Raw genomic sequence first — 57,671 nt, forward strand, 5'->3', positions numbered from 1 at the left:
ATACTTGACCTGAAATATCATTCACTTTCAATAGCGCTAAGCCGTCGTTTTTATCATCAAAACGCAGTGTTAATTGCTCTACCTGCGAGTCTACTTTGTTTTTTGGCGTGATCAGATATTCTTGACCATTAAGTGCTACATTGTACTTCAACCATTGACTGTCCTCTTGGGTCGTAAGTAGCACAAATGGCGTAGTATCAATAAGTTTAGTCGTATCTAGGATGGTCACTTGCTCAGCAAACGTATCGTAGTAATAGGTTGTTGCTCCGCTTGATACAAATAAAGTGTCATCCGGCATCTCTTGTTGCCAGCGGATTTTTAATGGCTGCGCTAAGGTTATCGCCCCTTCACCGGTTTGCAACTCATTGCCATCTTGATCTTTAACGATTTGCTCAAACTTACCTTGAAAACTGGTTAATTCAGCCAGTCTTCCTTTTAGACTTTGCATCGCAGCCTCATCAGCCCACACAGGCTGAATAAAAAGGTTTGATAGTACCGTTAGCAATGCAATTTGCTTAAATTTTTTCATTAATTGGCTCCACCTTTTACCAATACATCTCGTGCACCATTGTGACCAGGAGCGCTTACCACTCCCGACATTTCCATTTGCTCAACTAATCGAGCGGCACGGTTATAACCAACTCTTAACTTACGTTGTACACTCGAAACAGACACTTTGCCTGTTTCAATAACAAACCCAACGGCTTCATCATAAAGTGGGTCAGACTCTTCATCCCCACCTTCCGGTGCTTCGCCTGGTAGTAAAATATCCTCAGTTGCTTCACCGCATAGAATTTCTTCTACGTAGTTTGGTTTACCTCTTGCTTTCCAGTCACTCACTACCGCATGCACTTCATGATCGTCAACAAACGCGCCATGTACACGAACCGGAACACTCGTTCCTGGCGGCAGATAGAGCATGTCACCCATACCCAACAGGTTTTCTGCGCCTTGTTGGTCTAGGATTGTACGTGAATCAATCTTACTTGATACTTGGAACGCCATTCGCGTTGGTATATTCGCTTTGATCAAACCCGTAATGACATCCACTGATGGGCGCTGTGTTGCCAGCACTAAATGTATGCCTGCCGCTCGTGCTTTTTGTGCAATACGTGCAATTAACTCTTCTACTTTTTTACCAACAATCATCATCATGTCGGCAAATTCATCTATAACGACCACGATACTCGGTAATTTATCTAGCTCTTGTGGTTCATCCGCCATACCGTCTGTATCTTTAAAGAGTGGATCTAAAATTGGGTGACCCGCTTCTTTAGCGTCTTTAATCTTTTGATTGTAGCCTTTAAGGTTACGGACACCGAGTGCAGACATCAGCTTGTAACGGCGTTCCATTTCCCCCACACACCAACGTAGCGCGTTTGCTGCCTCTTTCATATCGGTAACCACTTCACACAATAAGTGCGGGATACCTTCGTAGACTGAAAGTTCGAGCATTTTCGGATCTATCATGATCATTCGCACATCTTCTGGTGGCGACTTATATAACAAGCTTAAGATCATGACATTAACGCCCACTGACTTACCAGAGCCTGTTGTTCCAGCCACCAGCAGGTGCGGCATTTTGGCTAAATCAGCAACGACCGGCTGGCCTGCGATATCTTTACCAAGCACCATAGTCAAAGGAGATGGATTTTGTTCAAACTTAGGAGCATCTATCACTTCGGACAAACGTACGATTTCGCGGTGTTTGTTAGGCAACTCTAAACCCACATACGTCTTGCCTGGGATAACCTCAACTACACGCACACTAACTGCAGATAATGAACGTGCCAAGTCCTTTGCTAAGCCGGTGATCTTGGCCACTTTAATGCCCGGCGCGAGATCTAACTCAAAACGCGTAACGACAGGGCCTGGATACACACCTACTACTTGAGCCTGAACATTGAAATCTAATAGCTTGGTTTCAACTAACCGCGAGACCTGATCTAGCTCTTCTTGCGAAATTGGATTTTTAGCCTTGTCTGGCCTATCCAACAGATCTAATGAAGGCAATGGATCCGCAGGTGGTTGAGCTTCTAGAAGCGCTTCAAATTGCTCTTTAGCGCTTGGTGGAGGCTGATAACCATTGGCCGTCTTTTCAGGTGCTTTAGGCTTAAGAGGCCTTGCCGGAGAAACCACTTTGGTTTCATGCACTGGTGCTTCATCCAAGGCATTTAAAGCCGCGACAGTATCCAGTGGCTCATCTTCTATTGCAGAAAAGTTGATTTCTTGCTCTAGAATATCATCTAGCTCATCGAACACCGACGGCTCTTTCTTCTCTTGTAGATCAGAGTGCGGTGCAGACGAAGTTTGAGGTGTAGATTCAGTACTCGTTTTGCGGAACAATTTATCTTTTAATTTGCCTAGTCCACTGGGTTCTTCTTCAGCATCGAAATCTATATTAGTTTCTGTATCAGTTTGTTGCTGGAGAGCCTGCTCGAGATCATCTTTTCGCTCGGTAGCTGTTATTGGAGTCTCAGTTTCTAGTTTATCCGTGCTGATGCCAGCGGTCTCAGGTTTCTGTGAAATTGGCTGCGTTTGCTCTATATTGCGCTCAGCTGTCAGTCTATCACGTAACCATCTACAGCCGGCAAGGACCTTTTCACCCAAATAATCTACGAATTCAACCCAAGACACACCGGTAAGTAATGTCATTCCTGCAAAGAAAAAGCACAGTAACAGTATAGAGGTACCAGTAAAGTTAAAGGCAGGCATCATGGCCCCTGCAACAACATCGCCAACTACCCCACCAGATGAGAAATTATAGATATCATCAAAGTTGATACTGCTGATTGCACTTGCAGAGGTGATAAACAGTGTTGCGCCAATAAGACGTAAGCCAAGTGTGGTGTAGTCTAATTGCAGTAGCTTATGCGGCTTTTTAAATAGTAAGTAACCAAGAAACTGCAGCGCCGCTGGGATCAAAAACGCCAGCCAACCGAAACTCAGTAGCATAATGTCCGCCAGCCAAGCTCCGGCAGCACCAGTTATGTTGTTTACTTTTATGTACTCACCGGATTGAGTCCAAGCAGGATCGGCTGGGTCGAAACTTATCAACGCACACAACATAAATATTGCTGCAGCCGTGCTTACAATCAAACCTGTCTCTAAGAGGCGTTGCACACCATTTAAGCGCATTGTAATTAAACCTTTTTTCTGTTTCTTTTCCGGGCAATTAAAGCCCAAAACGTCAGCAAATTAGTGATTTGCGTTAGTATTGCTGTATATACTTACACCTTACCAAGAAATACCTCAAGGTGCACAAGGTTTTATTACTTCTCCCTCTTCTCCTTTTACTTCTTCCATGACCACAAAAGTTCGACTTTCACTGATGTTTGGCAGTTTAAGTAAAATTTCTCCTAACACTCCGCGATATTCGGACATATCGGTCACTCGTGTTTTCAATAAATAGTCGAAACTACCGGACACAAGATGACATTCAATAATTTCGTCATGCTGCTTTACTGCTTGATTAAATCTATCGAATACATCAGGCGAATTTTTATTCACTGTAACTTCAACAAACACCAAAAGCCCCTGTCCAAGCTTAGCAGGATCGACTACGGCTTTATAACCGCGAATAAATCCTTCTCGCTCCAGCTTTTTAACGCGCTCTAAGCAAGGCGTCGCGCTTAATCCGATGCGTTTCGCTAATTCAACATTAGAAATTCTGCCATCTTTCTGAAGTTCTACTAAAATCTTTCTGTCGATCCTGTCTAGTTGTTGATACATAGTGTAGTTTTTTATCCTGAACGATTCGTTAATTTAGAGTATATCACTACACTTAGATATTAAAACAGTGAGACACACTGGCTATAGGTAAATATAATAGTCAAAAATTTTACCCCGTTCTTATTTTGAGGCGAATATTATGATTATTGGTGTACCTAAAGAGATAAAAAACCACGAATACCGCGTTGGTATGGTTCCTGCGAGCGTTCGTGAACTAATCAATCACGGTCACGAAGTCGTTGTTGAGACAAATGCTGGTATTGGCATTGGTTTTACTGACGAAGATTATGTTCAAGTTGGTGCTAAAGTTTTAGACACGGCGGCAGACGTTTTTGCTACTGCTGATATGATTGTTAAAGTAAAAGAGCCTCAAGCTGTTGAGCGCGCGATGCTACGTGAAGACCAAATTCTATTCACTTACCTTCACCTAGCACCAGACCTTCCACAAACAGAAGATCTTGTAAAAAGTGGTGCTATCTGTATCGCGTACGAAACAGTAACTGATGCACGTGGTGGTCTTCCACTGCTAGCACCAATGTCAGAAGTTGCTGGTCGAATGTCAATTCAAGCTGGTGCTCAAGCGCTTGAAAAGTCACGTGAAGGCCGTGGTATGCTGCTAGGTGGTGTGCCGGGCGTTGAACCAGCTAAAGTTGTTGTGATCGGCGGTGGTATGGTTGGCCGTAACGCAGCGCAAATGGCTGTAGGTCTAGGCGCAGACGTAACTATTCTTGACCGTAGCATTGATGTGCTACGCTCTTTGAATGCACAGTTCGGTAGCCAAGCTAAAGTTATTTACTCAACGGCTGATGCACTTGAAAAACACGTACTTGAAGCAGACCTTGTGATTGGTGGTGTACTAATTCCTGGTGCAGCAGCTCCTAAGCTTGTAACTGCAGAACACATCAAAGCGATGAAGCCTGGTGCTGCTATCGTTGACGTTGCAATCGACCAAGGTGGCTGTATCGCGACTTCTAAAGCGACTACGCACGCAGATCCAACATACATTGTTGACGACGTAGTTCACTACTGTGTAGCGAACATGCCAGGTGCTGTACCTCGTACTTCAACGTTTGCACTTAACAATGCAACGCTTCCGTACATCATCAAGCTTGCAAACCTAGGCTACAAACAAGCACTATTAAATGACAAACACTTCATGGACGGCTTAAACGTTCTGAAAGGTCAGATAACGTGTAAAGAAGTGGCAGAAGGTTTCAACATGGAATATGTTGACCCGCGCGCAGCACTAGAAAATGCTTAATTTTGAATTTAAGTAGTAAAAAGGGCTTCACTTGAAGCCCTTTTTGTTTTGCTGTTACATCAATTCGTTTAAAAGACTAAATGGTATTAGTTTATCTCGAAATTCACTTCGATATCTTGAGTTAACGTAACGTCTTTTGTTTGATACAAGCCAAAATCTGCATCTATCGTTTCGGCATCATCTAAATGGCCTAAGCACGAATACCCTACTTTGTAATCTCCCGAACCAATAAATGCTATCTCATATTCACTCTCGGCATCTAAGTTTGCGGTTGCTACTGGCGCTGAATCTTCATCACTGATGTCGCCTGGCACTGCAACATCCGCTTTATAAAGATACACAACATGTTTGTACTCTCCGACTAGAGGAGCTAGATCTGCATTATCTGCTACACATGCATTTTTTACAGACTCGCTAACCATGCCCTCAATCTCAAAACTGGTTAATAGATTCTCCAAACGGACAGCTGTTGGTTTTAGATAAACCGTGTCATCATTTGTGCGCTTCAACAGCGCCTTATTCAAGTCAAACTCCAATACGATCTGGTTCTCACCTTCATTTAGCGAGAAATTATTGAGTTGGATTTCACCTACACCATCGTTACCTTTACGGGTTACGGCTAATGGTGCTTGACTACCATCTAAAAAACGCACGCTAGAAGTGAAATCAAAATTCGACCCAACACTGCCGTTTACAACATCGGCTCTGATCCACTCATAATCCCCAGCATCGATCTCTTGGTCGTTTACAACTAAATAGATATCATCACCCGTATACTCAAGCAGATTGATCTTCATTGGATTACCCTGTGCATCCAAGGTATCAAATGTCACATCTTCTTTTCCAGATGCTCTAAATGTCAGCCGTTGAATAACAAGGTTGACCTCAGCAAGATTATTCACAGCAGCATCTGAGACACCAACACTTACAGTGGTTTTTTGAGTTGGTTGTGAGGTGTTGTTGTCGTTTGAGTCAGAACCTGAACCGCCACCGCATGCAGCGAGTATCATCGCCGAGGCAATTGCTGTTAAAACTGGTTTGTGCATGATGTTTTCTCCTCTTCTAAGCATTAAAGAATAGGAATTGCGCCATGAATAAATAATTAATATAAACGCAACAATTTGAAATAGCTTCAAATGCAGCGCAGAAGGTTTGGCATTTTCTTATTAAATGTCATAAGTTTAATGTATCAAACTTATTGGAGTGTGGCCGTGAAGTTTAAACACAAAGTCGTATCCGTCTCTGCGCTTGTGCTGCTAATAGCATTACTGATCTTATCTGTTATTCAATATATTTCTGTGCAATCAGCAATCAAAGCGCAAGCAGAACAAAGTGTGGATGAAATAATTCAGGGGATTGGTAACACTGTCACTGCGCAAATGAAAGGAGCAACCGATCTCGCCGCGCTTGCTACCAATCTCGTTGCTTCCACTGACACCTTAGACGCAGCCTTTCCTATTCTCTCGCAGCCACAGCTCACAACCTCTTTCCTACTGATAGGTTATGGAGAAGAGCAAACCGGAAAATATGTCGCAAGCGATCCAAATTGGAACCCCGGTGCGAACTGGGACCCGAGAAAACGGCCTTGGTATACCGACGCAAAAACTGCACGAAAGCTAATTATCACAGCGCCTTACGCTGATGCGGTAAGTAACGAAATCGTGGTATCAATCGGTGCACCTGTGTTTAAACAAGGCCAATTCAACGGCGCGATTTTTTACGACGTTAGTTTGGCAAAACTCGGCGAAATGATTAACTCGTTTAACCTGCTAGACGCGGGTTTTGCCTTTATGGTGAGTAAAGACGGGTCGACTATCTCACACCCAGATGTAAAACTAAATGGTAAGTCTTCTCGTACATTTCTCGGTGACATTAGTATATCGGAAAATATTCAATACGTTGAAGTGAACGGCGAAGACAAATTAGTACAGTTTAAAGAGGTCGAAGGCTTAGATTGGTATTTAGGGGTGATGCTGGATGAAGACACCGTTTTTGCCGCACTTTCACGACTGCAAAGAGATGCAGCCATATTTGCCTTTATTTCTGTGGCACTCGCGACTGTACTACTTTCTTTTGTGATTAGCTTATTATTAAAGCCACTTGATGAAATCAACACCGCCATGGCTGCTATCGCACGCGGTAATGCGGACTTAACCGTACGATTAAATACCGAGCATGAACCCGAATTTGCAGCACTGGCGCAAAATTTTAATGCCTTTACCAGTAGCTTACAGTCTCTAATAGCGAATATTCAGGGTCTAGGCCATGAAGTTTTAAACGATGCTCAACAAACATCTCAGGTTGCAAATAAAGCCAAACTTTCCATTCAAGAGCAATTAGCCAGTATCAAAGTCCTTGATGAAGCAACAACACACATGTCTGCAACTGAGCATCAAGTAACTCAATCTGCCCATGAGGCCGCTGAAGCAATTAAAACCACCGATCAAGTTGCGCGCCAAGGAGAAAAAATCGTTGCAGAAACAACCGAGACAATTCAAGAGCTATCTAATCAGATCAGTTCGGCAATGACCGTAGTTACGGAGTTAGAAAGCTCGTCTACCGCTATTGAGCAAATATTATCGGTTATCAACAGCATTGCTGAGCAAACCAACCTCCTAGCGCTCAATGCTGCCATTGAAGCCGCAAGGGCCGGTGAGTCTGGCCGCGGCTTTGCCGTCGTTGCAGACGAAGTAAGATCGCTTGCACAAAGAACACAAGAAGCCACAACTGAAATCCGTGGAATGATAAGTCAACTACAGTCAGGTTCAGAAAGCGCGGTTACTGTAATGAAGCAAAGCCAACATTATGTTGATAAAACGGTTGAAAAGGCAGAGCAAACTAGAGCGGCACTTGAAGATATGCGTAGTGCCATTCGCCATATTGTTGATTTGAACTCACGTATTGCTGATATGCTGAATGAGCAAAATGATATTGTAAATAACGTGAATGGCAGTAGCTCATCAATTCGCGGTATTTCCGAGTCGGTGTATAGCGAAGCTAAGAGCGTTGATGCCACCATGCAGTCTCAAGTAGAAAAGATAACAACCCAAGAACAACTCCTTGAGCAATTCAAAGTTTGATTATCGGTAAACTAAACCGTTACTATAGAGACAGTTGTAAAGCGGCGCGATGCCAAGAGATAAAACATGAAAGCGAATTTGCAGGAATTATTTGAACAGTATTTTCAGATAGCTGAACAGGTTCAGATCAACCTCTACCCGGTTGATGACAATATGGTTCCAGAAAACGAATATCAATTAGAAGCTGCAATTCCGCCGCTATTTAAGCTCGCGAACGAAATTAATGAGTTAGATCTTAATGCCCTGCGACCACTTCGTAATCTGGGTGATATTGCCAATGAGTTAGCAGCTTATTTGCAGGCGCAATCACGTAAGATTGATTTAATTATCAGCCATATTCTCGCAACCGAAGAACCTGATGACAGTCATCTATTTTGTGACAGCTACGGCGGTGGTGGCCTGACCGCGACGTTAGAAGCAGATTATGAGGTCGGACAATCGTTACGAACTAAAATATTTTTGCGCAATGAAGCCAGTGCTATCTTTTGTTACTCACAAGTCATTGCCAAGCAAGATGGTAAATTCACCCTCGCCTTTACCGCTATTAGAGAAGCGGATCAAGAGTTGCTCGTACGGGCGAGCTTACACGCCCAGACCAGACAACTTAAGCTGAAGCAGCAAAAAGACCAATAAGGCATTTAACGCATTAAGTGCCTTCTTTAAATGCTCAATTATCTTCACAAAACTTACTGACACACCTGAGGTTAATGATAAACTATAGGCTTATTATTATATGGTGATGATTTAATGAGTTTTACTTTACTCCCAGAGTGGGCACCACAAGATGCAATCATGCTTACTTGGCCGCATTCTGATACCGATTGGAGCGACATTCTCAGTGACGTTGAACCTGTGTACGTTGCACTTTGCCAACATATTACCCAAGTTCAAGAAGTCGTTATCGTGGCGCATAATGAAGCGCTAAAACAGCATATCGAGAACCTACTCGGCGCAGCTGAGGTTAGCTTAAGCAAGTGTCACTTTGTTGTTACGCCTTGCAATGACACATGGGCCCGTGACCATGGTCCACTTACGACGCAAACAAGTACAGGAAATCTATGTATTAAGGATTTCACCTTTACGGGTTGGGGTAATAAGTTTGCTGCGGATTTAGACAATAAGATCAATCAACAGCTTGCAAAACAGGTCCTCAACCCAAACTGTACCTTTGAAAAAGTTGACGTGGTACTTGAAGGCGGCGGTATTGAGATCAACGAGTCCAATGTCTTATTGACCACTTCAGAGTGTCTGTTGAACCCAAATCGCAATCCACATCTAAGTAAAACCGAATTAGAACTATTGTTGCAAAAAGAGTTGGGGGCTGAGTCATTCCTGTGGGTAGATCATGGATACTTAGCCGGTGATGATACTGACAGTCATATCGACACTTTAGTGCGTTTTGCACCAGATAACACCTTGGTATATGTAAAGTGCGACGACAAGTCAGACGAGCATTATGATGCCCTCAATAAAATGGAGCAGCAGCTACGCACATTTCGCACCCCAAATGGCGATCCATACCGTTTGATTAGTTTACCTTGGCCGAGTGCTAAGTTTGATAACCAGGGTGAGAGATTACCTGCCACCTATGCAAACTATCTGATCTTGAATAAAACGGTGTTAGTACCTATCTATGGCGACGACAAAGATCAAGAAGCGCTGGACAAAGTCTCTCTTGCTCACCCAGAAAGAACGGTAATTGGCGTAAACTGCCTACCAATCATCCATCAATTCGGTAGCCTGCACTGTATTACGATGCAGTTACCAAAAGGTTTTTTAAGGTAAGTACCATGACTGAAAAAAACATCAAAGTTGGTATTGTTCAACATAGCAACTCTAGAGATCTCGTAAACAACTTTGCGAAAACCTGTGACGGTATCCGAGAAGCAGCAAGCAAGGGGGCTAAGCTTATCGTGTTACAAGAGTTGCACCGCAGCTTGTATTTTTGCCAGACAGAAGACACCGAACTCTTCGACTTAGCGGAAACCATTCCTGGCCCAAGCACAGACTCACTAAGCGCACTTGCAAAAGAGCTTAATGTAGTCATCGTTGCATCGCTATTTGAAAAGCGTGCAACAGGCCTTTATCACAACACCGCTGTTGTACTTGAGTCTGATGGTACGATCGCCGGCAAATACCGTAAAATGCACATTCCTGATGACCCAGGTTTTTATGAAAAGTTTTACTTCACACCCGGCGACATGGGCTTTACTCCAATTCAGACTTCTGTAGGCAAATTAGGCGTACTGGTGTGTTGGGATCAATGGTTCCCAGAAGGTGCGCGTCTGATGGCAATGGCGGGCGCTGAGTTTTTAATTTACCCAACGGCAATTGGCTGGGATCCTCGCGATGACAAAGCAGAGCAAATTCGTCAACGAGATGCTTGGATAATTGCACAGCGTGCACATGCAGTGTCGAACGGAGTACCTGTGATTAGCGTTAACCGTGTTGGCCATGAATCAGACCCTTCAGGTCAAAGTGAAGGTATTCAATTCTGGGGCAATTCTTTTGTTACCGGTCCGCAAGGTGAAATGTTATTGCATGCATCTGAAGAAGCTGAGGAAGTCTCGGTTGTTGATGTTGATATTGCACGCAGTGAATCTGTTCGTCGCATCTGGCCGTATTTAAGAGACAGACGAATCGATCACTATCAGGATCTTTGCAAAATTTATCGCGATTAATAAATAGGAGTAATCAATGGCGAATGTGCAATGGAACAATTTACCTTGGGTAAAATCAAACAAGGATAAAATTTCGTGGGGTAATTTGGTTGGCAGTAGCTTATCACTGTGTTTGAGTGAGCACATCCAACAATATGACAACTTAGTTGTACTCGTCACCCCCGACACGCCCTCTGCACTTCGCCTTGAGCATGAACTGGCGTATCTTTTAAAAGATACACCAGTCATGATGTTTCCTGATTGGGAAACATTACCCTATGATCACTTTTCACCACATCAAGACATTATCTCCCAGCGTCTTGCGACGCTAAATACACTCAAACAGGAAAAGCAATCCGTACTCATCATTCCTGTTTCAACCCTGATGCTACGTACCGCACCACCTAGCTTTATTCACGGCATGAGTCTTCAGGTAAAAAAAGGTGACACAGTAGACGCACAAAGCTTGCGTGATACCCTAACTCAAGCGGGTTATCGTCATGTTCAGCAGGTAATGGAGCATGGTGAGTTTGCCGTTCGAGGCTCCATTATCGATTTATACCCCATGGGTAGCCCACTCCCCTTTAGACTAGATTTCTTTGATGATGAGTTAGATTCCATTCGTCATTTTGATATCGAAAGCCAACGCTCAAATGATGAGATTGATGCTATCGATTTATTACCGGCGCACGAATTCCCAACCAATGCAGAAGACATTGAACGCTTTAGAATTAATTATCGCGAAGCGTTCGGCGCAAGTAGTGAAAAAGACAGCATCTATATGCAAGTTAGTAAAGGAAACTGGCCTGCGGGTATAGAGTACTATTTGCCGCTCTTTTTTGATTCATTGGCGACAGTGTTTGACTATTTGCCTGAAGATACCGTATTTATGCCTTTTGGCGACATTGAATCTGCGGCGCAAACCTTTTGGCAAGACGTATCTAAACGCTACGAAAGTCGCCGGGTTGACCCTCTTCGCCCGCTACTTTCACCAGCCAAGCTATATCAGCCAATTGAGACCTTATTTGAAGGCCTTAATGGCTTCTCTCGAATAAAGCTTAGTCAAGCGATGCTAGGAACCAAAGCGGGCAATAACAATGTCGCAGCTGAATTAATCAACGATGTTCGCATTGAGCATAAACAAGCTAATCCATATCAAAAAATCCTCGATTACATCGCTGCTGAGAAAAAGCAAAAGTCGCGCGTGTTATTCAGTGTTGAATCAGAGGGCCGGCGAGAGTCACTGCTTACCTTATTAAAACCAACTGGGCTAAAGCTTAAGCCTTATAAGCGCATTGCAGAGTTTGTATCTAGCGACTCAGATGTTGGTGTGGTCGTCACTCCACTTGCTACCAGTGTGAAACTACTGGATAAACAATCGCTGTCTATCATCACCGAACAAGAGCTATTAGGTGTTAAGATCTCCCAAAAGCGCCGTCGAAAACATAAATACGAACAAGGGCAAGATGCGCTGATCCGAAACCTCGCTGAGTTAAAAGAAGGTCAACCTATTGTTCATTTAGATCATGGTGTAGGCCGCTATTTAGGGCTGGAAACCATAGATGCTGCGGGTATTGCTACCGAGTTTGTGACTATCATCTATGCCAATGACGCTAAACTTTATGTGCCAGTTTCTTCGCTCCATATGCTCAGTCGTTACTCTGGAGGTGAAGAAGCTTCTGCTCCTCTTCATAAACTGGGCAATGACGCGTGGGAAAAAGCAAAACGTAAAGCGGCTGAAAAAGTCAGAGATGTCGCTGCTGAACTCCTAGACATATACGCAAAACGCCAAAGTAAACCAGGTTATGCATTTAAGCTAGATGCGAGCGCCTATCGAGACTTTTCTGATAGCTTTCCATTTGAAGAAACAGACGATCAACGCAATGCAATCACAGCCGTACTTGCAGACATGCAATCAAGCCTAGCGATGGACAGACTCGTTTGTGGTGATGTTGGCTTTGGTAAAACCGAAGTGGCCATGCGTGCAGCATTTGTTGCCGTCAACGATAGCAAACAAGTGGCTGTCTTAGTACCAACTACGCTCCTTGCCCAACAACACTTTGAGAACTTTAAAGACCGTTTTGCCGATCTGCCTGTTGAAGTCGGTGTGCTTTCGCGCTTTAACTCAGCGAAAGAACAAAAAGAGACGTTACAAAAACTTGAAGAAGGCAAAATTGATATTGTGATAGGCACCCATAAGCTTATTCAAGAAAACATCAAGTTCGCCGATTTGGGTCTGTTGATTGTTGACGAAGAACACCGTTTTGGTGTGAGACAAAAAGAGAAGATTAAGCAGCTTAGAGCGGATGTCGACATTCTTACCCTGACCGCTACCCCAATCCCGCGTACGCTGAATATGGCGATGAGTGGTATGCGTGATCTTTCTATTATCGCGACACCTCCAGCCAAGCGATTAGCGGTAAAGACCTTTGTGCGAGAGCGCAACGACGAGCTTATCCGCGAAGCAATTTTGCGTGAAATCAAGCGCGGTGGACAGGTTTACTTCCTCCACAATAGCGTCGAGACAATAGACAAGGTCACCGCTGATATCTCAGCGCTCGTGCCAGAAGCCAACGTCACCACTGCTCACGGGCAAATGCGTGAAAAAGAACTTGAGCACTTGATGGGTGAATTCTATCACCAAAAGTATAACGTGCTTGTGTGTACAACCATTATTGAAACCGGTATCGATATTCCCTCTGCTAATACCATCATAATGGATAGAGCCGATAAACTCGGATTGGCACAGTTACATCAGCTTCGCGGCCGTGTAGGACGAAGCCATCACCAAGCATACGCATACCTTCTCACGAAGAATAGCCAAGCCTTAACTAAAGACGCAGTCAAGCGCTTACAGGCCATTGAGCAACTCGAAGACTTAGGCGCAGGTTTTGCCCTCGCCACCCACGATTTAGAGATCAGAGGTGCAGGTGAGCTGTTGGGAGATGATCAAAGCGGTCAAATTCAAACTGTAGGCTTTACGCTGTATATGGAAATGCTGGAACAAGCAGTCGAAGCCTTGAAAAATGGTAAAGAACCAACACTCGACAATCTACTTCAGCAGCAAAGCGAGGTTGACCTTAAATTCCCAGCACTGCTACCGGATGATTACATTCATGATGTAAATATTCGTCTTAGCATGTATAAACGCATCGCAAGCACTAAATCACTGGCTGAACTCGATGAGCTGCAAATCGAATTAATCGACCGCTTTGGACTGCTTCCAGATGCGGCGAAAAACCTTTTTGCGGTGCAGTCTGTTAAGCTAAAGGCAACTCAATTGGGCATTAACAAGGTCGAGGCAAACCCTAAGGGTGGCTTCTTTGAGTTCAGTAGTCATACAAAAGTTAACCCAACATTCATCATAGGATTGATACAAAGTAGCCCGTCAACCTATAGAATGGAAGGCGCGAATAAACTTAAGTTCCTGATCGAAGAAAAAAATGGCCAAGAGAGATTGAAACTGGTTAATGCGATGATTGATGACTTTGAGAAAAAGGCTGTAGCATGAAAACAATAAAAAATCTGGCCATCCTAGCGGCTTTGATAAGTAGCACGTCTGCACATGCCACCCGTTGGTTTGAAGTAGAAATGATAGCATTTGAGCAAGAGCCTAGTTTCTCTTTGCGAGAAGACTTTAGTATTGAACCTGAACCGCTCAATCGGAAAAACATCAAGTCACTCTTATTTGACGGTTTTAATACCACCGGCTATAAACTATGCTTGGAAGGCAGTGAGCAGTTTGCTGAGCAAGATTTTATTCGCGGATTAACATCGGGTGCGCACTCTAGCTCTTGCAACCCAGATGCAAACTATGTTGAAAAATTTGACACTTTGCCTCTTTCACCGCAAGTTGAACCACAAGAACATATGGACTCAATTTATTTGTTGAATGAGTCACAGTTTAATTTTTCTAATAAAATTAATGAGTTAAAACGTAAAGGACTCAAGCCTCTTTTACACACTGGCTGGCGATTCCCAGAACAAAGTAATAAGCGTGCTCCCAACATCGAAATTATTGGCGGCAAACAGTTTGCGTCACCATCAAGTTATAGCGTAACTGAAAATGACGATCAGTTTTCGTCATTGTCAAATCGCTTTAATATTCAAGAATCAAAAGAGCAAGTACATTGGCAACTTGAAGGCTTGATTAAAATTCACGTGAGGCATTACCTTTACGTGACCACAGATTTAGATTTAAAGTACGAAGACGGCAACGACATTCGTACCGCTCGTATGTCACAATATACGCGCGTGTATAGCGGCGACATACATTACTTAGATCACCCTAAACTTGGGGTCATCTTTCAAATAAGAAAATACAAACATTAGACGGACAACCCTATGAAAAAATTACTAACTGCTGCTGCGCTACTCACCCTAGCCGGCTGTTCAAAAGTAAGTCTAGAAAACTACAACAAGATTGAAGTTGGTATGGATAAAGCTGAAGTTGAGAACATTCTTGGCTCTGCTGATAAATGTGAAGAGAAAACGCTACATACCAATTGCATTTGGGGTAACGAAAACAAGCATATAAAAGTAACGCTACTTTCTGACAAAGTCACTCTATATTCAAAGAAAGGGTTAGAATAACCTCAATAAATGCCTTTTCAGTGTTTAAGAGGAGGCATTTATTCACCGCTATTGGTATTATTCAAAATATCACCCTACTCCCTCTCCACAAAATATTACAACTCAATCTAATTAAAGTAATCGCGTATTCCGAACAATTCAGCTCGAAACTTTCAAAACCTTTCTATAATACCAATTGAATTAATTCTCTAATCAATTTGAAGGGTGAAATAGCATATTAGCTTCGTTAAAAATTTCTCATTTAGAACAACTAAATAGCAAAATTTTTGCCTTGCCTATATGGGAGATAGGTACCTTAGCGGTAGCAGGCCGCGAGAGCGGTGCTACTAAAGCTATTTCCCCGCTTAAAGATAGATCATTTACTTAATACAACTGGTATAAGTCCGAGCGGGCTTAAAATTGGACCAAAGCCATCAAAGCTTTTAAATACAGATAGGTACATAACCCAATTGGCATGAGAAACGAAAAAGGGCCGTAAAGGCCCTTTACAACAAGTAGAAACTAGCAAAAACAAGGGTTAGCGCATTGCCATCATCATTTTAGCCGGTTCCTCTAGGAAGGTTTTCCATAAATTATTGAAACGTGCGATCGTGCCACCATCAATAATACGATGGTCGCCAGACCAACTTACTTGCATGATAGAGCGCGCAACCACATTACCTTGTGCATCAAAGCGTGGTAACTGCTGAACCTTGCCAAGTGCAACGATAGCAACTTCAGGTTTATTGATAATCGGTGTCGCAACCGTACCACCAATAGCCCCTATGTTTGAGATTGAGATAGTACCGCCTTTCAGTGAATCAGGAGATACGCGCCCTTCCCTAGCGGCTTCTGTCAGTTCAGTAACAGATTGGGCAACTTCAACAATCGATTTGCTTTGGCATGATTTAATATTTGGTACAAGAAGACCCAGCTTGCTGTCCACCGCCATACCAATATTATGGTCGTCAAAATAAGTGATTTCCGTACAGTCATCATTTACTTTTGCATTAAGAATTGGGAACTCGTTGATTGCAAGTGACAACGCCTTAATAAAAAATGGCATCATCGTCAACTTCACGCCTTGTTTAGCATATTGCTCTTTCAAAGCTCCACGAAGCGCAATTAAATCGGTTAAGTCAATCTCATCACAGTAAGTGAAATGTGGGATCGTCGATACAGAGGCCACCATTTGTTTGGCCATCGCCGCTTTCATACCACGTAAAGGCTCAACTCTTTTCCCACCTTCTGAGATAGGAGTTGGCTTTTGCGTTTGAGACTGTACCGTTGTGCTAGCTTCATTCGAGGTCGAAGAGTCACTTACACCGTGCTCAAGGAAATGTTCGATGTCCTCTTTATACACACGACCATTTTTACCAGAACCAGGGACTTCAGAAAGATCAACACCAACTTCGCGCGCCTTACGGCGCACTGCTGGAGAGGCGATTGCTTTACCATTTTTCGGCAAACTTCGCGTGGCCTCATTGCTCGCAGTAGTTGTGTGTGCTGTACTTTCTTTAGGTTTGTGAACATCAGCGATTGGATCGTCTGATTTTCCAGCGTGAGAGGACGCCAACTTCATTTGAAATAGCGGACTATGCACCTGTGCTATCTCGCCTTTTTGATAATAGAGTTTCTCAACAATACCATCGTACTTAGCTGGAATTTGCACTAGAGCCTTGTCAGTCATTACATCACAAACGGCCTGATCTTCTTTGATTTCATCGCCTTCAGCGACAAGCCATTCAACGATTTCACACTCAACAATGCCTTCACCGATGTCTGGTAAAATAAAATCTTCAAGTACTGCATTGGTTGAAGTAGTTGGCGAGGATTGAGCTTCCGGTTGTTCTGACTGAGTAGCTTGCTCGCCGGCAACATCCATCGCAAACAAAGGTTCATGGACCTTTGCAATTTCACCTTTTTCGTAATGCAGCTTGGTGATCACACCATCATGTACCGCAGGGATCTGCACTAGCGCCTTATCCGTCATTACGTCACAAATAGGTTGATCTTCTTTTACTTCGTCACCAACAGCCACCAACCACTCGACGATTTCGCACTCTACGATGCCTTCACCAATATCTGGTAAGATAAATTCTTTAGCCATAACTTATCCTCAAAATTCCATAGAACGTTTGATAGCGGCGAACACTTTCAGTGCATCTGGCACATATTCTTTTTCAAGTGCTAAAGGATATGGCGTGTCTAATCCACAAACTCGCTCAATTGGAGATTCTAAATGCAGGAAACACTCTTTTTGTATGGTTGCTGCGATCTCAGCACCAAAACCATTTGTGATTGGCGCTTCGTGGCTCACGACCAAACGACCCGTTTTAACCACTGACTTGGCTACCGTGTCCATATCCCAAGGAAGAATACTTCTTAAGTCGATTATTTCGCAGCTAATACCTGCTTCTTCAGCTTTTTGCGCCGCTTGTTCGATGATTTCCATCTGCGCGCCCCAAGCCAATAGCGTTATATCGGTACCTTCTTTAATCACTTCGGCTTTACCAAGCTCGATGCTGTAATCTTCTTCTGGTACTTCACCAACAGAAGCGCGATATAAGCGCTTAGGTTCAAAGAAAATAACCGGGTTATCGTCTTTAATGGCAGCACGTAGTAGGCCTTTTGCTTGATACGGGTTACGCGGTACTACAATTTTAAGACCAGGTGTATGCGCAAAGTAAGCTTCTGGTGATTGTGAATGATATAGACCACCTGCAATACCACCACCGTATGGCGTACGAATTGTTAAGTTACCCACGTCAAACTCATTACCCGAGCGATAACGGAACTTGGCCGACTCGTTCACGATTTGGTCAAATGCTGGGAAGATATAATCCGCAAATTGAATTTCAGCTAGCGCAGGGGCACCAAACGCTGCAAGACCATTGGCAAAACCCAAAATACCTTGCTCGGTCAATGGCGTATTAAAAACACGGTGTTTACCATATTTTTCTTGAAGGCCTGACGTTGCACGGAATACACCACCAAAGTAGCCGACATCTTCACCAAAAATACAAGCCTGCGGATGCTCCGCCATCGTGATATCTAGCGCCGAATTAATGGCGTGTAGCATGTTCATTTTAGCCATTATTTAATTCTCCCTGCTGTGACTGGGTATGCGTCTGGATAAGCTTTAATATGCGCTTTCAATTCATCATATTGCTTCTGCAGCGATGGAATTGGCGTGTCATAAACATCTGAGACCAGATCTTCTAATGCAGGCTTCTGTACTTTCTCTGCGACCTTCAATGCAGCCAAGATATCTTCACGGATTTTCTCTTTTTCCGCATCATCTTGGGCTTCATCTAGCCAACCTTGTTTTAGAAGCCATTGCTTAAATCGATTTACTGGACAACTATTCTTAAATTCAGCTTCTTCATCTTTGGTACGGTAACCAGATGGGTCATCGGAAGTTGAATGTGCACCCAAACGATATGCGATAGACTCAATCATCACAGGCTCACCGTTTTCAACTGCGATTTTACGCGCGGCTTGTGTCGCGGCGTAAACGGCAAGCGCATCGGCACCATCCACACGGATGGTCTTAATACCATAGCCCACACCGCGAGCGGCAATACCATCACCTTTGAACTGTTCATCCGCAGGTGTTGAAATCGCATAACCATTATTACGTGCATAGAAGATAACCGGTGAACCATGTACCGCGGCCATGTTTAGACCAGCGTGGAAGTCACCTTCTGAGGCAGCACCTTCGCCAAAATAGCAAATCGTGACGTTATCGATTTCAGACGTTAGCTCGCCGGTTTCTTTATCAATGTGTTTTAACTTTTGGCCGTAGGCATAGCCCGTTGCTTGAGGAATTTGCGTTCCTAGCGGCGACGAAATAGTCAGGTAATGTAATTCTTTAGAACCATAATGCACAGGCATTTGGCGGCCTTTACCTAAGTCCTTCTCATTCGAGAATAACTGATTCATGAATTGCTCAAGCGAAAAACCACGATAGTGAATTGCGGCTTGCTCACGGTACTGAGCCATGATCATGTCATCTTCTTTAAGCGCTGCGGCACTTGCCGTAACAGCAGCTTCTTCGCCAAGACATTGCATGTAAAAGCTAATGCGTCCTTGACGCTGAGCACCTTGCATACGCTCGTCAAGTAAACGGATAAACCGCATTGTTGAATAAATTCTTAATGCCGTTTCTTTGTCAATATCTGGTGCTGTTGCACCGTCTAAAACATCGCCTTGGTCACTTAAAATCTGTAATGTAGGGATATTGAGTGCATGACCATCTATAAATTCCAGCGCGTGGCTGATATTTAAGGATATATTATTGGGGTTAGTCATAACCTACCTTCTCTTGTTGTCATAACAAACTTACGGAGTTCAACCCGACTTCCTCATACGAGATCTGGCTTCAGATTGCGTAAGACGAAAAGAGTCTTAACTCACCTCGCATTTATGATTGTGTTAATTGGTCTTGATCACATTTGTGGTTAGTATGAATAACTGGTCTAACAACTTATCAAAGACTGAATAATATTTGCGATTTAAGTAAGTAAATTAAATTAAAGCGTTTCAACTTTACGTTAACGTAAACGGTTATTCAACTAATCCTAGATGAATAACCGTGAAAATGCATCAATGTTTTTGGAAAGATTTTGATACGAAGGCAAGTAGAATTTTACATCTATGATTTATATAAAGTTTTCATCAACCTCTAACGGGATAACCGTTAGTAATGCACGTTGCCCCAAAGCAACATTGGCATTTGGGAAGATAATAGCTTCGCCCTCAACTTCAGCGAAATACTGCTTATCTCCGTCTGTCGCTAGTAATTCACCTTTTGCAAAGCCTGTAAAATTCTCAGCAGAATCAGGGAATGGGAAAGAGAATTCTGCTTGAGTACGATTGATGGTGCGATAAACCGTAAACGGCTCGAAGTCATTTGCATTAAATTCTTTATATTCTACTTCTTCTTGGCTAATTAATGCTTTTAGCGTTTCTTTGGTTTTTGCAAAGCTCGCCATGTTATTTTCACCAAACGGCTTAACCTGTCCAAGTTCGATAGTAAAAGCGTCGGCCCCAAACTGGTAAGAAGAAAAGTAACTAAATGTCGTCGCAGCCGAGCGCATCATTAATACGGTATTGACACCGCATGACAATAAAAATTGCAGCTGCGATTTCTTCCATGGCTTACCATGTAAAAATGGATAGACTGCAAACTTCTCGTTTTTAGATCCCCGAATAGCAGTGTGAAGGTCGTAATGACAACGATAGCGCTCACCGTCATCTTGTTCAAAGAAAGCCCTAACATAACCTTCTAGCTTTTGAGCTCTGACCTTTTCAGGATTATCTGTTTCTTGATTATGTGCACCGTTAAATAGGCGGTTTAGATTTTCATCGACAAAACGCTTGCCAATATTAATGGATTTCGGGTTGCCAAAAATAAACAACACCCGTTGTGCCAACGCCAGTTTACCAGTAATAATATGTTGGATAAGCTCGTCACATATTTCAATTGGTGCGGTTTCATTACCGTGCACAGCGCTCGATAGCACAATATCTTTCGTTGTTTCACCTGCGGGCGTAAACTGGATCACACCAGTATCATGGACTTCCACCAAGGTACCGTTGTCTAAAGTGAAGTTCACGGGTTCAAGTGTAAATTCGTTATTTCTTGTGATAGTAAGAAAGTCACCGCTTTGTTTTAATTCTGCTAAGTACGTCATAATTCCAAATTGATATTGTTGAATAATCCGCATTGGGATACAAAAAAGCCATACGAGGAGTATGGCTTGTAGAAGCTTTTTGTTAACTAATCACTGAGTCAACCAATGTCTTTGCCTCATGTTCAAGTTCAGCTAAATGCGCTTCACCTTTAAATGATTCAAGATAAATTTTGTAGATATCTTCAGTGCCCGATGGACGCGCCGCAAACCAACCGTTTTCGGTAACGACTTTAAGGCCACCGATAGCCGCGCCGTTACCAGGGGCATTGGTTAATATCTGAGTAATTTTATCACCTGCTAGGGTGTCCGCCTTAATGTTGTCCGCACTCAATGCCTTGAGCTTTGCTTTTTGCTCAGTACTTGCGGGTGCATCGATACGTTTGTATACAGGTGCGCCAAATGCTTGTTCAAAAGCGCGATAATGCTGAGATGGCGATTTACCGGTAACAGCTTGGATTTCAGCGGCAAGTAACCCCATGATAAAACCGTCTTTATCTGTACACCATGTAGTGCCATCTTTTCTTAAAAACGCAGCGCCAGCACTCTCTTCACCACCAAACGCGAGTTCTCCAGCCGCTAAACCGTCTACAAACCATTTAAAGCCAACTGGCACTTCGTAAACTTCTCGACCATTTGCGCCACACACTTTGTCAATCATGGCACTAGATACCAAAGTTTTACCGATTTTTACTGAGCTCTTCCAGCCTCGGTGTTTAATGAGGTAATCAATTGCAACCGCTAAAAAGTGATTAGGATTCATCAGGCCATCAGGCGTGACAATGCCATGTCTGTCGAAGTCTGGGTCATTACCAATACCGATATCGTAGTCGTCTTTTAGTGCTATCAAATTAGCCATCGCAAAAGGCGATGAACAATCCATCCGCACCTTGCCGTCTTTATCTAGTGGCATAAAAGAAAAACTCGGGTCTACAACGTCATTTACAACCGTGAGCTTCAAGTCATAGTGTTTGGCGATCACCGGCCAGAAATTAACACCTGAACCACCAAGAGGATCCACACCAATATTAACTCCGGCTCGAGCAATAGCTTCCATATCAATTATATTACCCAAGTCTTCGACATATGGCGTGATCAGATCTTCATACTTGATAAATCCAGATCTTCTCGCTTTTGCAAACGGGAATAACTCAACTTCAACCAAATCTTCAAGTAGTAGCTGATTAGCTCTATCTTCAATCCACTTGGTAACATCAGTATCGGCAGGTCCACCATTTGGTGGGTTATATTTGAACCCGCCATCTTCTGGCGGGTTATGTGATGGCGTCACCACAATACCATCTGCAAGTTCGTGTGGATTGGTTAAATTGTGCGAGACAATCGCATGACTGATCACTGGGGTTGGAGTGTAGTCATCATTTTGTTGTGTGATAACTTGCACTTCGTTGGCAACCAAAACCTCAATAGCCGAGTTAAAAGCGGCCTCCGACAACGCATGAGTGTCTTTACCAAGAAAAAGCGGACCGTAAATATTATTGTTTTTACGGTAGTCACAAATCGCTTGAGTGATGGCCAGAATATGCGACTCATTAAACTTAAAATTAAGTGAGCAACCTCGGTGACCACTTGTGCCAAAGGCGACACAATGCTCTGGATGTGCTTCTAAATCAGGCTCATTTAAATAGTACGATGAAACCAATTTTGGTACATTTACCAATAATTCTTTCGATACCTTGTTGCCAGCTTGTGGATGGATCGCCATAAGATTTCCTTACTTATAGGTAGTCTCTAATTTTCTCGGCAGCTTCATCTGTGTAACCTAACACCTTAGCTACTTCATGAAGCATCATTTTCTTTCTAGTCGTATTTGAATTTGTCATCACCCAATATTCGCTGTCTGCGATATTTTTCGGGTTCATACTGCTGCCACTTTCGAGTAGTGCATTTTTACTCGTAGCAAAATAAATTCTATCGCGACCCTTAATTTCAAGCACATTATTAAATTCGGATTTATGTGTACGATGGAGCGCGGATAGGATAAACAAAAAGCGCCCGACTACGCCCTTTTGCATTGCGAGCTCTTCTTTATTAAGAATATTAAAGACATTCGCTGCTGGCTTTACCGTTTGGTTTGGTGTTTTTGTTTGCGACTCAGCGGCCAATTCTTGTACTTGTTTTTCTTCCTGCTGTACGACGGGTTTAGATTCTGTCCCAGGAGTAAGTTTTAATAAACGACGCAAAATCTCAGAAGCACTTTCTCCAATACTTTGTGTGTTACTTGCAATGTATTGATATAGCTCGTCATCTATTTCTATCTTTTTCATGCGTTTCCTGTCATCTATGCTAATTAGGAGCAACTCATTTCAATTGCCACTTAGTATATCCAAATTTAACTTATTACTCTATGGCTTTGCATTTTTACTCTTCGATGTCACAATTAGCGCCAAATTTGGAGGATTTATGCAGTTAAACTATCAACAAATTGGCGACCAAGCCAAACCTAGTGTATTTGTTATGCACGGACTATTTGGTTCTTTGGAAAATGTAAATGTGGTGGCAAAAGCACTTGCCGAACATTTCAATGTGATTAATGTCGATTTGAGAAATCACGGTCGCTCTTTTCATGATGGGCAAATGTCCTATCCAATAATGGCAAATGACGTCAAGGCGCTAATGGAAGAGTTAGAGCTGGATAAAGTAAACCTCGTTGGCCATTCGATGGGTGGTAAAGTGGTAATGCAATTTGCCCAATTATTCCCTGAAAGCGTCAACAAACTTGTCGTATTAGATATTGCACCTGTTGATTATCACTCTAGGCATGATGCAATAATTACTGCGCTGAACGAAGTACAAGAAAGTGATGTATCCAGTCGTAGTGAAGCAGATGCCATCATGTCGCAGTATATTGAAACAGTCGGCGTGCGTCAGTTTTTGCTCAAAAGTTTAGCAAAAAATGAACAAGGCAAACTTGCTTGGCGTTTTAATTTAGACGTAATTACTGAAAAATACGATACAATTACATCAAACATTAATGAAACTCATTCCTGTTTGTGCGATACTTTGTTTATTAAAGGGAATAATTCTGACTACATCCTGCCTGAGCATAGGGATGCAATAGCTCGCTCTTTTCCAAATGCGCGAGCAAAAATAATTCAAGGTGCAGGCCATTGGCTACACGCAGAAAAACCTGAAGCAGTAAATCGCTCAATTATTGATTTTCTTCAATAAAACGAATCGAATTACCGTTATAAACTTAATTTATGCATTTAGGTTGTGATATAGTAGCCGCCGTTTAAGTATTGAGTAGAGCTCAGATGGTCAGTCAATTTATAAATGAATTTGAAACGCTAGGGCTATGGTTTGCACTAGCTGGTATATTCTTTTTCATCGGTATGGCTATTCAGGACGTACTGAAAAAAGGTGATGTACCAAAGTTCGGACGCTACATCGTATGGCTAGTGTTATTTCTAGGCTGTTCTGGATTTATTGCTAAAGGCTTGATCCAGGTGTTTTGGCAAGGCGCAGGTGTTGGATAATGGCCAAGGCTGAAACAGATAGAACCACTATCGACCTATTTGAAAATGAAAAACGTCCCGGACGTCCCAAGACAAATCCACTGCCACGAGAAGTGCAGTTAAAGGTTAACAAGCGCAATCAAATCAAAAGAGATCGTGCTCGTGGCCTGAAAAGAGTAGAATTTAAGGTTTCATCAGAGTTGTATCAAGCGCTAAGTGATATGGCAGAGTCGCAAAACATTAGTCGAAGTGCACTCATCGAGACCATCTTACAAGAAAAGTTAGCGGTTAATAGATAGAAGGTAAGCAATTAATGGCAAGCGTAGGTATTTTTTTCGGCAGTGATACTGGTAACACAGAACACGTTGCTAAAATGATTCAAAAAGAGCTGGGTAAAAAGCTCGTAGACGTAAAAGATATTGCTAAAAGCAGTAAGGAAGAGATTGCCGAATTTGATTTACTACTATTCGGTATTCCAACTTGGTATTACGGCGAAGCACAGTGTGATTGGGATGATTTTTTCCCTGAGCTTGAAGAAGTCGATTTCGAAGGTAAGTTAGTTGCAATTTTTGGCTGTGGCGATCAGGAAGATTACGCAGAGTATTTCCTTGACGCGATGGGCATGGTTAATGACATAGTTACCGAGCGCGGAGCAATTGTGGTTGGTCATTGGTCTACCGATGGTTATGATTTTGAAGCGTCAAAAGCTGTCGTTGAAGACGGTAAGTTTGTTGGTCTTGGTATTGATGAAGACCGTCAGCCTGAACTAACAGAGCAACGTGTTAAACAATGGTGTGCACAAGTATATGATGAAATGTGCTTAAGCGAGCTGGAAGATTAATTCCATTTGCTTTGCACTTGCTGCCCGAGCAAGTTATTCTTAGGTATAGCGTCGTGAATATTGACCTAAGACAAATTATAACTAACAGATTGAGACAGATTTAATGACTGATCACAACTTAGAGCTTAAAAAGGCTGGTTTAAAAGTAACGCTTCCACGCATCAAAATTTTAGAGATCCTTCAGTCTCCTGATAATCAGCACATCAGCGCAGAAGATGTGTACAAGATCTTATTAGACAAAGGTGAAGAAATTGGCCTAGCTACGGTATATCGCGTACTAAACCAATTTGATGATGCTGGTATTGTAACACGTCACCACTTTGAAGGCGGTAAATCTGTTTTCGAGCTGTCTGGCAGCACTCACCATGATCACTTGGTATGTTTGAAATGCGGCAAAGTTGTCGAATTCGAGGATGACGTTATTGAAACACGCCAAGAAGAAATTGCTAGCAGCAATGGTATCAAACTGACTAACCATTCACTATACCTTTATGGTGAGTGTGAAGATAAAGAAGCGTGCAAAAAGTACGCTGAGGAAAATGGTAATTAACCTACCCTTTTCGCCTATTTAAGCATTATTAAGCCAGCACAAGTTGCTGGCTTTTTTGTAGAGTAGCTCAGCATTCCACAATTGTCCTAAAGCCACCATAGATAAGCCTTTTGCCATCAAACGGCATTGGATTAGCTTCTTGATCGCAAATAGGATCTTTAAATACTTCTGCCATTCCAGCATCACGGACTTCTTTTGAAGGCCAAGTGATCCAGGAAAACACCACAGTTTCATCAGGCTTACACTTTACAGCCAGTGGAAAAGAGGTAAGCGTTCCATCAGGAACATCATCCCCCCAGGCCTCGACAACGCGCTCTGCTCCAAATTTTTTAAACACTTTTGCCGCTTTACTGGCGTGCGCTTGATATTCTTCACGTTTATTGGTGGGTACAGCACATAAAAAACCATCGATATAACTCATTTTTGACCTCTCTATTATCCTCGTCTTTGTGCTTCATAGCTGACATTATTCTCGTCTTGCAACTCGCGAACAGGCCGAATTTCAATGCTGCCATAACGCGCTGGCGGAATTTTGCTAGCCGCTTGGATGGCCTCATTTAGATCTTTAACATCAAGTAAATAAAAGCCCGCAAGCTGCTCTTTAGTCTCTGCGAATGGACCATCGGTAATATCGACTTTACCCGCTCGTATCCGTAGTGTTGTCGCACTTTGAGTTGAGAGTAAGGCGTTACCGCCTATCATCTGCTTGCGCTCTTTTAATGATTCTCCACACGCGATGCATTCACGATTCAGTGCGTCCCATTCATCTTGTGAGAGCTTTTCCATTGATTGTTCATCGTAATAAACCAAAGCTACATATTTCATAGTATGTCCAGCTCCTTATTAATTGGTATCTGAATAGCTAGCGTCTTATGCTGCTCGCTTTTAACTTAGCTATTTCGTGATCAAGGTTAATTAGCAGCGTTACTGGGTAACATCACCATCCACGCCACACCGAATTTATCAACGACCTGACCATACAGGGGGGACCAAAATGTTTCTTGTAATGGCATTTTGACCGTACCACCATCGGCTAGCGCATTAAATGCTCGGTGAGCTTCTTGTTCAGAATCAATTGTTATAGACAGACTAAATCCTGCAAACGGTGCATCACCACCACAGCCGTCAGATGCAAAAATATTCATATCGCCAATACTAAACTCACAGTGCATTACTTTATCTGAGAAGTTTTCTGGTATCGCACCATCAGGAATAGGATCTGGACTTTCGTTAAAACGCATAAGCAGACCGACTTTGGCACATAGATGCTGTTGATAGTATTCAAGTGCCTCTTCGGTACGCCCTGCAAAGAATAAATAATTGCAAACATGCGCGGTTTGCATCGCAATCTTTTGTCTTAATTGTTCTTCGTCTTCTAGGATTTCGCCGCAGGGGTCGATACCTGCAAAATCAGCCATTTCATAAAACGGTCTAACTTCAATATCAGATTCCTCATTCATAGGATTAGGGCAGCGCTTAACCCATTCTAGCGCCTCTTCCATTGATGTTACTTCCCATACCCAATAACCTGCAATTAACTCATTAGTCTCTGCAAAAGGCCCTTTAGTTACAATGCGCTCTTCGCCTTTAAAACGAACGCGAACTCCCTCTTTACTCGGCTTCAAACCGTCACCAGAAGTCATTATTCCAGCATCAACTAATGCATTATTGAATTCTCCCATCGCAGCCATTAATTCCGCGGTTGGTAGCCCCCCTGCTTCAGACCCTTCACTTGCTTTTACAATCACCATTACTTTCATCGTCAATTCTCCTGATATCTTTCATAAATAGAGCTGAATAACCAAAGATTACCTGCGGTTTTGATAAATAAAGTGCTCTATACACTCTAGTCGAATGCACTCTCTAGAGATCGACAAAGTAAGGAGAATTTTCTTAATTAATTTTCACCGAGCTTGAGAAGCTTTTGTTTGAGAACCCTTTGCTCTGGTAATTGCGTTGTTAAATTGAGAGCCGTTTTAAATGCATTAATCGCACTAGCCGTTCTGCCAGCACGAGATAATAGTTCGCCATAAGCCGCATGAGCCAAGTGATACCTTTGCATTTCTTTGTGCTCAAATAGCCGCTCTATCACGGTAATACCCGCATCTGGTCCCTCTTTCATAGCGATTGCAACCGCTTGGTTGAGCTCGATAACAGGAGACGGGCTCACTTGGTGTAGCTGAGCGTATAATTCAACAATCTGTGACCAATCTGTCGCCTCTGCGGTTGTCGCCACAGCATGAGTCGCAGAGATAGCCGCCTGAATGGTGTAAAAGCCATATTCACCGGCGCGCATTATTTCAGCGATCAACTGCGTACCTTCTGCAATCATACCTTTACTCCAAAGGCTTCGGTCTTGATCTTCCAGTAAAATGATGTCACCGCTAGCATTGGTGCGCGCCGCCTTTCTAGCATCATTCAAGAGCATCAAGGCGAGTAGCCCCGCCACTTCTGGATCTGGCGTTAGAGAATAAAGTAAACGAGTTAAGCGGATGGCCTCCGAAGTCAGTTCACTGCGTATTGCAAGTTCGCCTTGTGTTGCAGAATACCCTTCATTAAAGACCAGATAGATAACCGTGAGCACCGCATCAAGTCGGTTGTTAAAGTCAGTGTCGTCTGGCAGCTCGAACGGAATACGGGCATCACGGATCTTCGCTTTGCCGCGCACAATTCGTTGTGCCATTGTTGTGTTAGACACCAAAAATGCACTGGCAATTTCCTCTGTTGTTAGTCCACAGACCTCCCGCAGAGTAAGCGCAACTTGTACTTTAGGATCAATCGCTGGATGGCAACAAGTAAAAATTAACCGCAGTTGGTCGTCTTCAATTACATTGGCGTTTTGCTCTTGGGCTTGACCTGCGATATCAGAAAGCTCATCCACTTCAGTAGCAACTTCTAGCTTTTCTCTTTGACGTTGCTGTTTGCGTATTGCATCAATGGCTTTAAAACGACCAGTAGAAATCAGCCAAGGGACTGGGTTTTCTGGCATGCCTTGAGTAGGCCAGTGTTTTAACGCCATATTAAACGCGTCTTGCAATGCTTCTTCTGCTAACTCAAAGTCACCTAGAAGGCGGATCAGTGTGGCATAAATTTTCCGGCTTTCTTGCTTGTACAGCACTTCTATAGACTTACGAATAGCATTGCTATCGCAAGCGAGTTGATTGCTCATCACTTTCTTTCGTCAGCTAGGTTATAACCATTTGAATTGGTATAGTCACTATTTCATAAATCAGTAAGAGCCTCAACTTGACACCATCAACTCTGAAAGGCTCAACAGATTGGTTTTAGCCTGGGCAGATCCACCTTCTTTTTCCTATACTCTGCGCGCTATGCAATTAAAGCAACCGGGGCTTGCATTGTGAATATGCACATATTCGATTTTATGGTCATCCAATATGGTATGGAGGCAGTCTTTAACTTCCATTCCTTTTACGATTTGCGCCTCAATCATTACACCCAAACTGTCGTAGGCCCTGATGGACAGTGATCTGGTTTGCAAGATTTCTGGCACTTCATTTACTTTAGGCTCTGCCAGTACTGCATTTTCCCTCACAAAGATAGGCCCAGAAGAGCGATATGGCGATAAAGTAGTATGGTGCTGATATTGTAATAACAACACCACCTCCCCAATCTCGGCTTCTTGTAGGGAAACACGACAAGGATAGCCGGGTTTAGCGTCAACCATGAGCTTCTTGGCATGTAATGCCGCTAGTTCTTCATCACTTAAAGAAAATAAATGCTTAAATTGTTTGTAATCAATCGCGTTAATTTGAAATTGTGTTGTCATGTTTACCACTCCTGCTTTCACTATAATTAGTGTAAAGAATTAGTAGTTAATGACTGGCCAGAAGTGGTACTAACACCTAAGTAGCACCTAAGTGTTAACAACAAATGTTTTGGGGTTTTTGGGAAAGAAAAAGTCAGGCTGACGATCGCATAGAGCAAACTCACGTGTATTTTTATAGGGCAGCTTCATAAACCCTGCTACGCCATAATCTTGAATACTAACCGCATATTGCATGATCCGAGTCAGTAGCGCCTTAAATTGCGCCTCTTTATTAGCATCAAGTAGCCGATAGTAATAATGAATTTTCATCCTATCTTGCAACGATTCAAAAATGATGCAACCTGTATGATGGATCTGGTTTAACTCGAACACGCATTGAATTATCTGTCTTGGCAGCTGCAGTTGCTCGTCTGGATCTTTACCGTCTTCAAAGTATGAATGCGGGCGTGTAATTTCATTGCTCGAAATATCGCTAATGCTAAACTCTAGTTCTGGCAGATGGTCAAATTGGAATGCACCAGTGCCGTCACGAGTCAATTGAATAGTTTGTCGCGCGTCGAACAAACAACATTTAAACAAACCTTTTTGTTTTATTCCCTGCGCGAGCATTACGGTAGCGTTTAACGCGTCTTTAAATGCAAGACTCAATGTTTCGTCATGTAAAATAAGACTCGACTCAACAAATAACTGCACGTCTTTCCAGTGAAAACTGAGACCACCAACCACTGGGTATTTTGCCAGTCTGCTAATTGAGGCCAAAAAGGCTTTCTCAGTATCGCCGGTATCGAACAAAAACTCTTTATAATATCTATCTAATTGCGCGTCGTTTACGTCTCTTAGATTGTGTTTATCATCAGCACGACGCAAAAACTGCTTGCGTGAGCTGTAGACGACCGTTTCAGGCTTAACTGAGGTTTCATAGGTCCAAAAAGGAATGCGGGATTTTTTCTCTGACAGCGTTAAATCAGGTAAATACATTTTTGCCATTGCAGGCATATTACGAACAAAGTAATCCCCTGCGCTATCTCTCGTTGCTTTGTCTTTGCTAAGCATGCCATCTAGCACTTGCGCAAATACTTTTGGCAGCCCCAAAGCGCTAGCAGGGATGACCTGAGCACCAAAGCGACATGATTGTGCGCTAGCCAGTGCATAAATCGTCGATGCAACGCCTTGCTCATCAAAACGAGGAGAAGATTGTGCACCCGACATTTGTTCATCACCAATAAAATACACATCTCCCATCCGAGCGTTGGTCGTACTTACATCAGATGACATTAAATCCATGATATTGCTAGCGATAGGCTCGCCATGTACGTCCACCTGAGCATAGACTGAGCTTCCCCAATCAACCAAAGAGAAACCATCGGAAGCTTCATCCCAAACGATATTAGATGGCTTAATATCTCCATGAACTATGGGCTGCGGAGACATACCGTTGCGACGCTCGCGCAAATCAACCAATACATTTCTGAGTTTTAACGCGAGGCTTACCAACTCATGCGCTTTAAAACGGCCCTTTTTGAGTGAGATCTTTTCTAAATCTTCACCTGGGGCACGCTCCATCATCAAAATGCCTTGCTTTTTTACTCGCTCGAAGGCATAGAAGTTTGGCACCATCGGGTTGTCAATTTGCGACAACATATAGCCTTCATCTTCAAGCCTATCACGCACACTTTGGGCAAGCGTGATCCGAGAAAATTTAAACACCCAGTCTTTACCCATATCACTTGTACCAGCAAATACGAAACCAAATGCACCAGAGCCAATTACCTCAACATGTTTATAGCCAAGTTGGCTCAATTGTTTTTTACAGATATTCAGCCATTGACGGTGCTTTTTTGCATCATGATGAGACAGTAAGTAGATGGACTGCTGTTCGTTGATATAGAAGTGTTGGATGGATTTTTCAGACATAATTTTACGCAGAAAAAGCAATAAAAAAGGTCGACATAAGCCGACCTCATTGAGTGTTAACCTTGCTGTTCTATCTTAGCCCACGAATCACGTAGACCAACAGTTTGGTTAAACATTAGCGCTTCTGACTTGTTATCCCGACAGAAGTAACCTAAACGCTCAAACTGATAACCTTGTTCAGGCTTAGCGTTTGCAAGCGCAGGCTCAAGTTTTGCATTTGCAATGGTTACCAAAGAGTCTGGGTTTAATACTTCCGTGAAATCTTCAGCAGCCGCAGGGTTTGGTACCGTAAATAGGCGGTCATACTGACGCACTGGCGCTTCAATACAATGTGAAGCAGATACCCAGTGAATTACGCCTTTCACCTTGCGACCATCTTCTGGGTTTTTACCCAAAGTATCAGGGTCGTAACTACAGTAGATTGTCGTAATATTACCGTTTTCGTCTTCTTCAATGCGCTCAGCTTTAATCACATAGGCATTACGAAGACGCACTTCTTTACCTAGCACCAAACGCTTGAACTTTTTATTCGCTTCTACACGGAAATCTTCTTGTTCAATGTAGACTTCGCGCGTAAACGGTAGCTCACGCTCGCCCATGTCTAAAGTTGGGTGATTAGGCGCTTGTAGCATTTCAACTTTATCTGCATCAAAGTTTTCAATGATTAGCTTAACCGGGTCAAGTACCGCCATGGCGCGTGGTGCATTTTCGTTTAAGTCGTCACGGATACACGCTTCTAGCATGCCCATTTCAACCATGTTGTCCATTTTGGTTACGCCAATGCGCTTACAAAATTCGCGAATTGCAGCTGGTGTATAACCACGACGACGAAGCCCTGCAATTGTCGGCATGCGCGGGTCATCCCACCCTTCAACATGGTTATTAACAACCAAGTCATTAAGCTTACGCTTTGACATTACCGTGTATTCAAGATTTAAACGAGAAAACTCGATTTGCTGTGGATGACACTCGATGCTGATGTTATCTAGCACCCAGTCGTACAAACGGCGGTTATCTTGGAATTCTAATGTACAAAGTGAATGTGTGATCCCTTCAAGCGCATCGGAAATACAGTGCGTAAAGTCATACATCGGATAGATGCACCACTTATCACCAGTTTGATGATGGTGTGCAAAACGTACACGATAGATGATAGGGTCGCGAAGCACCATAAATGAGCTTGCCATGTCAATCTTAGCGCGAAGTACACATTCACCTTCTTTAAACTCGCCATTTCTCATTTTTTCGAATAAGGCTAAGTTCTCTTCAGGTGAAGTATCACGATAAGGGCTGTTTTTGCCAGGCTCAGTCAACGTACCGCGATACTCGCGCGCTTGCTCTGGAGATAAAAAACAGACATACGCTTTACCGTTTTCAATTAGCTCTACGGCATAACTATACAACTTGTCAAAGTAGTTTGATGAATAGCAAATTTCGCCATCCCATTCGAAACCTAGCCACTGTACGTCTTCTTGGATCGACTTAACGTAGTTTATGTCTTCTTTTTCTGGGTTGGTATCGTCAAAACGTAAGTTGCACTTACCTTGATAGTCCTGGGCAATACCAAAATTTAAGCAAATTGATTTAGCATGGCCAATATGTAAAAAGCCATTTGGCTCAGGTGGAAAACGTGTGTGCGTAGACGCATGTTTGCCACTGGCAAGATCCGCATCGATAATGTTGCGAATAAAGTTTGATGGGCGATTTTCAGTTTCCGCCATAGGAAATCTTTCCTCTGAATTATGCTCTTAGTTAACCTCGGCATTATTACAAAAACTCAGCAGAACTTACAGCAATTATCTGCGCTGTATCAGGATTTATTCATTTGGTTAAATGTTCATCAGTTTTTTGTGACAAATTTTGTTCTAGCGCAATATTTCCGTCACAACTTCATCCTATAGTTTCGCCATCTCAGTGTTTATAACGCTAATAACGCTTAAGTCTCGCTACCGAGGAAAGGACAAAGTAATGGCTTCAATGAATTTGAATCGTGTTTATATATCAACTAAGGCTAGAAACAATCACTATATTCTTGCTGAGTTTAAACCAGATGATGCATTCTATGCATGTTTTGACTCCAGTAGCGCCTGTTACGAGCGTTTGTCTCGTCAGCTGTTCGCGCTTTGCGACGAATATGAATTGCATAATGTGCATGTCATCGCAAACGACAAATTACCTGTAGTGCGTTACCACGATGAAGCCTATACCATGCAAACGGAAAAGCAGATTTTGTTTTTCTATAACCCTAAGTTCCACGAAGCGCATCAGACTTATCTCAATGACGGATACCAAGCACGTAAAATTCGCTTATTATTTTTAGCCACGGGAAATGAATTACGCGCCAATGCGGCGACTTTTCACAGCAAAGTGAAAAAGGTACTTGATGCACTTAAAGAAGGCTTTTCTCCGGTAGAACCTCAATTTAGAGTGCGAGATCACCAACATTTAACTTATGACCTTTTTGCCAAAGCGAAAGGTGACAAAGAGTCGTATGGCTATAAGTTACGGGCGCTTTACCCTCGTTATCAAGCCAGAAACTGCACGTTACCAGAAGAATATAGCGAAATGACCTATGCAACCTTTAACATTCCAGTGTCACGAGCAATAAAAACAGAGTTCCAAAGCCAAATGCGCCCGGGTGACTACGGACAATTCTATCGCACACTGGAAGATGCATTTCTGTCTTCTTGCAATGATAAACAGCTCAATATGGTAGCCATGGTAGCCGATGGCCGTTTACCTATTGTCAGAAGCGCCAAAATCGATAAGTCTGATACTAACCGAGAACTACAAAAGCTGAGTTTTGATACCGGCTCCGGTGACAATCAAATTTACTCGCTGTTTAACGAAGCAAACCTAGTGGATACCATTCGCTTTGTCATCGTCGCCAATGACAAAGACAAAAAAGACATGGGCTATGGTCGTTTTATGAATCACGTAGAAACGGCGATTAAGCGCTTTGTTGCACAACTTCCCGTTAATATTGAAAAGCAAGATATCAACGTTCGCTTCTTCCAGCATATTAGTTACGACTATTAATAGATAAAAGGGAGCGTGTTCTATTAGGGTGTACTTTTATCACCCTAAGGCAAAGGAATATGCTCCAATTTATCACCGGGGATCATATCGAACCTACCCTCACGCCAATCTTGCTTCGCTTGTTCAATACGGGATTTACTAAAAGAAACAAAGTTCCAATCAATATAAGGGGCTTTTTTAAACGCCTCTCCACCGAGCAATACCACTCTGCTATTCTCATTGAAATGTAATTGCGCGTCGTCGTCTTCAAGCAATACAAATGAGCCTGCACAATATGAGTTATTAGACACCACCACTTCGCCGTAAATCACATATACACCAACTTCTTGTGTCTGATCAGGCCTTTCAATATGTCCGCCAGCTTTTGCCATCACATCAACATAAAACATAGGTGAAAATGTTGGGACAGGAGAATGCAAACCATACGCACTGCCGATAATGACCCTAGCCATCACCCCTTCTAGTTGCCTAGTCGGCAAATCAAAACGGTTTATATGTGAGAAACTGGGCTCAACTTCAGCATTTTCTTCCGGTAGCACCACCCAGCATTGCAAACCATGAATAGCATGTGGTTGCGCTTTAGTTTCAAACGATTCTCTCTCCGAGTGCACAATACCGCGCCCTGCCACCATCCAATTCACATCCCCTGGATGGATCTCAAGTTGATTACCAAGAGAATCTCGATGGAGCAAGTTACCTTCAAACAAATAAGTGAGGGTTGCAAGCCCAATATGCGGATGCGGCCTGACATCTATACCATCACCAATACTGAATTTGCCGGGTCCCATTTGATCAAAAAAGATAAATGGACCTACCATACGTTTCGCACGCTGTGGAAGTACGCGGTTTACTGAGAGACCACCGATGTCATGTGCTTTGCCATTTAGTTGAATTGCCATTACTTTGCTCCATCATGTTTTGTTTTATTATGGAGCTCAGTAACCAGAAGTAAAATGCGCAATTAAAGATACAAGCATTCTAGAAAATAGAATCACACCGCTTTGTGCCAAGTGAGGCCTGAATATGGTTGCTGCTGCAAACTTTTTAACCGACTTTGCAAACTACCACTATGGATCTCGAGTTTGTGATGATCGGGGTCATAAATATAGAGCGAGTCTCCTTCGCTGCTATTTTGCTGCCATACGCCAACCCCGTATTCCAATACTGTTTTAGAAAAAGTTGTAAAGTCTTCGGCAGCAATATTGAACGCTATATGACTGTAATCTGAGCTTGGAGATATCTCACCTAAAGATAAGCAAAGCCATACGTCACCAAGCGTTAAATATGCCCCTTTGTCCCAAGTTACCCAAAGCTCGAATCCTAACAAGCCGCAGTAAAAATTCAGTGATATGTTTAGGTTAGATACTGCTATTGTAATGTGATTTATACCTGTAAGCATTTCTCGTCCAGCTAGACACGAAAAAAGCCGCGACCAAAGGTACAACGGCTTTAACAACCAGAATTATTTTTCTTGATGTAGGCTAGCTACAAAAAGAAGCGTTACAATGCCTGTTCAAGCTCTGGTAACGCATCAAATAGATCCGCAACAAGGCCATAATCAGCCACTTGGAAAATCGGGGCCTCTGGATCTCTGTTGATAGCAACAATGACCTTAGAATCTTTCATACCTGCAAGGTGTTGAATAGCGCCGCTGATCCCAACTGCAATATATAAGTTAGGCGCCACAATCTTACCGGTTTGGCCAACTTGCATATCATTAGGCACAAAGCCCGCGTCAACAGCAGCACGCGATGCACCAATTGCAGCCCCTAGTTTGTCAGCAATACCATTTAGCAAGGCAAAATTTTCACCGTTTTGCATACCACGGCCGCCTGAAATAACAACCGGTGCCGCAGTTAATTCAGGGCGCTCAGATTCAGTTTGTTCAATGCTCACAAACTCACTCACTTGAGAGGCTATACTTTGCGAGCGATCCTCAATGTCACATGCTGCTTGAGTCTCTACGGCATCAAATGCTGATGCACGCACAGTGATAACTTTTTGAGAGTCTAATGATTTTACAGTCGCAATTGCATTACCCGCATAAATTGGACGCTTAAAGGTGTCTGCATCAATCACATCGATAATTTCTGAGATCTGTGATTTGTCGAGTAACGCCGCGACACGTGGCGCGATATTTTTACCTGTGGTAGACGCTGAAAACAAAATGTGTGAAAAGTCACTTGCTAATTCAACAACTAGCTCAGATGTGTTTTCTGCCAATTGATGTTCGAATGAAGCATCGTCAACAGCAACCACCTTTTGTACGCCAGCGATCTGTGCAGAGTGATTGGCAGCCTCAGCAATGTTGTGACCTGCAATTAATACGGTAATGTCGCTTGCGATTTTTGTTGCAGCAGCAACCACCTTAGCGGTTTCAGGTTTCAATACACCATTTTCGTGCTCAGCAATAACTAATACGCTCATGAGATCACCTTTGCTTCTGTTTTTAACTTGTTTACTAACTCTTCAACGCTCTCAACCACCACGCCACCAGAGCGCTTAGCTGGCTCTTCAACTTTCACCAATTCAATACGAGGTGCTAAATTGACACCTAGCGAATCCGCTGCGATCACATCTAGTGGTTTACGCTTAGCTTTCATGATATTTGGCAGTGAAGCATAACGAGGTTCATTCAAACGCAAATCCGTTGTCACGACCGCTGGAAGTGATAGCGACACCGTTTGCAGACCGCCATCAACTTCACGCGTCACTTGCACTTTATCGCCTTCAACCACAACTTTAGAGGCAAAAGTGCCTTGAGCACGCTTAGTTAACGCTGCTAGCATTTGTCCTGTTTGGTTATTATCAGAATCGATAGACTGTTTACCTAGAATCACCAGCTCTGGACTTTCTTGTTCCACTACCTTAGCCAGTAGTTTTGCGATGTGCAGAGATTCAAGCTTTGCGCCTGTCTCAATGTGAACTGCTTTATCTGCACCCAGTGCAAGCGCCGTTCTTAACTGCTCTTGACAAGCTTTATCGCCAATTGATACGGCAATAACTTCCGTTGCAGTGCCCGCTTCTTTTAAACGAACCGCCTCTTCTACTGCAATTTCACAAAATGGATTGATCGCCATTTTTACGTTGCTCAAATCAACATCACTGTTGTCAGGTTTGACTCTTGCCTTTACGTTGTAATCAATCACGCGTTTGATTGGCACAAGTACTTTCATGGTTACTCCATCATCTGGTTATTCTCTAAGCTGACGTCTACGTCAACAAATTATTTTATTGGTTTCAGACTACTTCCTGTTGACGTAAACGTCAACCTCAAATAACCTTAGTTTAACGAAAATCAAACTAAAGCCTCTCTTTAGTTAATCTACCGTCAAATAGTGTGAGGTTAATAATGGTCGAACGTGAAACCATGGAGTTTGATGTTGTGATAGTTGGTGCAGGTCCTGCGGGCCTGTCTTGCGCTATCCGACTCGCTCAACAGGCTCAAGAAAAACAACAAGAATTAATGATCTGTGTAGTCGAAAAAGGCTCAGAAGTAGGTGCACATATCTTGTCTGGTGCAGTATTCGAAACCAAAGCACTAGACGAACTTATCCCTGATTGGGCTGCAAAAGGCGCTCCCGTGACAACGAAAGTGACGGGTGACGACATTTATTTATTCAAAAACGAAACCAATGCCACCAAACTGCCTCATCTAGTGGTACCAAAAACATTTAAAAATGACGGCAACTATATTGTTTCAATGGGGAATGTTTGCCGTTGGCTCGCTGAACAAGCAGAACAACTTGGTGTTGAAATTTTCCCAGGCTTTAGCGCCCACTCTTTAATAATAGAAGAGCAACAAGTTAAAGGTGTTATTACCGGTGATATGGGCCTAGATAGAGATGGCCAGCCTAAAGACAGCTACATGCCTGGAATGGAGCTTAGAGCGAAATATACCGTATTTGCTGAAGGTTGCCGTGGCCACTTAGGTAAGCAACTTATAGCTGAATTTAAACTGGATAAAGGCGCTTCCCCTCAACACTATGGGATCGGCTTTAAGGAAATTTGGCAAGTAGACCCAAGCAAGCATAAAGAAGGTCTTGTTGTACACGGCACAGGTTGGCCACTCGACAATGATACCCATGGCGGCTCATTTATGTATCATGCTGAGAACAATCAAGTCGTGGTCGGGTTAATCATCGACTTAAATTACACGAATCCACACCTAAGCCCATTTGATGAGTTTCAGCGTATGAAGCATCACCACACCTTTGCGAGTGTACTTGAAGGTGGTGAGCGCATTGCCTATGGTGCTCGAGCAATCGCCAAGGGTGGCTTTCACAGCCTACCTAAAATGCATTTCCCAGGTGGATTACTGATTGGCTGTGACGCAGGTACCCTCAACTTTGCCAAAATTAAAGGCAACCATACAGCAATGAAGTCCGGTATGCTTGCAGCCGATGCCATCATTGAGGCACTCGGCCAAGAAAGCGCTCCGTCAGACTTGGTAAGCTTTGCCGACAAGTTTAAGGCAAGTTGGCTTTATGATGAGCTTTATCAATCTCGTAACTTTGGTCCAGCAATGCATAAGTTAGGTCGTATTATGGGTGGCGCCTACAATATGATCGACCAAAACATTTTCTCAGGTTCGCTACCATTTACTATTAAGGACGAACATCAGGATCACGCACAGCTTAAGCTTGCGTCTGAATCGCAAACTATAAGTTACCCAAAGCCGGATGGTAAATTAAGTTTTGACAAACTTTCTTCCGTATTTTTATCGAATACCAATCATGAAGAAGTACAACCATGTCATTTACAGTTAAAAGATTCTGATATACCAATCAAAGTGAATTTAGCTAAGTTTGATGAGCCTGCACAGCGCTACTGCCCCGCAGGCGTGTATGAAGTAAACGAAAACGAGCAAGGAGAGAAGCAGTTTGTCATCAATTCGCAAAACTGTATTCATTGCAAAACCTGCGATATTAAAGATCCGAGCCAAAATATTACCTGGGTCACACCAGAAGGTGCTGGTGGTCCGAACTATCCAAACATGTAATACCAATAAATCCTAAATTGCGGGGGCGAAATGCCCCTTTCTTTCCTATACTTAGCGTATATTTTTAAAAATAGAGCTGAGTCTATGCCTCAACAGTCCGTCACCTTTCGATTTTTAGCTGAGCCCACCGACGTTAACTTTGGCGGTAAAGTACACGGTGGTATGGTCATGAAATGGATTGATCAAGCCGGGTATGCTTGTGCTGCTGGTTGGAGTGGCAGCTACTGCGTTACCGTTTCGGTAGCAGGCATGCGTTTCCACCGTCCTATTCTCGTCGGCCAGATTGTTGAGGTTTCCGCGCGTATTGCTCATACAGGGAACACCAGTATGCAAATTTTTATTCAGGTGCGCTGTGGCGATCCAAAAACGCAGCGACTTGTCGAAACTAATCACTGTATTATCAGCTTTATTGCCATGGACCAAGCTGGGTATCCAATTCAAATTCCTCAGTTTAAAGCGAAAACCGAGGAGGAGAAAAAACTAGAAGCTTATGCGGTGAAGATGAAAGAAATAGCGATCCAAACCGAATCGCTATTGGAAGAGACCTTGTCTGATAGTAAATAAATTGAGCGTTGAACTACTGAAAAGTCTAATACCTAGAAGTTCGACTACGATTGAACTTCTATCAGTTTAAAGGAGCTATTCGGCTCACCAAAAACCACGACATTACACTCTCCCCAACTTTTCGGTATATTCCACTGCATATTTTCAGCAAATTTAAATTGTGAAAACTGATTGTCACATCGTACTTCAAGGGTGTGAAGATTTCCCTTCACTTCTGCAATCGAAAAGCTAGGTCTAACCAGCGCATGTGTCCAGACATCATCCTGTTTGACCTCAGCTGCGATAACAAGCATTTTATCTTTATCCGAGATTAAGGTATTAATGCCATCGACTATTGGTTGCACTGCCGATTTATACGGTTCCAGTCCTTCCATTTCCATCAACGTCTTATAATTATTTAAAGCACCTTTGTACTCTTGTAGTTGTGCTTGGAGATTGATTGCATTGACGAGCGCGCTGGCATAAAGTTCTGATTTAACGATATCTTTACCGTGCCAGATAATCCCTTTATGCGCTTCGAGTTCCTCTTTACGCTCTTTTGTTAGTACAAAATACCGCGCTTTTAATAAGTTGAAATATGCTTCTTCATAACGATTCCAGCGTCCTTTATCGGCAAGTTTTTCTATCAAGATATTCGCTTCTGACAAGTTCCCATCTTCAAGCACAGCATTTATTTTGCGGTAACTTCTGACGAAGCTTTTTGAAGCGGCCTCAGTTGCTTCGGACATATTAAACGAGAACATCACACTATTTTTACACTGCTTAATCGGCTTCCCATCTTTTGTTGCTGGAGAATATTGCCAATCTTTGATTGCCTTGAGTGCAGCGCGCTCGAATCCTGATTGACCAGAGGATTCTTCTACAATCGGCGACGCGACTGATCCATCTTCATTCACTACATAACTAAGGATAACCCAACCTTCCCCACCTTTTAAGGCAACATTACGTGGATATCTAGGCGGTTCTCTTTCAAGTGGAGTGGCATTAACAATAGTGGATAAATGCAAATTTGATTCGCTCTGTGCTGCGATACTAAAGTTGCTGAAACTCAGTACGATTGAACTAGCGACTAACGATTTAACCCAATTTTCCATATACAAAAACTATCCATTCATTATTTAGATAACTTCAATATAACACAGAGTTTACCTGCCAAACAACGGACCCAGAATGGGTTCTATTCTTTTTTGAAGGATTACTCTGAAAGTGGCTAGATTTTGGAGGTAATTCGGTCAGCTTTTTCTATCAAAGTACATTACTAATTCAAACTTTAATTTTAATAGCAATTTCACAATAGATTTCTTGCAAGAGAAAATATAACTTTTTCACTAGCCGCTAGCGCGTCGCGTTTGCTTAAGTTGCCTTCTTTTAATAATTGTAAGCATACTTTTTCAGCTTCTTGACTGAGAAGTACATCCATCTTCGTAGGACTTACCACCCCTTCAGTTAAATCATTTATTATTGCTTGCAACGTCACTCTACGCTCCGATATCGCGCGGATCAAAATAGGTTTTAGAGGGGATGATTTGCAGAGCGCTTCTTGACAGCTTTGATCAACCTTTCTATTGAACTCCATTATCTATACTCATCTTTTCGGCGATTAAATGCTTGTAATTTTTCTCGTAAGCCTTGGATTGGTTTTATTTCTTCTACCAATTGCTTATATTCGGACGCTCTAGTACCAATAATTTGTCCGTTATCTGTGCGTAAACTCGAACATAAACCATTTTGGGGCGAAAAAGTGTGCCGATTCATGTTGCGACTCCCACCAAAAATTCCGTTATGTACGAGGTTATGCGAAAAAGCTGAATAAATAAATTACATCACATTACAGTAGCTAATTATGAACAGGATTTTGTGAAAGTCAGGATCAATAGTAAACTTCGCTCATCTTAATTCAGACAGAGACCATAGTGGAACAAATCACTATCGAGCCCATCGGCTTTATCCAATCTCCTTATAAACAGAAGTTCGCTATTCCAAGGCAACCAAGGCTTGTTCCTGAAGCAAAAGCTAAGCTTAGATTTGTTGGCGAATTTAACCGCGAAGAGTTTGTTCGTGGTATTGAAGAATTTACGCATATCTGGTTGTTATTTCGCTTTCATGAAACCGCTGATAAAGGTTACTCTGCGCTTGTACGCCCGCCAAGACTCGGTGGTAATGAGCGCAAGGGCGTGTTTGCGACTAGAGCGACTTTTCGACCCAACGGGATTGGCATGAGTGCGGTAAAGCTCGAGGGCGTAGAATATAAAAATGGCCAGCTTGATCTGTTACTCTCTGGTGTAGATTTATTGGACGGTACACCAATCATTGATATTAAGCCGTACCTTCGCTATTCAGATGCTTTGGTGGATGCCACAGCTGGCTTTGCTGATACTCGGCCAGAAACCCAAATGTCTGTTAGCTTTTCAGACGAGGCTATTGTTTTTATTGAAAAACAGAAAAACTATCCCGAACTTCGACAGTTCATTACCAATGTACTGAAGCAAGACCCCCGCCCGGCTTATAAAAAGAAACGCACATCGCAGCAAGACTATGGTATGAGTTTGTATGATTTTAATATCCGCTGGACAGTAGATGGTGAGCATAACCATGTCACTGAAATTTCGTTAGCAAAATAGCAAATTCAGCGGCTTGCCAATAAACTTATAAATTATGAAGATGTTTAGGTATTAAAGCTTTTTAAGCGGCTACTGCACTGCTAGAATAGCCGCCAATAAGAGAACAATAAGTAACTTATACTGGAATAAGAATGCGTACGAGTGAATATATATTGGCGACTCAAAAAGAGACGCCGTCTGATGCAGAGGTGGTAAGCCACCAGCTAATGCTTAGAGCGGGTATGATCCGTAAATTGGCTTCAGGTCTTTATACTTGGCTACCATCAGGCCTAAAAGTTTTCCGCAAAGTAGAGAGAATTGTCCGTGAAGAAATGGACAAAGCGGGAGCGATTGAGCTGCTAATGCCAGTGATCCAGCCTGCAGAGCTATGGGAAGAGTCAGGCCGTTGGGAACAGTTTGGTCCTGAACTACTTCGTATTAATGACCGTCATGGCCGTCCATTTGCACTTGGTCCAACGCATGAAGAAGTGATCACTGATCTTGTACGACGCGAAATCAACAGCTATAAGCAACTGCCAATCACACTGTATCAAGTCAGTACTAAAGTACGTGACGAAGTTCGTCCACGTTTTGGTGTGATGCGCGCACGTGAGTTCACCATGAAAGACGCCTATTCATTCCACATGACTGATGAGTGTCTTGAAAAAACGTACCACAAAATGTTCCAAGCTTACTGTAACATTTTTGATCGTTTAGGCGTTGACTACCGTCCAGTTATTGCAGACAGTGGTTCAATTGGCGGTAACCTATCCCACGAGTTCCATGTACTTGCAGAGTCTGGTGAAGATGCGATCGCATTCAGTGATGAAAGTGACTACGCTGCAAACATTGAAAAGGCAGAAGCGCTTGCACCAAATGAAACTCGCCCTGCGCCAAGTAAAGAACTTAATACGTTTGACACACCAGAAGCTTTCACCATCGCTGAACTAAAAGCAAAACATGGTGTTAAACCACACCGCGGTGTTAAAACACTCATCGTGTATGGCGCACCAGACGAAGACGGTAAACGTGGTCTTGTCGCGCTTATCGTTCGTGGCGACCATGACCTAAATGAGCTGAAAGCTGAGAAATTAGCACAAGTGGATTCACCGCTTGAGATGGCGAGCGAAGAAGACATTGTTAACGCTATTGGTGCAAAGCCAGGGTCTTTGGGACCTGTTGGTCTTTCAATGCCTATTATTGTCGATCGTAGCGCAGCTATCATGGCTGATTTTGTTGCTGGTGCAAACAAAGATGGTGTCCATTACAGTGGCATTAACTGGGACAGAGACGTAAGCGCTTATACTGTTGAAGATATCCGTAACGTGGTTGAAGGCGATCCAAGCCCTTGTGGTAAAGGTAAAATCCTTATCAAACGTGGTATCGAAGTAGGTCACGTGTTCCAACTTGGTACTAAGTACTCTGAAGCAATGAAAGCTGGTGTACTTGGCGAAGAAGGGAAAAACCAAACATTAACCATGGGTTGTTATGGTATTGGCGTTTCTCGTATCGTTGCCGCAGCAATCGAACAAAATAACGATGATTACGGTATCAAATGGCCTGTTGCTATTGCGCCATTTGAGTTGGCAATCGTGCCAATGAATATGCATAAGTCTCACCGTATTCCAGAGATCGCAGAAAAGTTCTATGCAGATCTACAAAATGCAGGAATTGATGTGTTATTTGACGACCGTAAAGAGCGTCCGGGCGTTATGTTTAACGATATGGAACTTATCGGTATTCCATACACCCTAGTGATTGGTGAGCGTAACCTTGATGAAAATAAGGTTGAGCTGAAAAATCGTCAAACGGGCGAAAAACTGATGCTGGATATTGGATCTGCGGTTGAAACAATCGTTAATGCAATTAAAAGCAAATAAGCCTACTTAAAATTACATAATAAAAGAGCATACATCTGTATGCTCTTTTGTCATATTAGCTTCTCCTAACTGCCCCGCCACTGTCATCTTTGCCTCTTAGCATTGTCATTATTACGCTAAAGAGCCAAGCCATGAAAACAACATACTATCCGAGTATTTGGATCTCAGACGTACACTTGGGCTACAAGGACTGTAAAGCGAAGTTCTTGCTAGATTTTCTCAACAAAACTGAATGTGATGTACTCTATCTGGTTGGTGATATCGTTGATCTATGGTCAATGAAACGCCAATTTTTTTGGGATCCATCCCACTATCAGGTATTAGAATGCATACAAAAAAAAGCGGGATCTGGTACACGCGTTATCTACATACCGGGTAATCACGACGAAACCTTCAGAAACTATGTTGGGCAAACGCTTTTTAAAGTCGAAGTACATAAAACCTTTATTCATACTACTTCCGCAGGTAAGCGGTTTTTATTACTGCACGGTGATGATTTTGACTCGGCAACAAGATACAACAAATTGATCAGTATTATTGGGGATGCCGCTTATGATTTTCTACTCTTCTTAAATCGCTGGACCAATCGCGTACGACGTTTATATGGTGGTCATTATTGGTCGCTTGCATCTTGGCTGAAAAAGCGTGTGCATAAAGCCAGAGAGGCCATTGCTGCATTCGAGAATGCAGCAATTCATGAAGCGAGAAAACAAGGTGTCGACGGCATTATCTGCGGGCATATCCACCAACCGGAGATCCGTGTCGTAGATGGTATTGTGTACTGCAACGATGGTGATTGGATAGAAAACTGCACGGCATTGGTTGAAAACCAAGAAGGTCGTATCGAATTGCTGCATTGGTCAGATGTACAGTCCGTTCTTAACGTAGTTGAAATTGAAAACATTGAAACCGACAATGTTGAAGCCGCTTAATTAGCGGCTTCAGTTCTTCCAATTACTCTTCTTTTAATAACTTATGCAGTAAATCAATACGCTTGTTAATACGTTTGTTTTGCGCGTACGACTCTGCGCTTGCGCTCATCATTAAAATCCAAAAGATGTATAATACCAATTGAATTAATTCTCTAATCAATTTGAAGGGTGAAATAGCATATTAGCTTCGTTAAAAATTTCTCATTTAGAACAACTAAATAGCAAAATTTTTGCCTTGCCTATATGGAGATAGGTACCTTAGCGGTAGCAGGACGCGAGAGCGGTGCTACTAAAGCTATTTCCCCGCTTCAAGATAGATCATTTACTTAATACAACTGGTATAAAACGGGTTGTTCAATAATTTCTGGATAGCGATAAATTAAAAACACTATTGCCTCTAGCATACCGATATTCAGGTAGAATCGCCGCTTTTGTCAAGTGTGTTATATCACAAATGTGGTCATTGCCCAGACAATAATACCGATAATAAACACTAGACTGCCATATTGAAAGTGCCTCACCATTGGGAACACCGCTTTATCCGTGCGCTCAATAGACAAAGGATATTGCCAATGCGTTAACGCAAGTAAAAGTGGCTCGGCTTCTACGCTCATGCCAGAGAGTGAAACCGTCGCGCCATACTCAGTATCAAAGACCAAATCAACAACGTGATTACGACGAGTCGACGCGGTTAACATATCCAAGTCGCTGACTATAAACGTATTCCAGTGTACCTTTATATCGTTAACTTCATCCTTTGTTACCTCTCGTGCTTGTTTATCTGTAAACAGTAACGCAGGTAAAAACAAGCTATCTTCCTCAACCTTAATTTCGTTACAGGGTGAGTGATAGACAAAATAGTGTTTATTACTAATAAGTAAAGACGTCAACCAATAGCTCAAGTACGTGAGCACCAAAAATACCAAACCAGCTATGTAATTTTGTGACGAGTAAAGAATAAAGCAGGTCATTAGAGCAAAAGCCCCTACCACCATCCAAGCAATATGCTGCTTATGCTTAGGCGTCGGTAGTGCACATCGTAATACAGAGAATCGCGCTTCAATATCGCGATTGCGATTCATAAACAAAGGAAATAATCTTGCAAGGCTAGTTGGAGTTGAGCGCGTAGCTGATCTTCTATTTGCATCCGCGCCTGCCGTTGGTTGAACGTTATGGTCAAGATCTGATGCAGACAAAAGCGCGGTGAGTTTATCAGCTTGCCGCAAACACGAAAATGAATAGACCGCAGGTTCTTCACTTTCTGAAAGATAACTTATACCAATATAATTGAGTTGCTTGTTACCACCCGAAGATACATCAGTCACTGTTGAAAGCGGTATCACACACTCGTCTATTCGCCGAATATTTATATTCAATAACGATAGTTGTTTAGTGATTACAAACTGCTTTTGTGCAGGGTCAAACATTAAACGATTACGGTATGAAAATAGTAACAAAGAAATCACTAAGTAGATCAGAGCTTCCAAAAAGCTTGACCCGACTAAGTGAAAAACCGACGATAACAAGAATAAAATGGCAATGCCGTTAGTTACTGATTCACTGACTGACTTAAGTACTGAGGTTGATGTCATCCTACATTCCTTGAGTGACTAAAATTGAAACCTACGACTTCCGCAAGCTATCCAAATAAACAGCAGGCTAAATTACAGAAAGTTAAGCGCTGAATAGAGCGTTTATCGTACAGAAAAACGCCATAATTCTCAATGACTCACACCTAGCTCAAACTTTACCTAAACAATACGGTTTCTTTATTAAACCATTTAACGCAGCACACGAGTAACCCCGCCGCTAAAACGGCAGAAGCACCAAAAATTAACGCAACGTAGCCATAATCAACGGTGCCTTTGATGATTTCTTTTATCGCTAATGCGACATTGGTAATTGGGATCAATGCGGTTTTTGCGGTTAGTTCCATATTTGGCATTAAGGACATAACAATCGGTATGAAGATCCCCATGCTGAGTGGTCCCATGTAGTTTTGTGCTTCTTTAAAGGTTCTGGCGTAAATTGAAATGGCAAGTGTTAGCGATGAAAGCATCACAGCAACAGGGAGCAACAACGCAAAAATCAACACAAAGTCTAATAATGCAACCGACGAGAAGGCGTTTTTAATTACGTCTAGCTCGACAAAGCTACTGGCAACCCCTATCCACAGCGCCATGCTGGAGACCGTGATAAGCGCGCAGAATATCGAACTGCTCAATACAGTTAAAAACTTACCTAGCACCAGCTCTGTGCGAGAGATTGGTGTTAATAGCAGCGTCTCTAAGGTGCCACGCTCTTTCTCTCCAGCGCCTAAATCAATAGCTGGATAGCTTGCCCCCATCAATACCAGCGGAATCAACATATAAGGGATAAATGCACCTAACTTCTCGCCTAAATTTTCGCGTTTGTCAGCAGTATCCACTTTAGCAATCGATATGGGTTGGAGCACTGCCGCTTGCTCCGCTTGCGACAACCCCAGTGAGGTTAACTTCGCCGCTCTGAGTTCATCAGAAAACTTCTTAGCAAGTTTAGACAAGCGGTCGTAAATAAAGTTGATAGATTGCGCATCGTTAAACACGATTTTCCATTCACTTTTTACGCCAGACTCCAGATTTTCAACCGGATCGGATGGAATAAAAACCCCAACATCGATCACGCCACTTCGTACCGCATCACTCAGCGCTTCGACACTATCAAGCTTGAGCTCACCAGTATATTTCTTAAAACTTTTATGATAAAAAACCTGCTCAGAGAACTTTTCAGCATAGGCTTCATTTGCGATGTAATACGTATGAACTTCTTGCTCCGCTTCCATAGCGGCTTGTGATGCCATAAAGCCTACTAACGCCATAATCACTGGAAATACCAACATCGGCAGTGCAATCACAAAGAATAGTGTTTTGCGGTCGCGCAGCAGCTCTCTAATTTCTTTTAAAAATACCTCAAACATGCTGTGCTCCCGTCAACAAGTTCAAAAATGCCTGATTTAGCTCTTCACTTTGCCCTTTCGTTTTGAAATCAGCCAAGCTGCCATCAAAGCAGGTGATCCCTTTATCAATAACAGACACTCTATCGCACAATAACGCGACTTCATCTAAGTGGTGGGTAGAAAATATAACGGGTGTACCACGCGCTTTGAGGTCGCGAATAAAAGAGATAACTGTTTGTGTAGTCATAATATCAAGGCCGGTCGTAGGCTCATCTAGTACCACCACTTTAGGGCTATGTACCACCGCCCGTGCAATATTGGTCTTTTGTTTCATACCGGTCGATAGGTGTTCAGCCCTTTTATCTAGAAAGGTTTCCATCTCTAGGCGCTGAAATAGCTCATCGCATTTCGCTTTTAATGCTTTTCCTTTTAAACCATGAAGTCGTGCAAAATATTCAACATTTTCTTTGGCGGTAAGACGTCCATATAAACCAGTTGACCCTGATAAAAAACCGATGGCTTTGCGTGCAACAACAGGCTTTTTCACAATATCCTGACCATCCACTAAGATAGTACCGGCATCCGGCGTCAGCGCTGTTGAGAGCATACGCAAAGTGGTGGTTTTTCCCGCCCCATTGGGGCCCAGCAATCCAAGTACTTCGCCTTGTCCACAGTGCAGGTTAACCTCTTCTACACTGTGAAAAAAGCCATCACGCTCGCGAGGATCCGTCTGACTCTTTTTCTTTTTGTGTTCGCGAGTCAAGGCGAAGCGTTTTTTTAATCCATTGATAGCTATCATGCTATTTCCTTCTTTTCGGCCTGAAATAGTCCGTATTTTGATAAAATTCTAAATCTTGTGGCTCATGCCAGTTTGGGATCCCAAGCAGCGGAATGGGTGACATTTTGGTATTGTCTTCAAGCAGCCCATCATTGATCAGTGCGACCAATTTATCATCTAAGCAACGATATTGTTCGCTTAGTGAAAGTTGCCAAAATGCAGCATCAACATTGATACATACCAGTTTTCCCGTTAGCCCAATAAAGGGATTGGTTAGCATCTCGTAGTTTGCATGGCCAAATACAAAAGGCTTTAGGTTTTGCTGCCATTCTGAGCGATTATCGTAAAATACATTCTGCCATTGGTGTGATTTAAAGGCATCACGCCATTTATCATCATCGATTGCCAACACCAAACCACACTCATCAAAAAGTGTTAACGCATTGCGCTTTTTACTTCGCTGCTTTAAACCAAACTGTGCTATTTCTTCGATATGTAGGGCATTTAACAAAGCTTTTGTTTTAGGGAATAAACACCAAATCAACGCGCCAAATAAATCGTGCCAATTTTGACTACGCGTCGGTACCTGATGGGTTTCAAAGATAATCTCTTCATAGTATTTATCGCCAAAATCTATCGTTTCATCGGCCACAAAGCGGGTATCATACTGTTGCAAGCTAATGCTGTTTACGTGCGAAGACAACCACTGGGGGCTTGGCCAGTCTTGTTGGCTTTTTAAGTCAAAAAGCTGATTTAAATGGGAAAATGGCTCAGCATGTAAACATGCGACCTGCCACGCCTCAGGCGCTGTAAACTTTTTCATTTGATTGAGATACTTATCATGCAATTAGCCGACTATTTTACTGAAGCGCCTGATACTTGGCAAAAGCCAATTGTAAATGAGCGTAACAGGCTAAATCGTATGCTAAAATTAAGGTAATTATTAAAAATTGTGCTGTGTTCTGTTCCAACTACGGATTTTCATTCATTTCGATCTCCTCTAGCCGTCTTGTCCCGCTCGAACTTTTACGCATTTTATGTTACTACTTATGGGTTCCTAACAAGTAAAAGAAAGGCAATTATGAAACTTAAACTGACGCTCAGCGCTCTATCTATGGCGGTGTTGGCGGGCTGTGTTAGCACTAGCAATAGCCCCCAAGACATCGATACTGCATACAATAGTATTAATGATGCTCAACTCAGAGCCCATATTAAAACCCTTGCCTCTGATGAGTTTGGCGGCCGTGCTCCGTCAACAAAAGGTGAAGAGCTAACGCTTGCCTATTTAACCAAACATTTTAAAGCGCTTGGCTATCAGCCAGGCAATGGCAACAGCTTCTTACAAGAAGTGCCGCTGGTTTCGCTTGAAGCCGATCCTGATATGACGTTAACTATCGGTGGCAAAAACTACGAATATAAAAAAGACATGGTGATGGGCTCGGCCCGTATCAGTGAACTCGAATCAATCAAAGATTCAGAGCTGGTTTTTGTTGGCTATGGCGTAAATGCTCCAGAGTACGACTGGAATGACTACGAAGGCCTAGACGTTAAAGGCAAGACAGTGGTGATGCTAGTAAACGATCCAGGTTTTGCTAATCCTGATTCGGGTAAATTTACCGGTGAAGCTATGACCTATTATGGTCGTTGGACGTACAAGTACGAAGAAGCTTCACGCCAAGGCGCAGCAGGTGCGATCATTATTCACGAAACAGCGCCAGCTTCTTATCCGTGGAGCGTAGTAGAAAATTCTTGGAGTGGCCCACAGTTTGGCTTCCAAAAAGAAAATAACAATATGGATCGCGTCGCGGTTGAAGGTTGGGTAACGGTAGACGTTGCTAAAGAGCTGTTTCAAAAGGCTGGACTTGATTTTGACACCGCAAAGAAAAAGGCAGCAGCTGGCGCATACCACGTTGATATGGGCAACCTAAGCGCATCAGTTACCGTCAAAAACACCATCAAAAAATCGACTTCGTATAACTTTATCGCCACCCTGCCAGGTAGCAAAAAGTCTGACGAGCACATCATCTACTCGGCTCACTGGGATCATTTAGGTACCGATCCAAACCGTAAAGGTGACCAGATCTATAACGGTGCGCATGATAATGCCAGCGGTACAGGCGGTATGATTGAGGTAGCCGAAGCCTTTACTAAACTGCCTACTCGCCCTAGCCGCTCAATTACGTTTTTGGCTGTGACGGCTGAAGAGCAAGGTCTGTTAGGCTCTAAATTTTATGCTGCAAACCCTGTTATTCCAGCAGAGAAAACCGTTGCTAACATCAATATGGATAGCCTAAATTTATTGGGTAAAGTAAAAGACATCAGCGTAGTTGGTATTGGCAAATCAGAACTCGATGAAATGCTAGAAACTGCAGCAAAAGCGCAAGATCGCGTCGTTTCAGGGGATCCACGTCCTGCCGCTGGTGGTTACTATCGCTCTGATCACTTCGCATTTGCGAACATGGGTGTGCCTGCCATGTACGCCGGTGGTGGAACCGAAGCACGTGACGAAGAGACTGAAACCTACCGTAAACGTATGGGCTTAGTATTGCGCGGTTGTTATCATCAGCCTTGCGATCGTTACCGTGAAGAGTGGGATTTAAGCGGAGCGATACAGGATCTACAGCTGTTCTTTAAAGTTGGCTATGATGTCTCTGAGCAAGACGCTTGGCCGAAATGGAAAGCAACCGCAGAGTTCCAAAGAAAATAATGTAAATGATATTGATTTTCATTTAAAATGAAATTAAAGTGCAACTTAGACAATACACGGGTTGCACTTTATGTTTTCATCTCTACTTCGATACTCTCAACCAGCACATGGCGCTAAGGTGAGTTTATTGTTCAACAAACGGCTAATTTTACCCCTCGTTATTATTGTACTTTTAGCATTTGAAACGGCGAGACCAATTGTGGTCAGCGCGCTGAGCGATGCATTCTTTCAAGTCAGCGTCTTTGTTGCCGCTACTCTACTCGTGTACTACTTTCTTGTTGATAAAATTCCACAGCTTAATCTCAGTTATCTGAGTACCAAATCCCCTATTCTCGAAATAACCATGGCGTCAATATTGGGCGCACTGCCTGGCTGTGGTGGTGCGATTATCGTGGTCACCCAATTTACCAAAAAACAAGCAAGCTTTGCTTCAGTTGTCGCTGTGCTTACTGCGACGATGGGAGACGCTGCGTTTTTACTGCTCGCCAAAGAGCCGCTGATAGGCCTCACTATCATCGCGATGGGCGTTGGTGTGGGTATCGTGAGTGGGCTATGTGTGCACTTAATTCATAAACCCAACTTTTGTGTCCCGCAGACCATCAATGAAGTCGAAGAAGAAACCTTACACGCGAGCCGTGCGTTTAGTTTAAGCCGTAAGGTGTGGAAGCTATGCTTACTGCCTAGCCTTGCAATTGCGCTCGCGATTGCTTTTAACGTCGATTTAGCACCTTTTGATACAGAAATCGCTTGGCTTGGTGCTGCATTATGTCTTTTCGCTGTTTGCGTGTGGGCACTTAATTCAAAAGGCGTAAGCTATAAAGATATCACCTGTGAAGAAGGTGAATGCGACCCACCGTCAAAACTCACCAGAGTGCTACAGGACACGCACTTTGTGACAGCTTGGGTGGTTGCAAGCTTTTTGCTTTACGAGCTATCTACCGCGTATTTAGGCCTTGATCTCGCGGTTTGGTTTAAAGACTATGCGCTGTATGCACCACTGGTGGCCATTCTTGTCGGGTTATTACCAGGCTGTGGACCCCAAATTGTTGTTACAACGCTGTACCTGCAAGGTGTCGTGCCATTTAGTGCCCTGGCGGCCAATGCCGTTGCTAACGATGGCGATGCGTTATTTCCAGCGATAGCTCTGGCACCAAGGGCGGCGCTATTTGCCACTATCTACTCTGCAGTGCCTGCATTTATCGTGGGCTACGGCCTCTACTACATTAATTTGGCTTAATACTTGAGTATATCGACGTAGTGATCTGACACAGGCTCAGTGCGCTAACTCATACACGGTCTGGCAGTTTAAGGTTATGAGTTCAACCAAATCTGACCGTCCGTAACTAATTAATCGCCGAAAAGAGCGAATAGCGGGCGGTCAAATAAACTTATTTTTGGACAAAAACGTTTTAGGTCGTCGGCTGTATTAGACAAATTTCGCTTAAAGGTTTCTATGGGCTAACGCCGCATTAAGGTATGAGTAACGCTTGGCTATACTTGAGCGAAGCCAAAATGCCAAGTGTTGCGGATCACTATTCAGTCCTTTTGTTAGCACTATAAGTACTCTTGACCAACACTTTGCAGCACAGAAAGCATTGCCAACACTTCAGATGCTACATAGCTACCATTATTGCCTTCGAAACCATAGCGCCATGAAACGAAATGTTTACTGTTTGTTTCAAAGAAACTTTCAGCAGATAACCCCATCTCTAGAGCATCGAACTTGCTCACTATTTTCTCTTTGTACTCACAAGGTAAACCACCAAACAAATTCTGTAAGTTATGACCTTGTTGGCTAACGTTGCCTATGACTCTTTCGTATTGAACAACCCCTTCACAGTACACAGAAGGTTTTTTAAAAACTGTCTTTCCATCAAAACATTTCAAATATAGTTCAAGCGCGAAACTAGCATTTACTATAAAAGGCGCACCGCGATATTTCATTAACTCTGATTCATGTAATACGTCTGCCGCAATATGAAATGCTTCTGCCTGATAATAAATTTTAGGCTCTACTTGCCTTACCACTTTCATCGTAACCTCATATAGTGCTAACTCCTCAATCAGTCGACGCGTTAGCGGTCGGCTGCACTGATTTGTTTGGGTTTACAAGCTTGCTCTTTAACCAATTATTTATATCGCTTACTATCTTTTCGCGCATGCTTTCGCCATTAATATTCGCGAACCCATGATCGAGCGCTTCATATCTTCGGTATTCAATGTTTTGCTTTTTAATCTCTCTAAGGTTAGTGATCATTTCATCGACTTTGTCGGGTGATACAGATAAATCTCCACCCCCTTGAAGAATAAGCAAAGGTGTGTTCACCTTTTTTAGAACGTCAAATTGATCAATAGATAGCATCTGTTGCCACCACTTGTAACCATGTCCACTTACTTCGAGCTTATCTGGTTTGTTGTTAAGAATGTGATTTGAGAACTCTTTAAAACCAATGATACTTGCTTCCGCTTCTATACTATTTGCAGCGGTCGCAGAAATATTGTGTGTGACATCATCAATGAACTTTCTCCCCCCTCCATTGAAAGAGATTGTTGCAGTTATACCGTCAATTGTCGCTGATACTAAATTCGCTATAATTGCACCTTCACTACCACCTAGAACAACAAGATTAGAGTATTTATTTTTTTTCCGTATAAAGTCTAAAACTTTCATAACGTCAGCCACACGCTGATCCGGACTGTCGTTTTGAATGTATTGTGCTGGACAGTCTTTACGTTCAGCATCTTCGCTATAGGTCAGCGCGCTATCAATGCCGTATTTTTCAATTAAGAGGACGTCTGCCTCTGGCCAAACATTCTGATAATCTGTAAATATTGTTTCGATTTTTAGAACGCTGTTGCAATCAGATCCCTGAAGAATCAACAGCAACGTATCACTCTGTGACTGAGGGAGCGATCGAAGGAGGTAATAAGATACATTAGTGCCATCGTCTCTACTTACGGTATGAGTGCTGATGTTTTTCGCATTCAAAGAAAAAGTCAAAAATAGTAACGCTAAATATACTCCAGTTTTCATTTGCTACCCTAACGCCCCAAGCAGGGCTACTTTTAAGCTGGCTAAAATTAGGAGCGAAGCGACGGGAGCCAGCTTAAAATTGTCCCGTTGACTTGGCTTGTTATGTACCAAAACCTGATTTGTTGATAACGACTTTTTTGAAGCTATTACCTTCATACTTATACGCTGATAACACTAAGACATCACTGTTTAAAATAGAACCTTTAGACCACAACAAAAATGAATCTGCTGACACAACGCTGTATTGATACTCAATTACCCAAGGGTCTTGAGGTAATCGTTTTATGTAAATAATAGTGCCGTCAATTAAATTTCCAAGATGTTCTGGTAGACGGTTATTGTCTTTATAATAAAGTGAAATTGCAGTTTGTAATATCTCAATATCAAGTTCTGCTTCGTCGTTTTGGTTGAGAGGTGGGCAATCAACCATACTGGGAGCAAATAGACCTACAAGGATTAAGAAACCAAGAATTACGCAACTAAATTTGAAATATTTCATCGGCACACCTTGATACATAACGCCGCAAATAAACGGCAAAAATTAGTTGGCTAAAATTTATGAGGAACAAGCACAGCTAAGCTATTTGTGTCCGCCCTTTAAGCACTTTGTTATGTGCGCTTGTATGCATCTTCATGTGAGATGCCAAGATTTACTAATAAATCTTCAAAATAGCCAACATCTTCTAACTCGCGATTATCTTCATAAGCTAAGCACAAAATAATTCTCATCTTTGCTACTTCTGGGACAGATATGTTGTAACCATCGTTACTATCAACCCAAGACCACAAATCCTCTTTTAACTGCTCAAGGTTAAGATTTTTATGTTCAATCCAATAACCTTTTAGTTGTGAAAATGCACTTTTTGCCAAAGGAATTTCCGGTACACCAAGCTTCTCTACCCAAGAAACCATATGGGCTGCATACTTATAATTTTCGTTCAAGATAGGAAACTCCCCTGAGCACATAGACATAATGACTCCCACACGGTGCTAGCCTCCGCATTTCGTGGGTTAGCTTAAAGCCAGAGCCATAATTAGTTTGTCAAATAACTAAATAGCAGAGGCTAGCATGACTAAACATAACATACTTTTCATTGGCTTAGATACTCATAAAGAGTTCATTGAAGTTGCCTATATTGAAGACAATCGAGGTGCACAACCCATTCATTTCGGTCGTATTTATTCATCTAAAGTCACTATTAAAAAGCTTATCAGACAATTTGAATCTAAATACCCTAACACTACGCTCCATTTCGTTTATGAGGCTGGCCCCTGCGGTTACTGGATTTATCGGTTAATCACTAGTCTTGGTCATTGCTGCTATGTGGTTGCCCCTTCTCTCATTCCTAAAAAACCTGGCGAGCGTGTAAAAACTGACAAACGTGATGCACTTAAACTAGCTAAATTACTTAAGTCTGAAGACTTAACCCCTATTTATGTACCTGAGCCGGAAGATGAAGCTATTCGTGATTTATCTCGTGCTCGAGAAGTTGCGATGAAAGATTTAAAAGATGCAAAGTACCAGCTAAAAGCAATGCTTCTTCGCAACAACATTAACTATGCTGGCACAGCAAACTGGTCTCTCAAACACTTACGTTGGCTCACAGAGCTGGTATTGCCACATCCTGCACAACAAATCGTTTTACAAGAGTTTATTCAAACCATAAACGAGCGAACTGCACGATTGGAGCGACTCGACAATGAGCTCTCTCATCATGTTTATCAATGGCGTTACTACCCTGTAGTTAAAGCAATCCAAGCTATGCGCGGCGTTCGCTTACTCGTGGCCGCTGGTATTGTCTCTGAGCTTGGTGATTTAACCCGCTTCGACCATCCGCGAAAACTCATGAGTTATCTTGGGCTCGTTCCGAGTGAACACTCGAGTGGTGGTAAAAGGCATATTGGCGCAATTACTAAATGTGGCAATGGTCGTGCAAGGCGCTTATTAGTCGAAGGTGCTCACAGTTACCGTCATGCAGCCAACATATCGACTGAGTTACAAAAACGACAAGAAGGCTTACCAAAGCAACTTATTGATATTGCATGGAAAGCACAATTAAGGCTCTGTAAACGTTATAAAAAGCTTATAAATAAAGGCAAGCATTACAACCTCGTTGTCACCGCCATTGCCCGTGAAATGATTGCTTATATCTGGGCAATCGCAAAACAGGTTGTGCTCTCACCGGTAAATCCCAAATTAAGATTATCCAGAGTACCAGCTTAAAATGAACGAATTAGAGTTAATGTATTGGGTCAAGCATCGGGTGTGGCACAACCACCGACGGCGTTAGGATGGCAATGCAGCTAACGCAGCATTGAACCACGAACATAGACTGAAAACAGGTGCCACGTCGAGTTAAGTAAGGTCTGCTCTGCTCATGAAAATGAGTAACCAACGAATACCAGCAAGAAAACCGACGAAATTACTTGCTTCATCCTAATGCATTAACTCTCTCTAATTCGAGTTAAGAAATTATGGCTTAAAGTTAAGCAAGGATCAGTGTGTTTAACTTGACAGTGGGAGTCATACCAACGCCCTGTTAAGGGGTGAGCAACGCAATACCGAAGCTCCCGCATACCACCTTAAACACCAAAACCAACGCATAGTGAAAATGCCACGCGTTGCGAATC

At 42.8% G+C, this 57,671-nt stretch carries 54 protein-coding genes (1 of these 54 running past the window's edge); 22 read left to right on the forward strand and 32 right to left on the reverse strand.

Translation table 11 applies throughout. The annotated features are described in order from the left end of the window. The 3 genes from lolA to lrp form a co-directional block, all read right to left on the reverse strand. Positions 1-529: the 5' portion of an outer membrane lipoprotein chaperone LolA gene (gene lolA, locus CWC29_RS07535; RefSeq protein WP_128728103.1), read on the reverse strand. 110 nt of this gene lie to the left of the window's left edge; only the first 529 of its 639 coding nucleotides appear in the window; the start codon lies at positions 527-529; its stop codon lies off the left edge, out of view. Then, positions 529-3,138 carry a DNA translocase FtsK gene (locus CWC29_RS07540; RefSeq protein WP_128728102.1) on the reverse strand — a complete coding sequence of 870 codons (2,610 nt, stop codon included), beginning with the start codon at positions 3,136-3,138 and terminating at the stop codon, positions 529-531. The genes lolA and CWC29_RS07540 overlap by 1 nt, the downstream gene beginning before the upstream one ends. Positions 3,139-3,252: 114 nt before the next feature. Then, a complete protein-coding gene (lrp, locus tag CWC29_RS07545; protein ID WP_010372754.1) occupies positions 3,253-3,732 on the reverse strand; it encodes a leucine-responsive transcriptional regulator Lrp in 480 nt (159 codons plus the stop codon). 139 nt (positions 3,733-3,871) lie between these two features. On the opposite strand from lrp, the gene ald reads away from it, so the two are divergent. Beyond that, on the forward strand, positions 3,872-4,993 hold the full coding sequence (gene ald / locus CWC29_RS07550) for an alanine dehydrogenase (RefSeq protein WP_128728101.1): 1,122 nt from the start codon (positions 3,872-3,874) through the stop codon (positions 4,991-4,993). Positions 4,994-5,079: 86 nt separating this feature from the next. Here ald and CWC29_RS07555 read toward each other — a convergent pair whose 3' ends face one another. Then, on the reverse strand, positions 5,080-6,039 hold the full coding sequence (locus CWC29_RS07555; RefSeq protein WP_128728100.1) for a DUF4382 domain-containing protein: 960 nt from the start codon (positions 6,037-6,039) through the stop codon (positions 5,080-5,082). Between the two features lie 165 nt (positions 6,040-6,204). Between CWC29_RS07555 and CWC29_RS07560 the strand changes: the two genes are divergently transcribed. The 7 genes from CWC29_RS07560 (at position 6,205) to CWC29_RS07590 (ending at position 15,326) form a co-directional block, all read left to right on the forward strand. After that, entirely contained in the window at positions 6,205-8,073 is a 1,869-nt protein-coding gene (locus CWC29_RS07560) for a methyl-accepting chemotaxis protein (protein ID WP_153188102.1), read from the forward strand. Positions 8,074-8,139: 66 nt separating this feature from the next. Beyond that, complete coding sequence (locus CWC29_RS07565) at positions 8,140-8,706, forward strand: PilZ domain-containing protein (protein WP_128728098.1); 567 nt, start codon at positions 8,140-8,142, stop codon at positions 8,704-8,706. A gap of 114 nt (positions 8,707-8,820) precedes the next feature. Further along, positions 8,821-9,858 (forward strand): agmatine deiminase family protein, encoded by a 1,038-nt coding sequence (locus CWC29_RS07570; protein ID WP_128728097.1) that lies wholly within the window; start codon positions 8,821-8,823, stop codon positions 9,856-9,858. A gap of 5 nt (positions 9,859-9,863) precedes the next feature. After that, on the forward strand, positions 9,864-10,754 hold the full coding sequence (locus tag CWC29_RS07575; RefSeq protein WP_128728096.1) for a carbon-nitrogen hydrolase: 891 nt from the start codon (positions 9,864-9,866) through the stop codon (positions 10,752-10,754). Positions 10,755-10,770: 16 nt separating this feature from the next. Next, positions 10,771-14,244, forward strand: coding sequence for a transcription-repair coupling factor (mfd, locus tag CWC29_RS07580; protein ID WP_138524069.1), 3,474 nt, complete (start codon positions 10,771-10,773; stop codon positions 14,242-14,244). Continuing rightward, positions 14,241-15,065 (forward strand): CsiV family protein, encoded by an 825-nt coding sequence (locus tag CWC29_RS07585; RefSeq protein ID WP_128728094.1) that lies wholly within the window; start codon positions 14,241-14,243, stop codon positions 15,063-15,065. Before mfd ends, CWC29_RS07585 begins: the two co-directional genes overlap by 4 nt. A gap of 12 nt (positions 15,066-15,077) precedes the next feature. Then, complete coding sequence (locus CWC29_RS07590; protein WP_128728093.1) at positions 15,078-15,326, forward strand: DUF3862 domain-containing protein; 249 nt, start codon at positions 15,078-15,080, stop codon at positions 15,324-15,326. A gap of 517 nt (positions 15,327-15,843) precedes the next feature. Here CWC29_RS07590 and CWC29_RS07595 read toward each other — a convergent pair. The 6 genes from CWC29_RS07595 to seqA all read right to left on the reverse strand — a co-directional run bounded on the left by CWC29_RS07595 (position 15,844) and on the right by seqA (position 23,286). Then, entirely contained in the window at positions 15,844-17,415 is a 1,572-nt protein-coding gene (locus CWC29_RS07595; RefSeq protein WP_128728092.1) for a dihydrolipoyllysine-residue acetyltransferase, read from the reverse strand. 9 nt (positions 17,416-17,424) lie between these two features. After that, positions 17,425-18,402: an alpha-ketoacid dehydrogenase subunit beta gene (locus CWC29_RS07600; protein WP_010604720.1), complete on the reverse strand. Its 978-nt coding sequence runs from the start codon at positions 18,400-18,402 to the stop codon at positions 17,425-17,427. After that, entirely contained in the window at positions 18,402-19,619 is a 1,218-nt protein-coding gene (locus CWC29_RS07605; RefSeq protein WP_095726851.1) for a thiamine pyrophosphate-dependent dehydrogenase E1 component subunit alpha, read from the reverse strand. The genes CWC29_RS07600 and CWC29_RS07605 overlap by 1 nt, the downstream gene beginning before the upstream one ends. 350 nt (positions 19,620-19,969) lie before the next feature. Next, positions 19,970-21,004: a succinylglutamate desuccinylase gene (gene astE, locus CWC29_RS07610; RefSeq protein WP_138524788.1), complete on the reverse strand. Its 1,035-nt coding sequence runs from the start codon at positions 21,002-21,004 to the stop codon at positions 19,970-19,972. A gap of 82 nt (positions 21,005-21,086) precedes the next feature. Further along, positions 21,087-22,724, reverse strand: coding sequence for a phosphoglucomutase (alpha-D-glucose-1,6-bisphosphate-dependent) (gene pgm, locus CWC29_RS07615; protein WP_128728090.1), 1,638 nt, complete (start codon positions 22,722-22,724; stop codon positions 21,087-21,089). 13 nt (positions 22,725-22,737) lie between these two features. After that, complete coding sequence (gene seqA, locus CWC29_RS07620; RefSeq protein WP_128728089.1) at positions 22,738-23,286, reverse strand: replication initiation negative regulator SeqA; 549 nt, start codon at positions 23,284-23,286, stop codon at positions 22,738-22,740. Positions 23,287-23,422: 136 nt separating this feature from the next. Between seqA and CWC29_RS07625 the strand changes: the two genes are divergently transcribed. The 5 genes from CWC29_RS07625 to fur all read left to right on the forward strand — a co-directional run bounded on the left by CWC29_RS07625 (position 23,423) and on the right by fur (position 25,868). Continuing rightward, on the forward strand, positions 23,423-24,190 hold the full coding sequence (locus tag CWC29_RS07625) for an alpha/beta fold hydrolase (RefSeq protein ID WP_128728088.1): 768 nt from the start codon (positions 23,423-23,425) through the stop codon (positions 24,188-24,190). A gap of 86 nt (positions 24,191-24,276) precedes the next feature. After that, positions 24,277-24,498 carry a DUF2788 domain-containing protein gene (locus CWC29_RS07630; protein WP_010372701.1) on the forward strand — a complete coding sequence of 74 codons (222 nt, stop codon included), beginning with the start codon at positions 24,277-24,279 and terminating at the stop codon, positions 24,496-24,498. Next, a complete protein-coding gene (gene ybfE, locus CWC29_RS07635; RefSeq protein WP_010372698.1) occupies positions 24,498-24,776 on the forward strand; it encodes a LexA regulated protein in 279 nt (92 codons plus the stop codon). Before CWC29_RS07630 ends, ybfE begins: the two co-directional genes overlap by 1 nt. Positions 24,777-24,790: 14 nt before the next feature. Further along, entirely contained in the window at positions 24,791-25,318 is a 528-nt protein-coding gene (fldA, locus tag CWC29_RS07640) for a flavodoxin FldA (RefSeq protein ID WP_010604714.1), read from the forward strand. Positions 25,319-25,421: 103 nt separating this feature from the next. Continuing rightward, on the forward strand, positions 25,422-25,868 hold the full coding sequence (gene fur, locus CWC29_RS07645; protein ID WP_138524790.1) for a ferric iron uptake transcriptional regulator: 447 nt from the start codon (positions 25,422-25,424) through the stop codon (positions 25,866-25,868). 67 nt (positions 25,869-25,935) lie between these two features. Here the strand turns inward: fur and CWC29_RS07650 are convergent, their stop codons facing one another. From CWC29_RS07650 to glnS, 7 genes are all read right to left on the reverse strand, one after another. Continuing rightward, positions 25,936-26,289 (reverse strand): DUF1428 domain-containing protein, encoded by a 354-nt coding sequence (locus CWC29_RS07650; RefSeq protein ID WP_138524792.1) that lies wholly within the window; start codon positions 26,287-26,289, stop codon positions 25,936-25,938. Between the two features lie 14 nt (positions 26,290-26,303). Beyond that, positions 26,304-26,693: a YciI family protein gene (locus tag CWC29_RS07655; protein WP_128728086.1), complete on the reverse strand. Its 390-nt coding sequence runs from the start codon at positions 26,691-26,693 to the stop codon at positions 26,304-26,306. 86 nt (positions 26,694-26,779) lie between these two features. After that, positions 26,780-27,628 (reverse strand): YciI family protein, encoded by an 849-nt coding sequence (locus CWC29_RS07660; RefSeq protein WP_128728085.1) that lies wholly within the window; start codon positions 27,626-27,628, stop codon positions 26,780-26,782. Between the two features lie 137 nt (positions 27,629-27,765). Further along, positions 27,766-29,037, reverse strand: coding sequence for an RNA polymerase sigma factor (locus tag CWC29_RS07665; protein WP_128728084.1), 1,272 nt, complete (start codon positions 29,035-29,037; stop codon positions 27,766-27,768). A 144-nt stretch (positions 29,038-29,181) separates the two neighbouring features. Further along, the gene (locus tag CWC29_RS07670) at positions 29,182-29,655 is read right to left on the reverse strand and encodes a DUF1203 domain-containing protein (protein WP_128728083.1); all 474 of its coding nucleotides are present in this window, start codon (positions 29,653-29,655) and stop codon (positions 29,182-29,184) included. Between the two features lie 87 nt (positions 29,656-29,742). Continuing rightward, positions 29,743-31,569: a protein kinase domain-containing protein gene (locus tag CWC29_RS07675; protein WP_128728082.1), complete on the reverse strand. Its 1,827-nt coding sequence runs from the start codon at positions 31,567-31,569 to the stop codon at positions 29,743-29,745. Positions 31,570-31,625: 56 nt separating this feature from the next. Then, entirely contained in the window at positions 31,626-33,290 is a 1,665-nt protein-coding gene (glnS, locus tag CWC29_RS07680; RefSeq protein ID WP_128728081.1) for a glutamine--tRNA ligase, read from the reverse strand. Between the two features lie 247 nt (positions 33,291-33,537). On the opposite strand from glnS, the gene CWC29_RS07685 reads away from it, so the two are divergent. After that, complete coding sequence (locus tag CWC29_RS07685; protein WP_138524794.1) at positions 33,538-34,608, forward strand: DUF3083 family protein; 1,071 nt, start codon at positions 33,538-33,540, stop codon at positions 34,606-34,608. A 44-nt stretch (positions 34,609-34,652) separates the two neighbouring features. Here CWC29_RS07685 and CWC29_RS07690 read toward each other — a convergent pair whose 3' ends face one another. The 4 genes from CWC29_RS07690 to CWC29_RS07705 form a co-directional block, all read right to left on the reverse strand. Next, entirely contained in the window at positions 34,653-35,507 is an 855-nt protein-coding gene (locus CWC29_RS07690; RefSeq protein WP_138524796.1) for a pirin family protein, read from the reverse strand. Positions 35,508-35,599: 92 nt separating this feature from the next. Continuing rightward, entirely contained in the window at positions 35,600-36,007 is a 408-nt protein-coding gene (fos, locus tag CWC29_RS07695) for a fosfomycin resistance glutathione transferase (RefSeq protein ID WP_138524798.1), read from the reverse strand. Between the two features lie 101 nt (positions 36,008-36,108). After that, positions 36,109-37,035 (reverse strand): electron transfer flavoprotein subunit alpha/FixB family protein, encoded by a 927-nt coding sequence (locus tag CWC29_RS07700; RefSeq protein WP_138524800.1) that lies wholly within the window; start codon positions 37,033-37,035, stop codon positions 36,109-36,111. After that, positions 37,032-37,784, reverse strand: a complete 753-nt coding sequence (locus CWC29_RS07705) for an electron transfer flavoprotein subunit beta/FixA family protein (RefSeq protein WP_138524802.1) — start codon at positions 37,782-37,784, stop codon at positions 37,032-37,034. The genes CWC29_RS07700 and CWC29_RS07705 overlap by 4 nt, the downstream gene beginning before the upstream one ends. Before the next feature lie 176 nt (positions 37,785-37,960). Between CWC29_RS07705 and CWC29_RS07710 the strand changes: the two genes are divergently transcribed. Both CWC29_RS07710 and CWC29_RS07715 read left to right on the forward strand, forming a co-directional pair. Next, positions 37,961-39,610, forward strand: coding sequence for an electron transfer flavoprotein-ubiquinone oxidoreductase (locus CWC29_RS07710; protein ID WP_138524804.1), 1,650 nt, complete (start codon positions 37,961-37,963; stop codon positions 39,608-39,610). 84 nt (positions 39,611-39,694) lie between these two features. After that, positions 39,695-40,174: an acyl-CoA thioesterase gene (locus CWC29_RS07715; RefSeq protein ID WP_010372647.1), complete on the forward strand. Its 480-nt coding sequence runs from the start codon at positions 39,695-39,697 to the stop codon at positions 40,172-40,174. A 44-nt stretch (positions 40,175-40,218) separates the two neighbouring features. Here the strand turns inward: CWC29_RS07715 and CWC29_RS07720 are convergent, their stop codons facing one another. The 3 genes from CWC29_RS07720 to CWC29_RS07730 form a co-directional block, all read right to left on the reverse strand. Next, positions 40,219-41,268 carry an energy transducer TonB gene (locus CWC29_RS07720; RefSeq protein ID WP_138524806.1) on the reverse strand — a complete coding sequence of 350 codons (1,050 nt, stop codon included), beginning with the start codon at positions 41,266-41,268 and terminating at the stop codon, positions 40,219-40,221. 194 nt (positions 41,269-41,462) lie between these two features. Then, positions 41,463-41,651, reverse strand: coding sequence for a hypothetical protein (locus tag CWC29_RS07725; RefSeq protein ID WP_235956544.1), 189 nt, complete (start codon positions 41,649-41,651; stop codon positions 41,463-41,465). Positions 41,652-41,749: 98 nt separating this feature from the next. Continuing rightward, on the reverse strand, positions 41,750-41,929 hold the full coding sequence (locus CWC29_RS07730) for a hypothetical protein (RefSeq protein ID WP_128728071.1): 180 nt from the start codon (positions 41,927-41,929) through the stop codon (positions 41,750-41,752). A 158-nt stretch (positions 41,930-42,087) separates the two neighbouring features. On the opposite strand from CWC29_RS07730, the gene tsaA reads away from it, so the two are divergent. From tsaA to CWC29_RS07745, 3 genes are all read left to right on the forward strand, one after another. After that, entirely contained in the window at positions 42,088-42,795 is a 708-nt protein-coding gene (tsaA, locus tag CWC29_RS07735) for a tRNA (N6-threonylcarbamoyladenosine(37)-N6)-methyltransferase TrmO (RefSeq protein WP_138524808.1), read from the forward strand. A gap of 131 nt (positions 42,796-42,926) precedes the next feature. Further along, the gene (locus CWC29_RS07740) at positions 42,927-44,654 is read left to right on the forward strand and encodes a proline--tRNA ligase (protein ID WP_138524810.1); all 1,728 of its coding nucleotides are present in this window, start codon (positions 42,927-42,929) and stop codon (positions 44,652-44,654) included. Between the two features lie 131 nt (positions 44,655-44,785). Continuing rightward, a complete protein-coding gene (locus CWC29_RS07745) occupies positions 44,786-45,586 on the forward strand; it encodes a UDP-2,3-diacylglucosamine diphosphatase (protein WP_128728068.1) in 801 nt (266 codons plus the stop codon). Positions 45,587-46,029: 443 nt separating this feature from the next. Here the strand turns inward: CWC29_RS07745 and CWC29_RS07750 are convergent, their stop codons facing one another. From CWC29_RS07750 to CWC29_RS07765, 4 genes are all read right to left on the reverse strand, one after another. Further along, positions 46,030-47,178, reverse strand: a complete 1,149-nt coding sequence (locus CWC29_RS07750; protein ID WP_128728067.1) for a hypothetical protein — start codon at positions 47,176-47,178, stop codon at positions 46,030-46,032. A gap of 155 nt (positions 47,179-47,333) precedes the next feature. Next, positions 47,334-48,542, reverse strand: a complete 1,209-nt coding sequence (locus CWC29_RS07755) for an ABC transporter permease (protein ID WP_138523884.1) — start codon at positions 48,540-48,542, stop codon at positions 47,334-47,336. Next, on the reverse strand, positions 48,535-49,320 hold the full coding sequence (locus CWC29_RS07760) for an ABC transporter ATP-binding protein (protein WP_128728065.1): 786 nt from the start codon (positions 49,318-49,320) through the stop codon (positions 48,535-48,537). The genes CWC29_RS07755 and CWC29_RS07760 overlap by 8 nt, the downstream gene beginning before the upstream one ends. A gap of 1 nt (position 49,321) precedes the next feature. Continuing rightward, positions 49,322-50,122: a DUF3025 domain-containing protein gene (locus CWC29_RS07765; protein ID WP_138523886.1), complete on the reverse strand. Its 801-nt coding sequence runs from the start codon at positions 50,120-50,122 to the stop codon at positions 49,322-49,324. A 258-nt stretch (positions 50,123-50,380) separates the two neighbouring features. Between CWC29_RS07765 and CWC29_RS07770 the strand changes: the two genes are divergently transcribed. Together CWC29_RS07770 and CWC29_RS07775 are read left to right on the forward strand one after the other, a co-directional pair. Beyond that, positions 50,381-52,006, forward strand: coding sequence for a M28 family metallopeptidase (locus tag CWC29_RS07770; RefSeq protein WP_138523887.1), 1,626 nt, complete (start codon positions 50,381-50,383; stop codon positions 52,004-52,006). Between the two features lie 70 nt (positions 52,007-52,076). Next, positions 52,077-53,243 (forward strand): putative manganese transporter, encoded by a 1,167-nt coding sequence (locus CWC29_RS07775; protein ID WP_209319034.1) that lies wholly within the window; start codon positions 52,077-52,079, stop codon positions 53,241-53,243. Between the two features lie 317 nt (positions 53,244-53,560). Here CWC29_RS07775 and CWC29_RS07780 read toward each other — a convergent pair whose 3' ends face one another. From CWC29_RS07780 to CWC29_RS07795, 4 genes are all read right to left on the reverse strand, one after another. Continuing rightward, complete coding sequence (locus tag CWC29_RS07780) at positions 53,561-54,040, reverse strand: hypothetical protein (RefSeq protein WP_010604690.1); 480 nt, start codon at positions 54,038-54,040, stop codon at positions 53,561-53,563. A 25-nt stretch (positions 54,041-54,065) separates the two neighbouring features. Further along, on the reverse strand, positions 54,066-55,040 hold the full coding sequence (locus CWC29_RS07785) for an alpha/beta hydrolase family protein (RefSeq protein WP_138523889.1): 975 nt from the start codon (positions 55,038-55,040) through the stop codon (positions 54,066-54,068). A 100-nt stretch (positions 55,041-55,140) separates the two neighbouring features. Then, the gene (locus CWC29_RS07790; protein WP_167815418.1) at positions 55,141-55,539 is read right to left on the reverse strand and encodes a type II secretion system protein GspG; all 399 of its coding nucleotides are present in this window, start codon (positions 55,537-55,539) and stop codon (positions 55,141-55,143) included. Between the two features lie 110 nt (positions 55,540-55,649). Next, on the reverse strand, positions 55,650-56,012 hold the full coding sequence (locus CWC29_RS07795; protein WP_138523893.1) for a hypothetical protein: 363 nt from the start codon (positions 56,010-56,012) through the stop codon (positions 55,650-55,652). A 97-nt stretch (positions 56,013-56,109) separates the two neighbouring features. On the opposite strand from CWC29_RS07795, the gene CWC29_RS07800 reads away from it, so the two are divergent. Next, positions 56,110-57,264 (forward strand): IS110 family RNA-guided transposase, encoded by a 1,155-nt coding sequence (locus tag CWC29_RS07800; protein ID WP_128725700.1) that lies wholly within the window; start codon positions 56,110-56,112, stop codon positions 57,262-57,264. Positions 57,265-57,671: the final 407 nt, after the last annotated feature.

The organism is Pseudoalteromonas galatheae, assembly GCF_005886105.2.
Lineage (GTDB): Bacteria > Pseudomonadota > Gammaproteobacteria > Enterobacterales > Alteromonadaceae > Pseudoalteromonas > Pseudoalteromonas galatheae.

What these genes read in the sequence shown, in the direction of transcription:
- astE (WP_138524788.1), bottom strand. Translation starts at nt 21,004, where the DNA reads ATGACGTACTTAGCAGAATTAAAACAAAGCGGTGACTTTCTTACTATC.
- CWC29_RS07795 (WP_138523893.1), bottom strand. Translation starts at nt 56,012, where the DNA reads ATGTCTATGTGCTCAGGGGAGTTTCCTATCTTGAACGAAAATTATAAG.
- pgm (WP_128728090.1), bottom strand. Translation starts at nt 22,724, where the DNA reads ATGGCGATCCATCCACAAGCTGGCAACAAGGTATCGAAAGAATTATTG.
- CWC29_RS07770 (WP_138523887.1), top strand. Translation starts at nt 50,381, where the DNA reads ATGAAACTTAAACTGACGCTCAGCGCTCTATCTATGGCGGTGTTGGCG.
- fos (WP_138524798.1), bottom strand. Translation starts at nt 36,007, where the DNA reads ATGCTTACAGGTATAAATCACATTACAATAGCAGTATCTAACCTAAAC.
- CWC29_RS07660 (WP_128728085.1), bottom strand. Translation starts at nt 27,628, where the DNA reads ATGAAAGTAATGGTGATTGTAAAAGCAAGTGAAGGGTCTGAAGCAGGG.
- CWC29_RS07740 (WP_138524810.1), top strand. Translation starts at nt 42,927, where the DNA reads ATGCGTACGAGTGAATATATATTGGCGACTCAAAAAGAGACGCCGTCT.
- CWC29_RS07785 (WP_138523889.1), bottom strand. Translation starts at nt 55,040, where the DNA reads ATGAAAACTGGAGTATATTTAGCGTTACTATTTTTGACTTTTTCTTTG.
- CWC29_RS07730 (WP_128728071.1), bottom strand. Translation starts at nt 41,929, where the DNA reads ATGAATCGGCACACTTTTTCGCCCCAAAATGGTTTATGTTCGAGTTTA.
- CWC29_RS07745 (WP_128728068.1), top strand. Translation starts at nt 44,786, where the DNA reads ATGAAAACAACATACTATCCGAGTATTTGGATCTCAGACGTACACTTG.
- CWC29_RS07755 (WP_138523884.1), bottom strand. Translation starts at nt 48,542, where the DNA reads ATGTTTGAGGTATTTTTAAAAGAAATTAGAGAGCTGCTGCGCGACCGC.
- CWC29_RS07675 (WP_128728082.1), bottom strand. Translation starts at nt 31,569, where the DNA reads ATGTCTGAAAAATCCATCCAACACTTCTATATCAACGAACAGCAGTCC.
- CWC29_RS07625 (WP_128728088.1), top strand. Translation starts at nt 23,423, where the DNA reads ATGCAGTTAAACTATCAACAAATTGGCGACCAAGCCAAACCTAGTGTA.
- CWC29_RS07710 (WP_138524804.1), top strand. Translation starts at nt 37,961, where the DNA reads ATGGTCGAACGTGAAACCATGGAGTTTGATGTTGTGATAGTTGGTGCA.
- CWC29_RS07565 (WP_128728098.1), top strand. Translation starts at nt 8,140, where the DNA reads ATGAAAGCGAATTTGCAGGAATTATTTGAACAGTATTTTCAGATAGCT.
- CWC29_RS07630 (WP_010372701.1), top strand. Translation starts at nt 24,277, where the DNA reads ATGGTCAGTCAATTTATAAATGAATTTGAAACGCTAGGGCTATGGTTT.
- CWC29_RS07575 (WP_128728096.1), top strand. Translation starts at nt 9,864, where the DNA reads ATGACTGAAAAAAACATCAAAGTTGGTATTGTTCAACATAGCAACTCT.
- CWC29_RS07790 (WP_167815418.1), bottom strand. Translation starts at nt 55,539, where the DNA reads ATGAAATATTTCAAATTTAGTTGCGTAATTCTTGGTTTCTTAATCCTT.
- fur (WP_138524790.1), top strand. Translation starts at nt 25,422, where the DNA reads ATGACTGATCACAACTTAGAGCTTAAAAAGGCTGGTTTAAAAGTAACG.
- CWC29_RS07705 (WP_138524802.1), bottom strand. Translation starts at nt 37,784, where the DNA reads ATGAAAGTACTTGTGCCAATCAAACGCGTGATTGATTACAACGTAAAG.
- CWC29_RS07655 (WP_128728086.1), bottom strand. Translation starts at nt 26,693, where the DNA reads ATGAAATATGTAGCTTTGGTTTATTACGATGAACAATCAATGGAAAAG.
- CWC29_RS07665 (WP_128728084.1), bottom strand. Translation starts at nt 29,037, where the DNA reads ATGAGCAATCAACTCGCTTGCGATAGCAATGCTATTCGTAAGTCTATA.
- CWC29_RS07765 (WP_138523886.1), bottom strand. Translation starts at nt 50,122, where the DNA reads ATGAAAAAGTTTACAGCGCCTGAGGCGTGGCAGGTCGCATGTTTACAT.
- seqA (WP_128728089.1), bottom strand. Translation starts at nt 23,286, where the DNA reads ATGAAAAAGATAGAAATAGATGACGAGCTATATCAATACATTGCAAGT.
- CWC29_RS07585 (WP_128728094.1), top strand. Translation starts at nt 14,241, where the DNA reads ATGAAAACAATAAAAAATCTGGCCATCCTAGCGGCTTTGATAAGTAGC.
- lrp (WP_010372754.1), bottom strand. Translation starts at nt 3,732, where the DNA reads ATGTATCAACAACTAGACAGGATCGACAGAAAGATTTTAGTAGAACTT.
- CWC29_RS07540 (WP_128728102.1), bottom strand. Translation starts at nt 3,138, where the DNA reads ATGCGCTTAAATGGTGTGCAACGCCTCTTAGAGACAGGTTTGATTGTA.
- CWC29_RS07750 (WP_128728067.1), bottom strand. Translation starts at nt 47,178, where the DNA reads ATGACATCAACCTCAGTACTTAAGTCAGTCAGTGAATCAGTAACTAAC.
- ybfE (WP_010372698.1), top strand. Translation starts at nt 24,498, where the DNA reads ATGGCCAAGGCTGAAACAGATAGAACCACTATCGACCTATTTGAAAAT.
- glnS (WP_128728081.1), bottom strand. Translation starts at nt 33,290, where the DNA reads ATGGCGGAAACTGAAAATCGCCCATCAAACTTTATTCGCAACATTATC.
- CWC29_RS07720 (WP_138524806.1), bottom strand. Translation starts at nt 41,268, where the DNA reads ATGGAAAATTGGGTTAAATCGTTAGTCGCTAGTTCAATCGTACTGAGT.
- CWC29_RS07775 (WP_209319034.1), top strand. Translation starts at nt 52,077, where the DNA reads ATGTTTTCATCTCTACTTCGATACTCTCAACCAGCACATGGCGCTAAG.
- CWC29_RS07780 (WP_010604690.1), bottom strand. Translation starts at nt 54,040, where the DNA reads ATGAAAGTGGTAAGGCAAGTAGAGCCTAAAATTTATTATCAGGCAGAA.
- ald (WP_128728101.1), top strand. Translation starts at nt 3,872, where the DNA reads ATGATTATTGGTGTACCTAAAGAGATAAAAAACCACGAATACCGCGTT.
- CWC29_RS07600 (WP_010604720.1), bottom strand. Translation starts at nt 18,402, where the DNA reads ATGGCTAAAATGAACATGCTACACGCCATTAATTCGGCGCTAGATATC.
- CWC29_RS07555 (WP_128728100.1), bottom strand. Translation starts at nt 6,039, where the DNA reads ATGCACAAACCAGTTTTAACAGCAATTGCCTCGGCGATGATACTCGCT.
- CWC29_RS07650 (WP_138524792.1), bottom strand. Translation starts at nt 26,289, where the DNA reads ATGAGTTATATCGATGGTTTTTTATGTGCTGTACCCACCAATAAACGT.
- CWC29_RS07570 (WP_128728097.1), top strand. Translation starts at nt 8,821, where the DNA reads ATGAGTTTTACTTTACTCCCAGAGTGGGCACCACAAGATGCAATCATG.
- fldA (WP_010604714.1), top strand. Translation starts at nt 24,791, where the DNA reads ATGGCAAGCGTAGGTATTTTTTTCGGCAGTGATACTGGTAACACAGAA.
- CWC29_RS07800 (WP_128725700.1), top strand. Translation starts at nt 56,110, where the DNA reads ATGACTAAACATAACATACTTTTCATTGGCTTAGATACTCATAAAGAG.
- CWC29_RS07590 (WP_128728093.1), top strand. Translation starts at nt 15,078, where the DNA reads ATGAAAAAATTACTAACTGCTGCTGCGCTACTCACCCTAGCCGGCTGT.
- CWC29_RS07605 (WP_095726851.1), bottom strand. Translation starts at nt 19,619, where the DNA reads ATGACTAACCCCAATAATATATCCTTAAATATCAGCCACGCGCTGGAA.
- CWC29_RS07690 (WP_138524796.1), bottom strand. Translation starts at nt 35,507, where the DNA reads ATGGCAATTCAACTAAATGGCAAAGCACATGACATCGGTGGTCTCTCA.
- CWC29_RS07685 (WP_138524794.1), top strand. Translation starts at nt 33,538, where the DNA reads ATGGCTTCAATGAATTTGAATCGTGTTTATATATCAACTAAGGCTAGA.
- CWC29_RS07700 (WP_138524800.1), bottom strand. Translation starts at nt 37,035, where the DNA reads ATGAGCGTATTAGTTATTGCTGAGCACGAAAATGGTGTATTGAAACCT.
- CWC29_RS07670 (WP_128728083.1), bottom strand. Translation starts at nt 29,655, where the DNA reads ATGACAACACAATTTCAAATTAACGCGATTGATTACAAACAATTTAAG.
- CWC29_RS07715 (WP_010372647.1), top strand. Translation starts at nt 39,695, where the DNA reads ATGCCTCAACAGTCCGTCACCTTTCGATTTTTAGCTGAGCCCACCGAC.
- CWC29_RS07595 (WP_128728092.1), bottom strand. Translation starts at nt 17,415, where the DNA reads ATGGCTAAAGAATTTATCTTACCAGATATTGGTGAAGGCATCGTAGAG.
- CWC29_RS07760 (WP_128728065.1), bottom strand. Translation starts at nt 49,320, where the DNA reads ATGATAGCTATCAATGGATTAAAAAAACGCTTCGCCTTGACTCGCGAA.
- mfd (WP_138524069.1), top strand. Translation starts at nt 10,771, where the DNA reads ATGGCGAATGTGCAATGGAACAATTTACCTTGGGTAAAATCAAACAAG.